The sequence below is a fragment of the Piscinibacter lacus genome, from assembly GCF_016735685.1.
GTDB classification, from domain to species: Bacteria; Pseudomonadota; Gammaproteobacteria; order Burkholderiales; family Burkholderiaceae_C; genus Aquariibacter; species Aquariibacter lacus.
Map to the genome: position 1 here is coordinate 278,416 of NZ_JAERRA010000001.1, position 55,278 is coordinate 333,693.

General features: G+C 72.0%; 52 protein-coding genes (1 of these 52 only partly in view). 35 read left to right on the plus strand and 17 right to left on the minus strand.

Annotated elements, in window-relative coordinates; translation table 11 throughout:
• Positions 1-74 precede the first annotated feature (74 nt).
• The 5 genes from JI742_RS01300 to glcF are packed head-to-tail and all read left to right on the plus strand — an operon-like array spanning position 75 to position 5,257.
• Positions 75-1,619: an FAD-linked oxidase C-terminal domain-containing protein gene (locus JI742_RS01300; protein WP_201823242.1), complete on the plus strand. Its 1,545-nt coding sequence runs from the start codon at positions 75-77 to the stop codon at positions 1,617-1,619.
• 35 nt (positions 1,620-1,654) lie between these two features.
• Positions 1,655-2,794 (plus strand): glycolate oxidase subunit GlcE, encoded by a 1,140-nt coding sequence (gene glcE / locus JI742_RS01305; RefSeq protein WP_201823244.1) that lies wholly within the window; start codon positions 1,655-1,657, stop codon positions 2,792-2,794.
• Positions 2,791-3,177 (plus strand): CidA/LrgA family protein, encoded by a 387-nt coding sequence (locus tag JI742_RS01310; RefSeq protein ID WP_201823247.1) that lies wholly within the window; start codon positions 2,791-2,793, stop codon positions 3,175-3,177. Before glcE ends, JI742_RS01310 begins: the two co-directional genes overlap by 4 nt.
• Positions 3,178-3,184: 7 nt before the next feature.
• Positions 3,185-3,949 (plus strand): LrgB family protein, encoded by a 765-nt coding sequence (locus JI742_RS01315; protein WP_201823249.1) that lies wholly within the window; start codon positions 3,185-3,187, stop codon positions 3,947-3,949.
• A gap of 36 nt (positions 3,950-3,985) precedes the next feature.
• Positions 3,986-5,257 (plus strand): glycolate oxidase subunit GlcF, encoded by a 1,272-nt coding sequence (gene glcF, locus JI742_RS01320; RefSeq protein WP_201823250.1) that lies wholly within the window; start codon positions 3,986-3,988, stop codon positions 5,255-5,257.
• Between the two features lie 10 nt (positions 5,258-5,267).
• Here glcF and JI742_RS01325 read toward each other — a convergent pair whose 3' ends face one another.
• The gene (locus JI742_RS01325) at positions 5,268-6,152 is read right to left on the minus strand and encodes a LysR family transcriptional regulator (RefSeq protein ID WP_201823251.1); all 885 of its coding nucleotides are present in this window, start codon (positions 6,150-6,152) and stop codon (positions 5,268-5,270) included.
• 159 nt (positions 6,153-6,311) lie between these two features.
• Here JI742_RS01325 and JI742_RS01330 point away from each other — a divergent pair, with 159 nt between their 5' ends.
• Positions 6,312-7,319 (plus strand): TerC family protein, encoded by a 1,008-nt coding sequence (locus JI742_RS01330; protein ID WP_201823252.1) that lies wholly within the window; start codon positions 6,312-6,314, stop codon positions 7,317-7,319.
• A 90-nt stretch (positions 7,320-7,409) separates the two neighbouring features.
• On the opposite strand, the gene JI742_RS01335 is transcribed toward JI742_RS01330, so the two are convergent.
• The 9 genes from JI742_RS01335 to JI742_RS01375 form a co-directional block, all read right to left on the minus strand.
• Positions 7,410-8,660 carry an amino acid aminotransferase gene (locus JI742_RS01335; RefSeq protein ID WP_201823253.1) on the minus strand — a complete coding sequence of 417 codons (1,251 nt, stop codon included), beginning with the start codon at positions 8,658-8,660 and terminating at the stop codon, positions 7,410-7,412.
• Positions 8,661-8,725: 65 nt separating this feature from the next.
• The gene (locus tag JI742_RS01340) at positions 8,726-9,244 is read right to left on the minus strand and encodes a glutathione peroxidase (protein WP_201823254.1); all 519 of its coding nucleotides are present in this window, start codon (positions 9,242-9,244) and stop codon (positions 8,726-8,728) included.
• Positions 9,245-9,314: 70 nt separating this feature from the next.
• A complete protein-coding gene (locus JI742_RS01345; RefSeq protein ID WP_201823257.1) occupies positions 9,315-10,217 on the minus strand; it encodes an HDOD domain-containing protein in 903 nt (300 codons plus the stop codon).
• A 266-nt stretch (positions 10,218-10,483) separates the two neighbouring features.
• Complete coding sequence (gene pqqA, locus JI742_RS01350; protein ID WP_201826266.1) at positions 10,484-10,558, minus strand: pyrroloquinoline quinone precursor peptide PqqA; 75 nt, start codon at positions 10,556-10,558, stop codon at positions 10,484-10,486.
• Between the two features lie 125 nt (positions 10,559-10,683).
• Positions 10,684-12,663 carry a diguanylate cyclase domain-containing protein gene (locus JI742_RS01355; protein WP_201823260.1) on the minus strand — a complete coding sequence of 660 codons (1,980 nt, stop codon included), beginning with the start codon at positions 12,661-12,663 and terminating at the stop codon, positions 10,684-10,686.
• 188 nt (positions 12,664-12,851) lie between these two features.
• Complete coding sequence (gene pqqA, locus JI742_RS01360; RefSeq protein WP_182663041.1) at positions 12,852-12,926, minus strand: pyrroloquinoline quinone precursor peptide PqqA; 75 nt, start codon at positions 12,924-12,926, stop codon at positions 12,852-12,854.
• Between the two features lie 174 nt (positions 12,927-13,100).
• Positions 13,101-14,834 (minus strand): ABC transporter ATP-binding protein, encoded by a 1,734-nt coding sequence (locus JI742_RS01365; RefSeq protein WP_201823262.1) that lies wholly within the window; start codon positions 14,832-14,834, stop codon positions 13,101-13,103.
• Positions 14,834-15,883 (minus strand): ABC transporter permease, encoded by a 1,050-nt coding sequence (locus JI742_RS01370; RefSeq protein WP_201823265.1) that lies wholly within the window; start codon positions 15,881-15,883, stop codon positions 14,834-14,836. The genes JI742_RS01365 and JI742_RS01370 overlap by 1 nt, the downstream gene beginning before the upstream one ends.
• Positions 15,880-16,818 carry an ABC transporter permease gene (locus JI742_RS01375; RefSeq protein ID WP_201823267.1) on the minus strand — a complete coding sequence of 313 codons (939 nt, stop codon included), beginning with the start codon at positions 16,816-16,818 and terminating at the stop codon, positions 15,880-15,882. Before JI742_RS01375 ends, JI742_RS01370 begins: the two co-directional genes overlap by 4 nt.
• 186 nt (positions 16,819-17,004) lie before the next feature.
• On the opposite strand from JI742_RS01375, the gene JI742_RS01380 reads away from it, so the two are divergent.
• The 9 genes from JI742_RS01380 (at position 17,005) to JI742_RS01420 (ending at position 26,970) form a co-directional block, all read left to right on the plus strand.
• Positions 17,005-18,915, plus strand: coding sequence for an ABC transporter substrate-binding protein (locus JI742_RS01380; protein ID WP_236676733.1), 1,911 nt, complete (start codon positions 17,005-17,007; stop codon positions 18,913-18,915).
• Complete coding sequence (locus JI742_RS01385; RefSeq protein WP_236676734.1) at positions 18,912-20,795, plus strand: ABC transporter substrate-binding protein; 1,884 nt, start codon at positions 18,912-18,914, stop codon at positions 20,793-20,795. The genes JI742_RS01380 and JI742_RS01385 overlap by 4 nt, the downstream gene beginning before the upstream one ends.
• A 68-nt stretch (positions 20,796-20,863) precedes the next feature.
• Positions 20,864-21,787, plus strand: a complete 924-nt coding sequence (locus tag JI742_RS01390) for a branched-chain amino acid transaminase (RefSeq protein ID WP_201823269.1) — start codon at positions 20,864-20,866, stop codon at positions 21,785-21,787.
• 43 nt (positions 21,788-21,830) lie between these two features.
• Positions 21,831-22,052 (plus strand): zinc-finger domain-containing protein, encoded by a 222-nt coding sequence (locus tag JI742_RS01395; RefSeq protein ID WP_201823271.1) that lies wholly within the window; start codon positions 21,831-21,833, stop codon positions 22,050-22,052.
• Positions 22,053-22,068: 16 nt separating this feature from the next.
• Complete coding sequence (locus tag JI742_RS01400; protein ID WP_201823273.1) at positions 22,069-22,653, plus strand: MOSC domain-containing protein; 585 nt, start codon at positions 22,069-22,071, stop codon at positions 22,651-22,653.
• Positions 22,650-23,459, plus strand: a complete 810-nt coding sequence (locus JI742_RS01405; protein WP_201823275.1) for a ChaN family lipoprotein — start codon at positions 22,650-22,652, stop codon at positions 23,457-23,459. The genes JI742_RS01400 and JI742_RS01405 overlap by 4 nt, the downstream gene beginning before the upstream one ends.
• 84 nt (positions 23,460-23,543) lie before the next feature.
• Positions 23,544-24,428 (plus strand): 23S rRNA (adenine(2030)-N(6))-methyltransferase RlmJ, encoded by an 885-nt coding sequence (locus tag JI742_RS01410; RefSeq protein ID WP_201823278.1) that lies wholly within the window; start codon positions 23,544-23,546, stop codon positions 24,426-24,428.
• 38 nt (positions 24,429-24,466) lie between these two features.
• A complete protein-coding gene (locus JI742_RS01415; protein ID WP_350309615.1) occupies positions 24,467-26,239 on the plus strand; it encodes an MFS transporter in 1,773 nt (590 codons plus the stop codon).
• A 32-nt stretch (positions 26,240-26,271) separates the two neighbouring features.
• The gene (locus JI742_RS01420; RefSeq protein ID WP_201826272.1) at positions 26,272-26,970 is read left to right on the plus strand and encodes a CAAX prenyl protease-related protein; all 699 of its coding nucleotides are present in this window, start codon (positions 26,272-26,274) and stop codon (positions 26,968-26,970) included.
• Positions 26,971-26,983: 13 nt separating this feature from the next.
• On the opposite strand, the gene JI742_RS01425 is transcribed toward JI742_RS01420, so the two are convergent.
• Together JI742_RS01425 and JI742_RS01430 are read right to left on the minus strand one after the other, a co-directional pair.
• Positions 26,984-27,523 (minus strand): adenine phosphoribosyltransferase, encoded by a 540-nt coding sequence (locus tag JI742_RS01425; protein WP_201823282.1) that lies wholly within the window; start codon positions 27,521-27,523, stop codon positions 26,984-26,986.
• Positions 27,524-27,579: 56 nt separating this feature from the next.
• Complete coding sequence (locus JI742_RS01430) at positions 27,580-29,589, minus strand: cation:proton antiporter domain-containing protein (RefSeq protein ID WP_201823286.1); 2,010 nt, start codon at positions 29,587-29,589, stop codon at positions 27,580-27,582.
• A gap of 107 nt (positions 29,590-29,696) precedes the next feature.
• Here JI742_RS01430 and JI742_RS01435 point away from each other — a divergent pair, with 107 nt between their 5' ends.
• From JI742_RS01435 to JI742_RS01450, 4 genes are read left to right on the plus strand one after another with little or no spacing between them, the layout of a single operon-like run.
• On the plus strand, positions 29,697-30,722 hold the full coding sequence (locus JI742_RS01435; RefSeq protein WP_434057624.1) for a KpsF/GutQ family sugar-phosphate isomerase: 1,026 nt from the start codon (positions 29,697-29,699) through the stop codon (positions 30,720-30,722).
• Positions 30,723-30,747: 25 nt separating this feature from the next.
• Complete coding sequence (locus JI742_RS01440) at positions 30,748-31,347, plus strand: KdsC family phosphatase (RefSeq protein ID WP_201823288.1); 600 nt, start codon at positions 30,748-30,750, stop codon at positions 31,345-31,347.
• Positions 31,344-32,168 carry an LPS export ABC transporter periplasmic protein LptC gene (gene lptC / locus JI742_RS01445; protein WP_201823290.1) on the plus strand — a complete coding sequence of 275 codons (825 nt, stop codon included), beginning with the start codon at positions 31,344-31,346 and terminating at the stop codon, positions 32,166-32,168. The genes JI742_RS01440 and lptC overlap by 4 nt, the downstream gene beginning before the upstream one ends.
• Positions 32,165-32,956, plus strand: a complete 792-nt coding sequence (locus tag JI742_RS01450) for an SDR family oxidoreductase (RefSeq protein WP_201823293.1) — start codon at positions 32,165-32,167, stop codon at positions 32,954-32,956. Before lptC ends, JI742_RS01450 begins: the two co-directional genes overlap by 4 nt.
• Before the next feature lie 122 nt (positions 32,957-33,078).
• Here the strand turns inward: JI742_RS01450 and rbp are convergent, their stop codons facing one another.
• Positions 33,079-33,639 carry an RNA-binding regulator gene (gene rbp, locus JI742_RS01455; protein WP_201823295.1) on the minus strand — a complete coding sequence of 187 codons (561 nt, stop codon included), beginning with the start codon at positions 33,637-33,639 and terminating at the stop codon, positions 33,079-33,081.
• A gap of 441 nt (positions 33,640-34,080) precedes the next feature.
• Here rbp and JI742_RS01460 point away from each other — a divergent pair, with 441 nt between their 5' ends.
• The 6 genes from JI742_RS01460 to JI742_RS01485 all read left to right on the plus strand — a co-directional run bounded on the left by JI742_RS01460 (position 34,081) and on the right by JI742_RS01485 (position 39,352).
• A complete protein-coding gene (locus tag JI742_RS01460; RefSeq protein WP_201823297.1) occupies positions 34,081-34,254 on the plus strand; it encodes a hypothetical protein in 174 nt (57 codons plus the stop codon).
• Between the two features lie 303 nt (positions 34,255-34,557).
• Positions 34,558-35,319, plus strand: coding sequence for a sulfite exporter TauE/SafE family protein (locus JI742_RS01465; protein WP_201823300.1), 762 nt, complete (start codon positions 34,558-34,560; stop codon positions 35,317-35,319).
• A 96-nt stretch (positions 35,320-35,415) separates the two neighbouring features.
• Complete coding sequence (locus JI742_RS01470) at positions 35,416-36,921, plus strand: alpha/beta hydrolase (RefSeq protein WP_201823303.1); 1,506 nt, start codon at positions 35,416-35,418, stop codon at positions 36,919-36,921.
• On the plus strand, positions 36,918-37,742 hold the full coding sequence (locus tag JI742_RS01475; protein ID WP_201823306.1) for an ABC transporter ATP-binding protein: 825 nt from the start codon (positions 36,918-36,920) through the stop codon (positions 37,740-37,742). The genes JI742_RS01470 and JI742_RS01475 overlap by 4 nt, the downstream gene beginning before the upstream one ends.
• Positions 37,743-37,766: 24 nt before the next feature.
• Entirely contained in the window at positions 37,767-38,972 is a 1,206-nt protein-coding gene (locus JI742_RS01480) for an ABC transporter permease (protein ID WP_201823307.1), read from the plus strand.
• A gap of 128 nt (positions 38,973-39,100) precedes the next feature.
• Entirely contained in the window at positions 39,101-39,352 is a 252-nt protein-coding gene (locus JI742_RS01485; RefSeq protein ID WP_201823308.1) for a DUF2061 domain-containing protein, read from the plus strand.
• A gap of 110 nt (positions 39,353-39,462) precedes the next feature.
• On the opposite strand, the gene JI742_RS01490 is transcribed toward JI742_RS01485, so the two are convergent.
• Positions 39,463-39,753 (minus strand): YkgJ family cysteine cluster protein, encoded by a 291-nt coding sequence (locus JI742_RS01490; RefSeq protein WP_201823309.1) that lies wholly within the window; start codon positions 39,751-39,753, stop codon positions 39,463-39,465.
• Positions 39,754-39,907: 154 nt separating this feature from the next.
• Here JI742_RS01490 and mnmG point away from each other — a divergent pair, with 154 nt between their 5' ends.
• The 8 genes from mnmG (at position 39,908) to JI742_RS01530 (ending at position 50,300) form a co-directional block, all read left to right on the plus strand.
• A complete protein-coding gene (gene mnmG, locus JI742_RS01495) occupies positions 39,908-41,947 on the plus strand; it encodes a tRNA uridine-5-carboxymethylaminomethyl(34) synthesis enzyme MnmG (RefSeq protein ID WP_201823311.1) in 2,040 nt (679 codons plus the stop codon).
• On the plus strand, positions 41,944-42,603 hold the full coding sequence (gene rsmG / locus JI742_RS01500) for a 16S rRNA (guanine(527)-N(7))-methyltransferase RsmG (protein WP_201823314.1): 660 nt from the start codon (positions 41,944-41,946) through the stop codon (positions 42,601-42,603). Before mnmG ends, rsmG begins: the two co-directional genes overlap by 4 nt.
• Before the next feature lie 117 nt (positions 42,604-42,720).
• Positions 42,721-43,494, plus strand: coding sequence for a ParA family protein (locus tag JI742_RS01505; protein ID WP_201823316.1), 774 nt, complete (start codon positions 42,721-42,723; stop codon positions 43,492-43,494).
• 14 nt (positions 43,495-43,508) lie between these two features.
• On the plus strand, positions 43,509-44,087 hold the full coding sequence (locus JI742_RS01510) for an RBBP9/YdeN family alpha/beta hydrolase (protein ID WP_201823318.1): 579 nt from the start codon (positions 43,509-43,511) through the stop codon (positions 44,085-44,087).
• Between the two features lie 22 nt (positions 44,088-44,109).
• Positions 44,110-45,030 (plus strand): ParB/RepB/Spo0J family partition protein, encoded by a 921-nt coding sequence (locus JI742_RS01515; protein ID WP_201823320.1) that lies wholly within the window; start codon positions 44,110-44,112, stop codon positions 45,028-45,030.
• Between the two features lie 318 nt (positions 45,031-45,348).
• Positions 45,349-47,271 carry a PrkA family serine protein kinase gene (locus JI742_RS01520; RefSeq protein WP_201823323.1) on the plus strand — a complete coding sequence of 641 codons (1,923 nt, stop codon included), beginning with the start codon at positions 45,349-45,351 and terminating at the stop codon, positions 47,269-47,271.
• Positions 47,272-47,383: 112 nt separating this feature from the next.
• Positions 47,384-48,676 (plus strand): YeaH/YhbH family protein, encoded by a 1,293-nt coding sequence (locus tag JI742_RS01525; protein ID WP_201823326.1) that lies wholly within the window; start codon positions 47,384-47,386, stop codon positions 48,674-48,676.
• Positions 48,677-48,704: 28 nt separating this feature from the next.
• Positions 48,705-50,300, plus strand: coding sequence for a SpoVR family protein (locus JI742_RS01530; RefSeq protein ID WP_201823329.1), 1,596 nt, complete (start codon positions 48,705-48,707; stop codon positions 50,298-50,300).
• A gap of 15 nt (positions 50,301-50,315) precedes the next feature.
• Here the strand turns inward: JI742_RS01530 and JI742_RS01535 are convergent, their stop codons facing one another.
• Positions 50,316-51,743, minus strand: a complete 1,428-nt coding sequence (locus JI742_RS01535; protein WP_201823332.1) for an FAD-binding oxidoreductase — start codon at positions 51,741-51,743, stop codon at positions 50,316-50,318.
• Positions 51,744-51,850: 107 nt separating this feature from the next.
• Between JI742_RS01535 and JI742_RS01540 the strand changes: the two genes are divergently transcribed.
• On the plus strand, positions 51,851-53,638 hold the full coding sequence (locus JI742_RS01540) for a pyrroloquinoline quinone-dependent dehydrogenase (protein ID WP_201823336.1): 1,788 nt from the start codon (positions 51,851-51,853) through the stop codon (positions 53,636-53,638).
• Between the two features lie 18 nt (positions 53,639-53,656).
• The gene (locus JI742_RS01545) at positions 53,657-54,262 is read left to right on the plus strand and encodes a cob(I)yrinic acid a,c-diamide adenosyltransferase (RefSeq protein WP_201823339.1); all 606 of its coding nucleotides are present in this window, start codon (positions 53,657-53,659) and stop codon (positions 54,260-54,262) included.
• Between the two features lie 61 nt (positions 54,263-54,323).
• On the opposite strand, the gene JI742_RS01550 is transcribed toward JI742_RS01545, so the two are convergent.
• Positions 54,324-54,725: a VOC family protein gene (locus JI742_RS01550; RefSeq protein ID WP_236676735.1), complete on the minus strand. Its 402-nt coding sequence runs from the start codon at positions 54,723-54,725 to the stop codon at positions 54,324-54,326.
• A 59-nt stretch (positions 54,726-54,784) separates the two neighbouring features.
• Positions 54,785-55,278, minus strand: partial view of a 3-deoxy-7-phosphoheptulonate synthase gene (locus JI742_RS01555; RefSeq protein WP_201823342.1) — the 3' portion only. It continues 628 nt past the right edge of the window; 494 of the gene's 1,122 nt are visible here — the last part of the coding sequence; the start codon falls outside the window, past its right edge; the stop codon is at positions 54,785-54,787.

Genomic DNA, 55,278 nt, shown 5'->3' on the forward strand with positions numbered 1-55,278 from the left:
CTTCGCACGTAAGCTCGGGACTCCGGCCGCCCGCCTTCCGGCGCGGCCGCATCCTTTTTCCGCGAGCGATCCGCATGAATGCGCCCCTCTCCGCCGCGCGGCTGCAGGCCGATCCGGCCGCCCGGCCCGACCCGGAACAACTGCCGCCCGGCCTGGACCGCGCCGGCCGCCAGGTCCAGTTGCTGGCCCGGCTCCAGCCCCTGCTGCCGGCCCACGCCCTGCTCTGGCAGGCCGAGGACACGACGCCCTACGAGTGCGACGGCCTGACCGCCTACCGCGAGCAGCCGCTGGCCGTCGCCCTGCCCGAGACCGAAGCCCAGGTGGCCGCCGTGCTCAAGGCCTGCCACGGCCTGGGCGTGCCGGTGGTCGCGCGCGGCGCCGGCACCGGCCTGTCGGGCGGGGCCATGCCGCACCGCCACGGCCTGGTGCTGTCGCTGGCCAAGTTCAACCGCATCCTCAAGGTGGACCCGCTGGCCCGCACGGCGCTCGTGCAGAGCGGCGTGCGCAACCTGGCGATCAGCGAGGCGGCCGCGCCCCACGGCCTGTACTACGCGCCGGACCCAAGCAGCCAGATCGCCTGCACCATCGGCGGCAATGTGGCCGAGAACTCCGGCGGCGTGCACTGCCTGAAGTACGGCCTGACCGTGCACAACGTCCTGAAGGTGCGCGGCTACACGGTCGAGGGCGAGCCCTTCAGCCTGGGCGGCGAGGCGCTCGACGCGCCCGGCCTGGACCTGCTGGCCGCCTACATCGGCAGCGAGGGCATGCTGGGCGTGACGGTGGAAGTGACCGTCAAGCTGGTGCCCAAGCCGCAACTGGCGCGCTGCATCATGGCCGGCTTCCCGGACGTGCAGTCGGCCGGCCAGGCGGTGGCCGCGGTGATCGGCGCGGGCATCATCCCGGCCGGCCTGGAAATGATGGACAAGCCCATGACCGCCGCGGTCGAGGACTTCGTCCACGCCGGCTACGACCTGGACGCCGCCGCCATCCTGCTGTGCGAGAGCGACGGCACGCCCGAGGAAGTCGAGGAAGAGATCGGCCGCATGAGCGAGGTGCTGCGCAGCGCCGGCGCCAACCGCATCGAGGTGAGCCAGGACGAGGCCCAGCGCCTGCGCTTCTGGAGCGGCCGCAAGAACGCCTTCCCGGCCAGCGGGCGCATCAGCCCGGACTACATGTGCATGGACTCGACCATCCCGCGCAAGCGCCTGGCTGACATCCTGACCGCCATCGCCGAGATGGAGGGCAAGCACGGCCTGCGCTGCCTGAACGTCTTCCACGCCGGCGACGGCAACCTGCATCCGCTCATCCTCTTCGACGCCAACGACCCCGACCAGCTCCACCGGGCCGAGGCCTTCGGCGCCGACATCCTGGAGCGCAGCGTCGAGATGGGTGGCACGGTCACCGGCGAGCACGGCGTGGGCATCGAGAAACTCAATTCCATGTGCGTGCAGTTCAGCCCCGAGGAACGCACGCAGATGCTCGCCTTCAAGGCCGCCTTCGACCCGCTGGGCCTGCTCAACCCCGGCAAGCTCATTCCCAGCCACGCCCGCTGCGCCGAGTACGGAAAGATGCACGTCAAGCGCGGCCTGCTGCCCTTCCCCGAGCTGCCGCGCTTCTGAGCCGCCGCATCGCCGCCTGCGCCCCCACCCTGCCCATGCTTCCCGAGTCCACCCCTGAACTGCAGGCGCTGATCGAGCGCATCCGCGCGGCCGGCGCCGCCGGCACGCCGCTGGCCATCACCGGCCACGGCAGCAAGGCCTTCCTGGGCGGTGCGCCGCACGGCGAGCCGCTCTCCACCCTGGCCCTGCGCGGCATCAGCAGCTACGAGCCGACCGAGCTGGTCGTCACCGCCCGCGCCGGCACGCCGCTGGCCGAGCTGGAAGCCGCGCTCGCCGAGCAGGGCCAGTGCCTGCCCTTCGAGCCGCCGCGCCTGCCCGGCGCCGACGGCCAGCCGGCCGGCACGGTCGGCGGCATGGTGGCCGCCGGCCTGGCCGGGCCGGCGCGCGGCGTGGTCGGCAGCGTGCGCGATTACGTGCTCGGCGCCACCGTGGTCAACGGCCGCGGCGAGCTGCTGAGCTTCGGCGGCCAGGTGATGAAGAACGTCGCCGGCTACGACCTGGCCCGGCTGCTCGCCGGCTCGATGGGCGAGCTGGGCCTGATCGCCGAGGTTTCGCTCAAGGTGCTGCCGCGGCCGCCGGCCACCGCCACCCTGCACTTCCGCTGCGACGAGGCCAGCGCCCTCGAACGCCTGAACCGCTGGGCCGGCCGGCCGCTGCCGCTGAATGCCAGCGCCTGGTGGGCCGGCAGCCTGCTGCTGCGCCTGTCGGGCGCGCAGGCGGCGGTGGCCTCGGCCAGCCGCACGCTGGCCGCCGAGGCCGGCGGCGAGCCCGTCGACCCGGGCCAGGCCGGGCCCTTCTGGGACGGCCTGCGCGACCAGCGCGACACCTTCTTCGACCATGCCGACGAAGCCCTGCGCCAGGGTCGCGGGGCGCTCTGGCGCCTGAGCCTGCCGGCGACGGCCGCGCCCGTCACCGGGCTGGAGGGCGAGCAGCTCATCGAATGGGGCGGGGCGCAGCGCTGGTGGATCACCGCCGCCGCGCCGGCCACCGTGCGGGCGGCGGCCAGCCGGCTGGGCGGCCATGCGCAGCTCTGGCGCAGCGCCGATCCGGCCCTGCGCGCCGAGGCCGGCCTCGGCCCGCTGGACCCGGTGCTCGCGCGGCTGAACCGCCAGGTCAAGGCCTCCTTCGACCCGGCCGGCGTGCTGAGCCCGGGCCGGCTGATCGCCGCGGCATGAGCGCGCTGCGCGGCCTGGCGCTGCTGCTGCTCCTGCAAGCGGCCGGCGAGGCCCTGGTGCAGCTCGCCGGCCTGAGCCTGCCCGGCCCGGTGCTGGGCCTGCTCCTGCTGCTGCTGGCGCTGCGGATCGAGGCGCTGCGGGCGCCGGTCGCGGCCATCGCGCAACTGCTGCTCGGCCACCTCTCGCTGCTCTTCGTGCCGGTCGGCGTCGGCGTGATCACGCACCTGGAGCTGCTCGACCGCCATGGCCTGAAGCTGCTGGCGGTGATCCTGGTCTCAACCCTGCTTGGCCTGGCCGCCACCGCCGCGCTGCTGCGCGCCCTGCTGCCGGCCGGCGAGCGCGATGCCGAGGAGGCCGCGCCGGCCGGCCCCGGCGCCGGCTGAGCCCGCCATGGCCGATTTCGTCCAGCTCTGGGTCTACCTGGCGTCGACCCCGCTCTTCGGCCTGACGGCGACGCTGCTGGCCTATGTGGCCGCGCAGGCCCTCTACGAACGCAGCGGCCAGGCGCCCTGGGCCAACCCGGTGCTGCTGTCGGTGCTGCTGATCGGCGGCGTGCTGCTGGCCACCGGCACGCCCTACCCCGGCTACTTCTCGGGCGCGCAGTTCGTCCACGTGCTGCTCGGCCCGGCGGTGGTGGCCCTGGGCTGGCCGCTGTGGCTGCGCCGCGCCGAGCTGCGCCGCCGCGGCCCCGCCCTGCTGCTGGCCGCCCTGGGCGGCGGCACGGTGGCGGCGGGCAGCGCGGTGGCGATGGGCGCCGCGCTCGGCCTGCCGGCGGAGATCCTGGCCTCGCTGGCGCCCAAGTCGGTGACCGCGCCGGTGGCCATGGGCCTGGCCGGCAGCCTGGGCGGCATCCCGGCGGTGGCGGCGCTGATCGCCGTGGTCACCGGCATGGTCGGCGCGCTGCTGGCCACGCCGCTCTTCCAGGCCATGGGCCTGCGCGCGACGCCGGGCCAGCACGGCCGCTGGGCCGTGCGCGGTTTCGCGATCGGCACCGCCGCGCACGGCCTGGGCACGGCGCGCGCGCTGCAAGTCCATCCCGAGGCCGGCGCCTATGCCGGCGTCGCCCTCGGCATGCAGGTGCTGCTGGCCGCCCTGCTGATGCCGCTGCTGCTGCCCTGGGGGCTGCCCGCGCTGCAGCGCCTGCTCGGCCCCTGAGCGCGGCGCCTCCCCCGAATCTTCGACACTCGCCCCATGCAAACGAATCTCGCCCCGGCCCACCAGGGCACGGCCGACGGCCAGGCCGCCGAGGCCATCCTGCGCAAGTGCGTGCACTGCGGCTTCTGCACCGCGACCTGCCCGACCTACCAGTTGCTGGGCGACGAGCTGGACGGCCCGCGCGGCCGCATCTACCTGATCAAGCAGGTGCTGGAAGGCCACACCCCGACCCGCAAGACCCAGCAGCACCTGGACCGCTGCCTGACCTGCCGCAACTGCGAGACCACCTGCCCGAGCGGCGTGAACTACGGCGAGCTGGTCGAGATCGGCCGCCGCGTGGTCGATGCCCAGGTCGAGCGGCCGGCCGCCGAACGCGCCGCGCGCTGGGCGCTGAAGGAAGGCCTGACCTCGCCGCTCTTCGGCCCCGCGATGAAGCTGGGCCAGATGCTGCGGCCCCTGGTGCCCGCCGCCCTCAAGGACAAGGTGCCGGCCGCCGCCGGCCCGCGCGCGCGGCAGTGGCCGCAGCGCAGCCATGCGCGCAAGGTGCTGATGCCGCTGGGCTGCGTGCAGCCGGCGATGGCGCCCAACATCGACAGCGCGACCGCCCGGGTGCTGGATGCCTGCGGCATCCAGGCCCTAGTCAGCAACGAGGGCGGCTGCTGCGGCGCCATCCGCGCCCACCTGGGCGATCAGGCCGGCGGCCTGGCCGATGTGCGCCGCAATGTGGACGCCTGGTGGCCGCTGGTCGAGCGCGGCGAGGTCGAGGCCATCGTCGTCAATGCCTCGGGCTGCGGCGCCATGGTCAAGGACTACGGCCACCTGCTGGCCGGCGACCCGGCCTATGCCGGGCGCGCGGCCCAGGTGGCGGCGCTGACCCGCGACCCGTCCGAGCTGCTGGCCGATCTGGTGCCGGCGCTGCAGCCGCTGCTGAACCCGGCGCGGCCGGCAGGCAGCCCGGCGCGCGGCCCGGCCCGGCCGCGCCTGGCCTATCACCCGCCCTGCACCCTGCAACATGCGCAGAAGCTGCGCGGCGGCGTGGAGGCCGGGCTGCGCGCCCTGGGCTTCGAGGTCGAGGTCGCGCGCACCGAAAGCCATCTCTGCTGCGGCTCGGCCGGCACCTATTCCGTGCTGCAGCCCGAACTGGCCAAGCAGCTTCGCGACCGCAAGCTCGACGCCCTGGCGCCGATCGCCCCGCAGGCCATCGTCTCGGCCAACATCGGCTGCATCCAGCACCTGCAGAGCGGCACGGCCACGCCGGTGCGGCACTGGATCGAGCTGGTCGACGAGGCCATCGCCGGCGCCCGCTGAGGGGCTCGCCTCAAGGCGCGGCGTCTAGCAGACGCCGCAGCAGCGGATGATGCTGGCCGCGGCGCGAGTGGATGGCGTGGATCTCCTCGACCAGGCCCTCGCAGCGGCCCAGGCGGCGCAGCGCACGGCCGAAGGGTGGGCTCAAGCCCTCGTCGCCGAGCTGCGCGACCGGGAACACGCCCAGGCCTTGCATGCCGAAGACGGCCATGAGCGCGCTGTCCTCGAATTCGCCGACCCGCCGGGGCCGCAGGCCCTGGGCCTCGAACCAGCGGTCCAGCCGCGCGCGCAGCGGCGAATGGCCGGTCGGCAGCAGCACCGGCAGCTGCTCCAGGCACTGCGGAAAGGCGGCGCGCTCGGCCGCCTTCACCAGGGCGGGCGGCCCGACCCAGTCGACCGGCGCCGCCCACAGGCGCTGGCTGCTTAGGCGCAGGCTGGGATTGGCCGGGGCCGGCTGGCCGGCCAGCACCACGTCCAGCTGATGCAGGGCGAGCTCGCCGAGCAGGGCCTCGAACTCGCCTTCGTGGCACAGCAGGCGCAGGGCCGGCGTGTCCAGCCCCGGCGCCAGCAGCTGGTGCGCAGCCAGCTTGGAGAGGCCGTCGGACAGGCCCACGGCAAAGCGCAGGGCCGGCGCCGTGGCCGCCGCGCGCACGGCCTGCGGCAGGTCCTGCCCGAGCTGGAAGATGGCCTCGGCCCGGGTGAAGGCCTCCTGGCCGGCCTCGCTCAGCACCAGGCCGCGGCCGGCCGGCTTGAACAGCGGATGGCCGAGGTCCTGCTCCAGCGCGCGGACCTGGGCGCTGACGGTCTGCACCGCCACGCCCAGGCGCGCGGCGGCCCGGCTGAGGCCGCCTTCCTTGGCGACGACCCAGAAGTAGTGCAGGTGGCGGTAGTTCAGCATCGGGCAGCTCCAGGCGCGGGGTTCGGAAAAAACTGAAGAACCTTTCCGTTGGCGCTGATTTTTCATCATGCCGGCCACGGCCATGATCCGCCCCGTCGCGCCGCGCCCCGCCGTCCATCCCGGGCGGTCCCGGACCGGCGAGCCTCCTGAACCCACCCCATGGACTTCCTGCTGCCCCTGCTCCAGGCCGACTTCCTCGGCAAACCCGCCTGGCTCTGGATGAGCTTCCTCGGCATCGTCACGGCGCTGCTGGCCTTCGACCTCGGCGTGCTCCACCGTGACGAGCGCGAGATCGGCGTGCGCGAGAGCCTGCTGCTCTCGGCCGGCTACATCAGTGCCGGCCTACTGTTCGGCGCCTGGATGTGGGCCGAGCTGGGCGCCACCGCCGGCATGGATTACCTGACCGGCTTCCTGATTGAGAAGTCGCTGTCGATGGACAACGTCTTCGTGATCGCGCTGATCTTCGGCTTCTTCGCCATCCCGCGCGAGCACCAGCACCGCGTGCTGTTCTGGGGCATCCTGGGCGTGATCGTGCTGCGCGCGATCATGATCGGCCTGGGTGCCACCCTGGTCAGCAGCTTCAGCTGGATCCTCTACGTCTTCGGCGCCTTCCTCGTCCTGACCGGCGTGAAGATGTGGCGCATGGCCGATGCCGAGCCCGACATCGCCAACAACCCGCTGCTGGCCTTCCTGCGCCGCCACCTGCGGGTGACGGATGGCCTGCGCGGCCGGAATTTCCTGGTGACCGAGCCCGACCCCAGGACCGGCCGCCCGGTGCGCTGGGCCACGCCGCTGCTGCTGGCGCTGATCCTGGTCGAGGCGGTGGACCTGGTGTTCGCGGTGGACTCGGTGCCGGCGATCTTCTCGATCACCACCGACCCCTTCATCGTCTACACCAGCAACATCTTCGCGATCCTCGGCCTGCGCGCGCTGTACTTCGCGCTGGCCGCGATGATTCACCGCTTCCACTACCTGAAGTACGCCCTGGCGGCGGTGCTGGTCTTCATCGGCGGCAAGATCTTCCTGGTCGGCTTCATCGGCAAGGTGCCGGCACCGGTCTCGCTGGGCGTGACCTTCGGCCTGATCGCGGCCGGCGTCATCTACTCGATGTGGAAGACGCGCGGCCAGCCGGCGCCGCAGGCCGGCGCGGTCAAGACCTCGGGCTGAGCGGGGCGCGGCCCCGGCCGCGCCCACTGACCAGGGGTCGCGCACCGCAGGGTGCGCGACCCCTTGCCTTTCAGTCCGTGCCGGAGCCGGTCAGCCCTCGGCCCAGACGGCCGCCAGCGCAGCGGCCACGGCCTCGACATTGCCGGCATTCAGCCCGGCCGCGCACATGCGGCCGGAGCGCACCAGGTAGACGCCATGCTGCTCGCGCAGGCGGTCGACCTGGGCGGCGCTCAGCCCGGTGTAGCTGAACATGCCGCGCTGGGTGACGAGGCAGCTCACGTCGCGCCGCACGCCGGCGGCGGCCAGGCGGGCGGTGACGCCGTCGAAGAGACGCTGGCGCATGGCGGCGATGCGCGCGCGCATGCCATCCAGTTCCGCGGCCCAGCTCGCGCGAAGGCCGGCGTCGTCCAGCACGCGGGCGACCACGGCCGCGCCATGCGTGGGCGGGCTGGAGTAGTTCTTGCGCACGGTGGCCTTGAGCTGGCCCAGCACGCGATCGGCCTCGGCCGCGTCGGCACAGACCACGCTCAGGCCGCCGCAGCGCTCGCCGTAGAGCGAGAAGCTTTTCGAGAAGCTGCTGGCCACGAAGAAGCGCAGGGGCTGGCCGTCCGCGCCGCCGTGCTGACCACGATAGGCCGCCAGCGCGCGGATCGCATACGCATCCTCGTCCAGGCCGGCGCCGAAGCCCTGGTAGGCGATGTCCACATAGGGGATCAGCCGGCGCGCGGCGATCACCGGGATCAGCGCCTCCCACTGCGCCGGGCTCAGGTCCACGCCGGTCGGGTTGTGGCAGCAGGCGTGCAGCAGCACGATGGACTGCGGCGGCAGGGCCTGGAAGGCGGCGAGCATGCCCTCGAAGTCCAGGCCGCCATCGGCCGCGCGGTAGTAGGGATAGGTCTTCACCGGGAAGCCGGCGCCTTCGAACATGGCGCGGTGGTTGTCCCAGGTCGGGTCGCTGACCCAGACGCTGGCCTCGGGGAAGTAGCGCTTGAGGAAATCCCCGCCCACCTTCAGGCCGCCCGAGCCGCCCAGGGTCTGCAGGGTGGCGACGCGGCGGGCGGCCAGGGCGTCGTGGTCCTCGCCCAGCAGCAGGCGCTGCACGGCGGCACGGTAGGCGGGGTGGCCTTCCATGGGCTGATAGGGCTTGGCGCCGTTCGCGGCCACGGCGGCGGCCTGGCGGGCCTCGGCCTCGCGCACTGCGGCCATCACCGGCAGGCGGCCTTCGTCGTCGAAGTAGATGCCGATGGAGAGGTTGATCTTGTGCGCGCGCGGGTCGCGGCCGAAGTCCTCGTTCAGGCTGAGGATGGGATCGCCCGGATAGGGCTCGACGTGATCGAACATGGAAGGCTCCAGGGCGCGCGGCCGGCGGCCGGCGCGGGATGGCTGCGGAAGGAGGAACGCGCGGCTCAGGCGGCCGGCGGCGGCTCGGCCAGGGCGGCCTCGAGATCGCGGCGGATCGCGGCCGGCGTGTCGGCCGGCGCATAGCGCTTGCGCACCCGGCCGTCGCGGCCGACCAGGAACTTGGTGAAGTTCCACTTGATGCCCTCGCTGCCCAGCAGGCCCGGGGCCTCGCGCTTGAGGCGCTGGAAGAGCGGATGCGCGCCCGGGCCGTTGACCTCGACCTTGGCCATCATCGGAAAGCTCACGCCGTAGTTCTTCTGGCAGAAGGCGCCGATCTGCTCGGCGCTGCCCGGGTCCTGCGCGCCGAACTGGTTGCAGGGAAAGCCCAGCACGGTGAGGCCCTGCGGGCCCAGCTCGCGCCACAGCGTCTCCAGGCCGGCGAACTGCGGCGTGAAGCCGCAGGCGCTGGCGGTGTTGACGATCAGCAGCACCCGGCCGCGATGCTCAGCGAGCGCCAGGGGGCGGCCATCGAGCGAGGTCAGGACCCAATCGTGGATCGGGACGGAGGAGGCGTCAGAAGCCATGACGGTCGGCACCAGCGGCTGCGAAGCCGCCGATGCTAGCGGCCCGGCACGCGCCAGGCCGCCGGCCGGTTCATGCCGGCGTACCCTGCACGTCCAGGCAGACCAGGGCGCGGCCGAGTTCGGCGATCAGCAGGCCGGCGTCCAGGCCGGCTTCGCGAGCGAGGCGCTCGCAGGCTGCCATCCAGCGGGCTTCGGCGGCGAAGTCCTCGGCATCCAGGCCGGCGGCGGGCGGGGCGTCCAGGGACGGCGCCAGGTCGGCGGCGGCCAGCAGGGCGAGCAGGCGGCGCAGAGGCGGCGGCTCATGCTCCCAGTCGGCCCGCAGCGCGGCGGCCTGGTCGGCATCCTCGGCATGGGCCAGGGCGTGGGCCAGCGGTCGCTGGCGCACGGCTTCGGCCACCGGCGCGGCCAGGCCCCAGACCTGGCAGAGCGCGCCGCCCAGGGCGGCATGGCTCACGCCGAAGCGGGCGATCTCGGCCGCGGTGCGCTGCAAGGGCTCGCTGCGCTCGGCCATCAGCTCGGCGCTGGCCACGGGATCATGCCGGTGCAGGGCCGCGGCCCCCACCTCACCGAACAGGCCGGTGGTGTGGGCCTGCCAGGGGTCGATGCCGAGTGCGGCTGCACAGGCGCCCATGGCCCGGCCCCGGCGGCTGGCGCGGTTCCAGAGGCTTTCCAGGAAGGGGCTGGGCGGAAAGGCGCCGCGCAGGCCGATGGCATAGGTGAGCGCGCAGACCTCGCGGAAGCCCAGGTGCTGCAGCGCCTCATTGACCGTGCCGACCCGCCGCAGCAGGCCGAAGTGGGCGCTGTTGACGCTGCGCACGACGGCCGCGGCCAGGGCCATGTCGGCCTCGATCAGGGTGGCCACCCGGGCGAGGGACATGCCCTCGTCGTCGAGCAGCAGGGCCAGCTCGACGAGGCTGCGCGGGCAGGCGGGCAACTCGATGTCGAGTCGGCGCAGGGCGGGGGCGATGGGCATCGTCGGGCCGGATCGGGCGGAGCGGGGTGGGGCTCCGCGGCAAGGCCCGCCGAGGGGGGCGGACGGTCCGGCCGGGGAGGGAGGTCGGCCCATGCTAGGCCGCGCCCTGCCGGACCAGCCGCGCAGCAACAGGGCATACACCCGGCTTTTCAGCCCCATCCCGCCACCGCGGCCGGACGGCCCGAAATCCGGCCCGGAAACGACAAAGCCCGCCGGATGGCGGGCTTTGTTCGGCTACGACCCGGGGGCCGCAGCGATCGACCGATTTAGCGGGCCGAGACGTACATCGTGATCTCGAAGCCGAAACGCAGGTCGGTGGCGCGGGGGGCGGTCCAAAGCATGGTGTATCTCCTGAGGTGGGTTGCTGCGCCGGGCCCCGGTGGATCCGGCGTCAGCGCATGAGTGAACTGTGCGCTTCATCGGCCCGCGCCACCAGCGGCGGGCCATGAATGCAGGCTCATGAAAATCATGAAGCGAAAGGCAGGGGTGCCGCGGCCCGCGCCTCGTCGAGCAGGCCGACCGACAGCCGCGACCGCCCGGCGCGCTTGGCGCGGTAGAGCGCGGCATCGGCCGCCTCCAGCAGGCGGGCCGCGGCTTCGGGCGTGTCGGCAGCCGGCCGGATGGCGGCCACGCCCAGGCTGAGGGTGACGATGCCCGCCGGGCTGGCCGCATGCGGCAGGGCCAGGGCCTCGACCTCGGCCAGCAGGCGCTCGGCCACCCGGGTGGCGCCGGCCGCATCGGTGGCTGGCAGCAGCAGCGCGAACTCCTCGCCACCGTAGCGGGCGGCCAGGTCGCCTTCGCGCTGCACGACGGCGCGCAGGCAGCGGGCCAGGGCCTGCAGGCAACTGTCGCCGGCCGGATGGCCGTAGTGGTCGTTGTAGCGCTTGAAGTGGTCCAGGTCGATCAGCACCAGGGCCAGCGGCTGGCTGCCCCGCGCGGCGCGCCGCAGCTCGCGGTCCAGGCGGCTGTCGAACTCGCGGCGGTTGGCCAGGCCGGTCAGGGCATCGTGGGCGGCCAGGCTCTTGAGGCGGTTGTTGCTCGATTCCAGCGCCTGCATCGCCCGCGCCAGCGCGGCCTCGGCTTCCTTGCGGGCGCTGATGTTGTTGCGGATCGCGATGAACTGCTGCGGCCGGCCGTCGGGCCCCAGGAAGGGCACGATGGTCGTCTCCATCCAGTAGCTGCGGCCGTCGAAGGCACGCATCATCAGCTCGCCGGTCCACACCCGGCCGCTGGCGATGGTGCGCCAGAGCTGGCGGTAGAAGGCCGGCGGATGGTGGCCCGAGCGCAGCGCGCGGTGGTCCAGGCCGATCAGCTCGGCCCGGCTTCCGCGCGCGGACTGGCAGAAGCGCTCGTTGACCTCGACGATGCGACCGCTGACCTCGGTGACGACCACCTCGGCATGCATGTCGAGCGCCAGCTTCAGGTCGTGCAGGCGCCGGTTGGCCGCGCGCAGCTCGCTGCCCAGACGGGATTGCGCGCTGATCGCGCCGACCAGGCGCTGGCCCAGCGCCAGCAGCAGCAGGATCAGCAGGGCGACGATGGCGCCGTGGACCAGCGCGCTGCGCAGCCAGGGCTGCAGCACCTCCTGCGGATCGACGCCGGTGATCACCGCCAGGTGATGCGCCGGCAGCGGGATGGCGGTGTAGAGCCGCAGCACGCCATCGACCGGCGAACGGGCCTCGAAGCTGCGGCCGGCGTGCGGCAGGTCGCCCAGGCCGAACAAGTCCGGGTCGACCCGCAGGCCCACGGCCTCGGGGCGGAAGGGCTGGCGCAGCAGCATGCGGCCGCCCTGCTCGACCAGGCCGACGGCAGCGCGCTCGCCCAGCCGCGCGCTGTCGAAGACCTCCTCCAGCACGGCCAGGTCCAGGGCAGCGACCACGATGCCGAGGAAGCGGCCATCGGCCGCCGACAGGCGGCGGCTGAGCGACATCACCCAGCGCCCGCTGGCCGCGCTGGGCCGCGGCGGGCTGAGGCGGGTGGCGGTGGTCTGGCTGTCGCGGTGGAAGCGGAAGGCCTCCTCGCCGCGCACCGAGGCCGGGGGCTGCCCGACCGGCGGGTTGAGGGTGTGCAGCACGTCGGCGCCGCTGGCATCGTAGAAGCGCAGTTCCAGCACATGCGGGGCGTCGACGCTCAGGCGCAGGGCCAGGTCCATCAGCACCGTCGCGCGGGCGCGCGGGCCGCCGGTCTGCTCGGCCTCGCGGGCCAGGGCGGCGGTGATGCTGTCGGCTTGCTGCAGCAGCAGGCCGACATGGCGCGCCGCCGCCTCGGTGCCCAGGCGGGTGAGCTGGCGGGCGCGGTCCAGCTCGTGCTGGCGGCTCTGGCTCAGCACCAGCACGGTGAGCGTGAGCAGGATCAGCGCCACGCCGACGATGTAGCCCCGCGCCGCCCGCACGGTGGCCGATCGGCGCGCGCGCGAAAGCGGCCCGGGTTCGGCGGCAGAGGACATGGGGCGTCGGGTGCGGGGCAAATCGACATTCCACGCGCCCCGGGGCGGCAGCGATCGGGGAAAGAGAGCCCCCGAGGCCCGGCTGTTCCCCCCATCGCCAAAGGCAGTCGCCATGAAGAAAGCCCGCCGAAGCGGGCTTTCTTCATGGGGCGGAGACCGTCTGCGGCCGGTCCCTGCCCTTCACCGGCTCAGCGGGCCGAGACGTACATCGTGATCTCGAAGCCGAAACGCAGGTCGGTGGCGCGGGGGGCGGTCCATTGCATGGTGAGTCTCCTGAAGGGATGGGGGAGGGGTTGGCGCCGGGTCCGGAACGGTCTCGGCGTGCAATGGACTGTGCCGGGGACCGGCCGGCCGCATCAGGCCCCGCGGCATGAATCGCGGCTCCAGAAAATCATGGCGATGGCCCGGGCTGCGGACCCCAGACCGCGCGGGGCCGCTCAGGCGGCCTGCGCCGCCAGGCCGCGCGGCACGGCGCCGAGCAGGCGGCGGGTGTAGTCCTCACGCGGGTCGGCCATGAGCTGCTCGACCGGCGCCTGCTCGACCACTGCGCCGTCCTTCATCACCAGCACCTCGTCGGCCATGAAGCGCACGACGGCCAGGTCGTGGCTGATGAAGAGGTAGGCCAGGCCCAGCTCGTCCTGCAAGTCCTTCAGCAGGTTCAGCACCTGGGCCTGCACGCTGACGTCGAGCGCGCTCACCGCCTCGTCGAGCACGAGCAGCTCGGGCTCCAGCGTCAGGCAGCGGGCGATGGCGATGCGCTGGCGCTGGCCGCCGGAGAACTCGTGCGGGTAGCGGCCCCAGGCGCTGTCGTCCAGGCCGACGCGAGCCAGCAGCGCGCGGGCGCGGGCCTCGCGGCCGGCCTCGTCGCCGTGCAGGCGGTGGATGCGCATGGGCTCCATCAGCGTCTCGCCGATGGTGAAGCGCGGGTTCAGCGAGGCATAGGGGTTCTGGAAGACGATCTGGATGCGCCGCCGCATCGGCAGCCAGTCGGCCTTGGACAGGCTCAGCAGATCCTGGCCGTGGAAACGCGCGCTGCCGCGGACCGGGCCGCCGCTCGCCTCGTGCAGGCGCAGCAGGGCCAGGCCGGTGGTCGTCTTGCCCGAGCCGCTTTCGCCGACGATGCCCAGGGTGTGGCCGCGCCGCAGGGTGAAGTTCACGCCCTTGACGGCTTCGAAGAGCTTGCGGCCGAAGACGCCCTGAGGCAGCCAGAAGCCCTTGTGCAAGTCCTGCACCTCCAGCACCACGGGCGCGGCCGGGTCCTTGATGCGGTGCGCGCGGGCGGCGGCGGCGGTTTCGCCACGGGCCTTGGCGGCCTCGGCGGCGATGTGCTCGTCGATGACCATCAGCCGGGCCGGCGGGTCGATCAGCGGCGGGCGGCAGGCCAGCAGGGCCTGGGTGTAGGGATCCTGCGGCGCGCGGAAGATCGGGCCGACGGGGCCCTGCTCGCGCACGGTGCCGTGGCGCATCACGACGACCTGGTCGGCGATCTCGCCCACCACGCCGAGGTCGTGGCTGATGAAGAGCATGCTCATCTGCCGCTCGGCCTTGAGCCGGGCGAGCAGTTCCAGGATCTGGCGCTGGATGGTCACGTCGAGCGCGGTGGTCGGCTCGTCGGCGATCAGCAGCTTGGGCTCGCAGGCAATCGCCATGGCGATCATCACCCGCTGCTGCTGGCCGCCGGAGAGCTCATGCGGGTGCGCATCGACGCGGCGCTGCGGCTCGGGCAGGCCGACCTCGGCCAGCAGCTCGACCGCACGCGCCCGCGCCGCCCGGGCCGACAGGCCCAGGTGCAGGCGCAGCACCTCGACGATCTGCGCGCCCACCGTCATCACCGGGTTCAGCGAGGACATCGGGTCCTGGAAGACGCAGGCGATGTCCCGGCCGCGAAGGGCGCGCAGGGCGGCTGGCGGGGCCTGGAGCAGGTCGCGACCCTCGAAGAGCACCTGGCCGCTGCGCTCGGCGTTGTCGGGCAGCAGGTTCAGCAGCGACATGGCGGTGACGCTCTTGCCCGAGCCGGATTCGCCGACCAGGGCCACCGTGCAGTGCGCCGGCACGTCGAAGGACACGCCCTGGCCGCCGCGGCCGACGGCCTCGGTCCAGCGCGCGGCTTCGCCGCGGCCGAGGCGGAAGCGGACCCGCAGGTCCTGGATCTGCAGCAGGGGCATGCTCATCACTCGGCTCCGCGTAGCTTGGGGTCCAGCGCGTCGCGCAGCGCGTCGGTCATCAGCGAGAAGGCGGTGACGAAGACCGCCATGAAGGCCGTGGCCGCCGCAAGCTGCCACCAGAAGCCGAGCAGCAGCTCGCTCTGCGATTCCGACAGCATGGTGCCCCAGCTCACCTGGTCCACGCCCACGCCCAGGCCCAGGTAGCTCAGGATGACTTCGGCCTTGATGAAGCCCACCACATGCACGCTGAGCTGCACCAGCACGATGTGGCCGATGTTGGGCAGGATGTGGCGGAACATGCGCGCGCCGGCCGAGGCGCCGATGGCTTCGGCCGAACGCACGTATTCGCGCACCGCATGCTTCATGAACTCGGCCCGGACCAGGCGGTAGATGCCGGTCCAGCCGGCCAGGCCGAGGATGAGCACCACCGAGCTGACGCCCCGCCCGACGATGGCCGCGAAGGCGAAGATCAACAAGATGCCGGGGATGGCGGTGAAGACGTTGTAGACCCACTCCAGCCCGTCGTCGACCCGGCCGCGGAAGAAGCCGCCGACGGCGCCCAGCACGGTGCCGATCACGGTGGCCACCAGCGCGGCGGAGAGGCCGACGAAGATCGAGATCTCCGCGCCCTTGATGGCCTTGTCCAGCACGTCGCGGCCCAGGCGGTCGGCGCCGAAGGGCAGGGTCTCGGCCTTGACGGTGTCGGCGGTCTGGTAGGCCTTGGCGGCCTCGGCCCATTCGGCATAGCGCGGGGCCAGGGGGTCGATGTCGCTCAGGTCCACATTCGGACCGGTGGGCAGGGGGATGCCGCTGGCCTCGGCCCGCTCGGCCGGGCCCAGGAAGGTCGGCGGCGCATTGGGCACGGCGCGCTCGTCCTGCCAGCCGCTGGCGACCAGGCCGAGCAGCGAGGCGCTGATCAGCACCAGGAAGGCCAGCACCACCGCCAGGCAGACGAGGCCGACCCGGTCCTGCCGGAAGCGCCGCCAGCCGGCCGCCCAGACGCCCTCGGAGCGGGAAGCGACCGGGGCAGGGGAAGAGGACAAGGCGGCGCTCATTTCAGAACCACTCTGGGATCGACCCACTTGTAGAGCAGGTCGGTGAAGAGGTTGACCAGCATGGTGATGAAGGCGATGTAGATCGCGAAGGCCTGGATCACCGGGTAGTCGCTGCGGTTGACGGCCAGCAGCACCTCGCGGCCCAGGCCGGGGATGGAGAAGAAGGCCTCGATCAGGAAGCTGCCGACGAAGATGCCCGGCAGGCCCACCGCCACATTGGTGAGGATGGGGATCATGGCGTTGCGCATCACATGCCGGCCCATGATCTGCGGCTCGGCCAGGCCCTTGGCGCGGGCGGTGCGCACATAGTCCTGGCCGATCTCGTCGAGGAAGAAGCTGCGGTAGAGCCGCGTCTGTGGCGCCAGGCTGACGGCCACTGCCAGCAGCACGGGCAGGGGCGCGTACTGCAGCAGGTTGGTCGCCAGGCTGTCGCTCCAGCCCTGCACCGGGAACCAGCCGAGCTTGAAAGCGAACAGGTACTGGCCGACGATCACATAGACCAGGAAGCTGATCGACAGGGCCACGGTGGTGACGATGAGCACCATGCGGTCGGTCAGCGAGCCGCGCACATAGGCGATGCCGAGCGCGAAGGGGATGGCCAGCAGCGTCTCCAGCACCAGGATGGGCACCATCACCGTCAAGGTGGCGGGCAGGCGGTTGCTGAACAGCTCGGCGACGGCCTCGCCGGTCGCCCAGCTCTTGCCCCAGTCGAAGGTGGCGATCTGCTTCAGGTAGAGGCCGAACTGCACCCACCAGGGTTCGTTCAGGCCGAGCTGCTGGCGGATGGCGTCGACCTGCTCGGCCGTGGCATTGAGGCCGCCGAGGATTTCGGCCGGGTCGCCGCCAAAGCCCTTGAAGAGCAGGAAGACCAGCAGCACGACGCCGAACAGGGTCGGCACCATCTGCCAGAGTCGCCGGATCAGGTAGGCGGCCATCGCATGCGCAGGGGTCGGGGGGAAGGGGCGCCGGCGTCGCGCAAGGCGCGGGCCGGCTGGGCAAACGCCGCGCGAGTCTAGGGCGCCGGCCCATGCCCCCGCAGCGCACTTGCCCGGGGGGCCTCCTAGACTGCGCACGGCCCGACCCGGTCGCCCTCCCTGCTTGCACCGCCCGCCCCGCTGACCATGATCCTGCTGCCCGCCCTGCGCCTGCTGCCGGCCGCGGCCCCTGCCCGGGGGGCGCGGGCCTTGCGGGCCGGCATCGGCGCGATGGCGCGGGTGGCCGCGCTGACGCTGGCGACGGCGGCGGTCACGGCCCTGTTTGGCGCCTCGGCCCAGGCGGGCCAGGCCGCCCAATCTGCCCACCCCGCCAGCCCGCCGCGCGTGCTGCGCTACTCCTTCCCGGTGGCCGAGACCGGCTTCGACCCGGCCCAGGTGGCGGACCTCTACAGCAAGACGGTGGTCGCCAACATCTTCGAAGCGCCGCTGGCCTACGACCCCCTGGCCCGGCCGGCCCGCCTGGTGCCGCAGACGGCCGCGGCCATGCCCGAGGTCTCGGCCGAGCACACGCGCTTCGTCGTCACCCTCCAGCCCGGCATCTTCTTCGCGGACGACCCGGCTTTCGGCGGCCGGCCACGCGAGCTGATCGCCGCCGACTATGTCTACGCGATCAAGCGGCACTACGACCCGCGTTGGAAGAGCCCCAGCCTCTTCCTGTTCGAGAACGCCGGCCTGCTGGGCCTGGACGCGCTGCGCGCCGAAGCGCTGAAGCCCGGCGGCCGCTTCGATTACGACCGGCCGGTCGAGGGCCTGCGCGTGCTCGACCGCCACCGCTTCGAGATCCGCCTGGCGCGGCCGGCGCCGCGCTTCCTCTACACCCTGGCCGACCCCTCGGTCAGCGGCGCGGTGGCGCGCGAGGTGGTCGAGCGCCATGGCGAGGCGGTCATGGCCCATCCGGTCGGCACCGGGCCCTTCCGGCTGAGCGACTGGCGGCGCAGCTCGCGCATCGTGCTGACGCGCAACCCCGGCTTCCGCGAGCAGCGCTGGGACGCGCAGCCAGCCGCCGACGATGCCGCGGGCCAGGCCCTGGCCGCCCGCCTGCGCGGCCGCCGGCTGCCGATGCTGGACCGTGTGGAGATCAGCATCATCGAGGAGGCCCAGCCGCGCTGGCTGGCCTTCCTGAACGGCGAGCTCGACCTGCTCGACCGGCTGCCGGCCGAGTTCGTGCCGCTGGCCCTGGCCGGCGAGCGCCTGGCCCCGCACCTGGCGCGGCAGGGCATCGGCCTGCAACGCGCGCCGGCGGTGGACACCACCTTCGTCTACTTCAACATGGACGATCCCGTGGTCGGCGGCCTGGCCCCTGCGCAGGTGGCGCTGCGCCGCGCGATCGGCCTGGCCTATGACGTGGCGGCCGAGATCGCCCTGGTGCGCCAGGGCCAGGCCCAGCCGGCCCAGGGCCTGCTGCCGCCTGGCGTCAGCGGCCATGAGCCGGCCCTGCGCAGCGAGATGAGCCGCTACGACCCGGCGCGCGCGCAGGCCCTGCTCGACCTCTACGGCTGGCGCGACCGCGACGGCGACGGCTGGCGCGAGCGGCCCGACGGCCAGCCGCTGGTACTGGCCTTCGCCAGCCAGTCGGACAAGACCTCGCGCCTGATCCGCGAGCTGTGGAAGAAGCGGCTCGATGCGGTCGGCCTGCGGGTGGACTTCCGCATCGCGCAATGGCCGGAGAACCTCAAGGCCTCGCGCGCCGGCAAGCTGATGATGTGGGGCGTGGCCTGGGGCGCGGCCACGCCGGACGGCGCCTATTTCCTGGACCTGCTCTACGGCCCGAATGCCGGCGAGGCCAATATGGCGCGCTTTCGCCTGCCGGCCTTCGATGCGCTGCAAGCCCGCATCGCCGTGCTGCCCGACGGCCCCGAGCGCGCGGCCCTGATGCACGAGGCCCAGCGCCTGGCCGTGGCCTACCTGCCCTACAAGGCCAGCAGCCACCGCATCAACACGGCGCTGACACGGCCGGGGCTGATCGGCTACCGTCCGCACCCGTTCGCCAGCGATTTCTGGCGCCATGTCGACCGCGAGCCGGACATCCCGCGATGAGCCCTGTCCTTCCCCCCGAGCCGAGCCCCTCCCCCGAAGCCGCCGACCCGGGCCGGCGCGCCCTGCTCGGCCAGGCCGGCCAGGCCCTGGCGGCCCTGGCCCTGCCGGCCGGCGGCCTGGGCCTGTCGATGACGGGCTCCGCCTGGGCCCAGGCTCAGGCCGCCCACGAGAAGCTGCTGCGCCTGGCCTTCAATGCCGGCGAAACCGGCTTCGACCCGGTGCAGGTCTCGGACCTGTACTCGCACACCGTCTGCGCGCATGTGTTCGAAAGCCTCTACGGCTACGACCACCTGGCCCGGCCCTTCAAGGTCAAGCCGCGTACGGCCGAGGGCATGCCGGTGGCCGAGGACGACTTCAAGACCTGGACGGTGCGCATCCGCCCCGGCATCTTCTTTGCCGAGGATGCTGCCTTCGGCGGCAAGCGCCGCGAACTGACCGCGGCCGACTACGCCTACAGCTTCAAGCGCTATTTCGATCCGCGCTGGAAGAGCCCCGGCTATGCCAGCCTGAAGGAAGAAGGCGTGCTCGGCCTGGACGCGCTGCGCGACCGTGCCCTGAAGGACAAGACGCCCTTCGACTACGACGCGCCGGTCGAGGGCCTGCGCGTGCTCGACCGCCATGTGCTGCAGTTCCGGCTGGCCGAGTCGCGGCCGCGCTTCCTCTACACCCTGGGCTTCTTCCCCGGCATGGCACGCGAGGTGGTCGAGCGCTATGGCGAGGAGCTGGGCGCCCATCCGGTCGGCACCGGGCCCTTCGTGCTAGGGCGCTGGCGGCGCAGCTCGCTGATCGAGCTCAAGCGCAATCCGGGCTTCCGCGAGATGGTCTACGAGGCCGAGCCGAATGCCGACGATGCCGAGGGCCAGGCCATCCTGGCGGCGCTCAAGGGCAAGCGCCTGCCCATCGTCGACCGGGTCGAGATCAGCATCATCGAGGAGACCCAGCCGCGCTGGCTGGCCTTCCTGAACGGGCAGCTCGACCTGTCGGCCGTGCCCGGCGAATTCATCGCCCAGGCCGTGCCCAACGGCGTGCTGGCCCCCAACCTGGCCAAGCGCGGCATGCGCATGCAGCGCAACATCGGCTCGGACGTGACGATGACCATGTTCAACATGGAGCATCCGCTGGTCGGCGGCACGACGCCGGAGAAGGTCGCGCTGCGCCGCGCGATCGGCCTGGGCATCGACCTCAAGCGCGAGATTCAGATCGTGCGCCGCGGCCAGGCCGTGCCGGCCCAGGCCGGGCTGGCGCCCAACACCTACGGCTACGAGCAGCACCTCAAGACCGAGAACAGCGATTTCGACCCGGCCCGCGCCCATGCCCTGCTCGACCTCTACGGCTACCGCCGCGGCAGCGACGGCTGGCGCCGCCAGCCCAACGGCCAGGCCCTGACGCTGGAGGTGGCCACCCAGAGCGACGCGATCTCGCGCCAGTTTGACGAGCTGTGGAAGAAGAACATGGACGCGCTGGGCCTGAAGACGGCCTTCCGCATCGGCCAGTGGCCTGAGCAGCTCAAGGCCGCGCGCGCCGGCAACCTGATGATCTGGGGCCTGGGCTCCAGCGCCAGCTCGCCCGACGGGCAGGACGCGCTGGAACGCGGCTTCGGCCCCGGCGCCGGCGGCAGCAACCTGGCGCGCTTCAAGCTGGACGCCTTCGACGAGGTCTTCCGCAAGATGGGCGCCCTGCCCGACGGCCCCGAGCGCCTGGCCCTGTTCCGCGAGGCCAACCGCCTGCTGCTGGCCTACATGCCCTACAAGTTCAATGTGCACCGCATCGCGACCGACCTCAGCCAGCCCTGGCTGACTGGCTACAAGCGGCCGACCTTCTGGCTGGACCAGTGGCAGCACCTGGACGTGGACATGGCGCTGCGGGCGAAAGCCGGCTGACAGGCCGTCAGCGGCTGCCGGCCGCCTCCCTACAATCCGGCGTTTTTCCAGGTTTCGGAAGGTTTCCCATGTCGATGCACGACCGTGACGGCAAGATTTGGATGGACGGCCAGATGGTCGAGTGGCGCGACGCCAAGGTCCACGTCCTCACCCACACCTTGCACTACGGCTGTGGCGCCTTCGAGGGCGTGCGCGCCTACGACACGGTGAACGGCCCGGCCATCTTCCGCCTGCGCGAGCACACCGAGCGCCTGTTCAACAGCGCCAAGATCCTGCGCATGAAGGTGCCCTTCTCGGTCGAGCAGGTCGAGCAGGCCCAGCTCGAAGTGGTCAAGGCCAACGGCCTGAAGAGCGGCTACATCCGCCCCCTGGTGTGGCTGGGCTCGGAGAAGCTGGGCGTCAACCCGCGCGGCGCGCAGGTGCACCTGATGGTGGCGGCCTGGCACTGGGGCGCCTACCTGGGCGAGGAAGGCCTCAAGCGCGGCATCCGCGTCAAGACCAGCAGCTACACCCGCCACCACGTCAACATCACCATGACGCAGGCCAAGGCGGTGAGCAACTACACCAACTCCATCCTGGCCAACCTCGAAGCGACCGAGGACGGCTACGACGAGGCCCTGCTGCTCGACAGCGCCGGCTTCGTCAGCGAGGGCGCGGGCGAGAACCTCTTCGTGGTGAAGAAGGGCGTGATCTACACGCCCGACCTGTCGGCCGGCGCGCTCAACGGCATCACCCGCAACACCATCTTCCACATTGCCAAGGACCTGGGCCTGGAGATCGTGCAGAAGCGCATCACGCGGGACGAGGTCTACATCGCCGACGAGGCCTTCTTCACCGGCACCGCCGCCGAAGTGACGCCGATCCGCGAGCTGGACCGCCTGGACATCGGCATCGGCAGCCGCGGCCCCATCACCGAGAAGATCCAGAGCGCCTTCTTCGACATCGTGAACGGCCGCAACCCGAAGTACGCCGAGTGGCTGACTGCGGTCTGAAGCCGGCCCCAACCCTTCCCTCCCCATCGTTCGAGAGGCCCCGATGAGCACTGCCACCTCCAGCACGCCCAAGGCGGTCGTCGAAGTCGGCGCGGCCGAGCTGCACGGCCCGGGCGTCGTCTTCTGCCCCAATCCGAAGATGCCGCTGTGGAGCAACCATCCGCGCGTCTACCTGGACGTGGCCTCCACCGGCGAGGCGCGCTGCGCCTACTGCGGCACGGTCTACCGGCTGAAAGCCGGCGAGACGCTGCACGGCCACCACTGAGCGCGACGGCCGCACGATGGCAAGCACCGGGCAGTTGCGGAGCGTCAACGTCGCCAGCACCCGGCTGCTGCTGGCCGGCGGCCGCAGCGTGCTCAGCGGCATCCGCAAGCGGCCGGTCGAGGGCCGGGTGGCGGTGCAGCCCCTGGGCCTGGGCGGCGACGAGCAGGCCGACCTCTCCGTGCATGGCGGCCTGTCCAAGGCCGTCTACGCCTACCCGGCCGAGCACTACCTCCTGTGGCAGACCATGCGCGCCCAGGCCGGCGCCGCCGCCTGGGGCGAGGCCTTGCCGCATGGCGCGATGGGCGAGAACCTGACGATCACCGGCCTGCTGGAGGCCGAGGCCTGCGTCGGCGACCTGCTGCGCTTTCCCGACTGCGCGCTGGCGGTGAGCGAGCCGCGCCAGCCCTGCTTCAAGTTTGAGGCGGTGATGGGCTTCAAGCAGGCCGCCAAGATGATGGTGCAGTCCGGCACCTGCGGCTTCTACTTGGCCGTGCGCGAGCCGGGCACGATCGCGGCCGGCGAGACTTTCGAGATCGTCCCCGGCCCGCGCCAGGTCACGATCCGGGAGCTTTTCCTCGCGGTGCGGATCAAGCACCGATGAACGCCCCGAGCCCCCTGTCCTTCCTTCGCGCGACCGGCCTGGCCCTGCTGTTGGCCGCCGGTCCGGTCTCGGCCACCGTGCTGCCGTCTGCGCCCGACTGGCCGCGGGCCGACTGGCTGCTGCTGGGCGAGGAGCACGATGCCCTGGCCCACCAGCAGCTCTCGGCCGCCGTGGTCGAGCGCCTGGCCGCACAGGGCCGGCTGGCCGCGGTGGCGCTGGAAATGGCCGAGGCGGGCCGCAGCAGCGCCGGCCTGCCGCGCGACGCCGACGAGGCCCGTGTCCGCGAGGCCCTGGCCTGGAACGACGCCGGCTGGCCCTGGGCCGCCTACGGCCGCATCGTCATGGCCGCGGTGCGGGCCGGCGTGCCGGTGCATGGCGCCAACCTGCCGCGCAGCCGCATGCGCGAGGCCATGGGCGATGCCGCGCTCGACGGCCGCGTGTCCGACAGCCTGCGCGCCCGGCTGCAGGACGATGTGCGCGCCAACCACTGCGACCTGCTGCCCGCCGCCCAGTTGCCGGGCATGACGCGCATCCAGATCGCCCGCGACCTGGCGATGGCCGACACCCTCGTCCGGCTGCGCGAGCCCGGCCGGGTCGTGCTGCTGGTGGCCGGCAGCTACCACGTCGACCAGCGTCTGGGCGTGCCCTTGCACCTGCCGCGCGAAGGCCGCGCCGAATCCGTCCGCATGGCGGCCGGCCAGCCGGCCGACGGCGCGCAGCCCGAGGGCTACGACCGGCTCTGGCCGACCCCCGCCCTCGACCGGCCGGCCGACCCCTGCGCCGAGCTGCGCAAGCCGCGCGGCTGAAGCCTGCCGATTCCCGCCGGGCTGCCCGGGCCTGCCCGCGGGCGGCCGGCGGCGCGGCCCGCTCCCCTTGTCCGGATTCCCACCATGCTGGCCTACCGACACGCCTTCCACGCCGGCAACCATGCCGATGTGCTGAAGCACCTGGTGCTCGTCCAGGTGCTTCAGTACATGAACCAGAAGCCGCGGCCCTACACCCTGATCGACAGCCATGCCGGGGCCGGCGCCTATTCGCTGGGCAGCGCCGAGGCGCGCAAGAAGGGCGAGGCCGAGCTCGGCATCCACCGCGTGCTGGCGCACAAGGCGCGGCACAAGCCGCCCGAGGCGGTCGAGCGCTACCTGGAGCTGCTGCAGGCCTTCAACCCCGGCGGCGGCCTGGGCCGCTACCCCGGCTCGCCCGAGATCGCGCGCATGCTGCTGCGCGAGGACGATCCGCTGATGCTCTATGAGCTGCATCCGACCGATGTCGAATCGCTGGCCCGCCACCAGATCGACCGCCGCCTGACCCGGGTGCACCGGGCCGACGGCTTCGCCGCGCCGCGTGCCCACCTGCCGCCGCCCTCGCGGCGCGCGGTGCTGGTGATGGACCCGTCCTACGAGACGCGCGGCGACTACCCCAAGGTGCTGGCCGCCGTGCGCGAGACGCTGCAGCGCTTCCCGGAGACGGTGATCCTGGTCTGGTATCCGCAGGTGCAGCGGGTCGAGGCGGCCGAGCTGCCGCGGCGGCTGAAATCCGCCATCGAGGCCCTGGGCAAGGCCGGCGCCGGCGGCAAGCCCCTGGGCTGGCTGCATGCCCGGCTGACCGTGCAGGCGCCCGATGCGCAGGGTTTCGGCCTGGCCGGCAGCGGCGTCTTCCTGGTCAATCCGCCCTGGACCCTGCACGACGAGCTCAAGTCCAGCCTGCCCTGGCTGGCCGCCGCCCTGGCGCAGACCGACACGCCCAGCTACGTGCTGGACCACCGGGCGGTGTAAGGCCGGGCGCCGCCCCCCCGCCCGCAAGGAGTCGCCCCGTGGCCTTCACCGACCCCTTCGCCCTGCTGGGCCAGCGCCGCTTCGGGCCCTTCTTCTGGACGCAGTTCGCCGGAGCGGCGAACGACAACCTGTTCAAGTTCGCGCTCACCGTGCTGGTGACCTACCAGGTGCAGGTCGCCTGGCTGCCGCCGGCGATGGCCGGGCTGGTGATCGGCGCGCTCTTCATCCTGCCCTTCGTGCTGTTCTCGGCAAGCAGCGGCCAGTTGGCCGACAAGTACGAGAAGGCCGCGCTGATGCGCCGGACCAAGGACCTGGAGCTGCTCATCATGGCCCTGGCCGCCTGGGGCCTGCTGGCCGAGCAGTTGCCGCTGCTGCTGGCCTGCATCTTCCTGATGGGCTTGCAGTCCACGCTGTTCGGGCCGGTCAAGTTCGCCTACCTGCCGCAGCACCTGAGCCCGGCGGAGCTGACCGGCGGCAACGGCATGGTCGAGATGGGCACCTTCGTCGCCATCCTGCTCGGCAACCTGGCCGGCGGCCTGCTGATCGACGGCCCGCAGGGGCCGCTGGCGGTGGCCGGGGCCTGCCTGGTCGTGGCGGCCCTGGGCCGCTGGAGCGCGCAGCGGGTGCCGTCCTCGCCGGCCGCCGACCCGGGACTGCGGATCCGCTGGAACCCGCTGAGCGAGACCTGGCGCAATCTGCAGCAGGCGCGCGGCGATGCAGTGGTCTTCCGCTCCCTGCTCGGCATCTCCTGGATGTGGTTCTACGGCGCGGTGCTGCTCAGCCAGTTCCCGGCCCTGGCCAAGGAGGTGCTGCGCGGCGATGCCGGCGTGGCCTCGCTGCTGCTGGCGGTGTTCTCGGTGGGCATCGGCCTGGGCGCCCTGCTCTGCGAGCAACTGAGCCGCAAGCAGGTGGAGATCGGCCTGGTGCCGCTGGGCGCGATCGGCATGAGCGTCTTCGGCATCGACCTTTACCTGGCCACGCGCGGCTTCGCCCCCGGCCCCGGCCCGCTGCGGGATGTGGCGGGCTTCCTGGCGACGCCCGGCGGCTGGCGCGTGCTGGCCGACCTGGCCCTGCTCGCAGCGGCCACCGGCCTCTACAGCGTGCCCATGTATGCCCTGATCCAGTTGCGCTCGCCGCCCAGCCACCGGGCGCGGATCATCGCGGCCAACAACATCCTCAATGCCCTGTTCATGGTGGCCAGCAGCCTGTTGGCCGGCGCCCTGCTGGCGGCGGGGGCCAGCTTGCAGGAGCTGATCCTGGCGACGGCGCTGCTCAATGCGCTGGTGGCGGGCGCGGTCTTCGTCTGCGTGCCCGACTACCTGCTGCGCCTGGCGGTGCTGGTCGCGGCCCGGCCGGTCCACCGCCTGCGGGTGGAGGGCGCGGAGGCACTGCCAGCCACCGGCCCGGCCCTGCTGCGTGTCCCGGCGCTGGGCCCGCTCGGCCCCCTGCTCTTGCAGGCCCTGGGGCCGCGGCCGGTGCGCTGCCTGGTCGATGAAGCGGCGCTGGCGCGTCCGCTGCTGGGCCGACTGCTGCGCCTGGCCGGCGCCCTGGACGGCCGCCGCATCGACGACCGCCTGCGCGACGAGGCGGCCCTGCACGCAGCCCTGGCCCAGGGCGAGCTGGTCGCCGTCTTCGAGGCGGACGCAGCCGCCGCGGCCGTATGCGAAAGCGCTGCGGCAGACCTTCCCGTCTTCCGCCTGCGGCGCCTGGGCGCCGGGCCGGCCGCCGGCCCGGCGCGCCTGGGCGAGCGCATCGGCTTGCAGGTAGAAAGCTGCGCGTCACCGGGCCCGCACGCGGGGCTGGCAGACTGAGGCCTTCCCGCGTCCCCCGCCCTCCTCCGCCCATGGCCCTGCCCCTTTCGCCCGAAGCGCGCGTCCGCATCCTGCCCTTCGCGGCTTTCATGCTCGTGCTGGCCCTGCGCGGCCAGTTGCCCGAGGAGGGCCTGGTCGCCGGCCTGCCGGTGGCCACCGTCAGCGGCCTGCTCTACGGCCTTCAGGCCGGCCTGGCCGCGCTGCTGCTGGCCTGGGGCTGGCGTCATTACAGCGAGCTGCGCGGCCCGGCTGCCCGCATGGCCGCAGGCGACTGGGGCCTGGCGGTGGCGGTGGGCCTGGCGGTCTTCGGCCTGTGGATCGGCCTGAACGAGCCGTGGATGCGGCTTGGCGAGCCCAGCGCCGGCTTCCGCGCCCACGATGCCGAGGGCCGGCTGCAATGGGAGCTGATCGCCCTGCGCTGGGCCGGCGCGGCCCTGGTGGTGCCGCTGATGGAGGAGCTGTTCTGGCGCGGCTACCTGATGCGCTGGATCGAGCGCGCCGACTTCCTGCATGTCGAGGTGCGCACGGTCGGCGCGCGGGCGGTGCTGCTGTCGACCGGCGTCTTCACCCTGGCCCACACCGAATGGCTGGCGGCCGTGCTGGCCGGCCTGGCCTATGCGCTGCTCTACCGCCAGACCGGCAAGCTGTGGACGGCCGTGGTCGCCCATGCGGTGACCAATGGCGTGCTCGGCCTCTGGGTGATCCAGCAGGGCGCCTGGCAGTACTGGTGAGCCGCGGCGGGCCTCAGTGCCCGTCGAAGCTGACGAGGGTGTGCAGGGCCAGGCCTTCAGCGCGCAGCCGCGTGCTGCCGCCCAGCTCGGGCAGGTCGACGATGGCCGCGCCCTCGATCACGGTGGCGCCCAGGCGCTCCAGCAGTTTCTTGCCGGCCAGCATGGTGCCGCCGGTGGCGATCAGGTCGTCGACCAGCACGACCCGGTCGCCGGGCTTGACGGCATCGGTGTGCAGCTCGACGGTGGCCTCGCCGTATTCGAGCGCATAGGACTCCTCGACCGTGTCGAAAGGCAGCTTGCCCTTCTTGCGGATGGGCACGAAGCCGATGTTGAGCTCATAGGCCAGCACCGCGCCGAGGATGAAGCCACGCGCGTCGATGCCGGCGATCGCGTCCGGCCGCGCATCGAAGTAGCGGTGCACGAACTGGTCGATCAGCACGCGGAAGACGCGCGGGTTCTGCAGCAGCGGCGTGATGTCGCGGAACTGCACGCCCGGCACGGGCCAGTCGGGCACGGTGCGGAGGGTCTGGCGGATCAGGTCGCGGTCGTCCATGGCGGGCTGGGGTGGAGAAAGTAGCCGCGCGGCGCGCGGCAGGACAGGGAGCAGGCTCAGGCCTTGGAGAGCTTCTCCTCGGCCAGGGCCAGGGCCTCGGGCCGGCCGGAGAGCACCAGGGTGTCGCCGCCGCCGAATTGCAGATCCTCTTGCGGCCGCAGCACCGCGCCTCCCTGGCGGCGGATGGAAACGATGGACACGCCCAGCACGGCCAGGCCGGCGGCTTCCAGCGGCTGGCCGGCCAGGCGGCTGGCCAGCGGCAGGCTGACGGTGGCGAGGCGGACCTGGCCCTGGTCCTCGCTGCTGTCGTCGTCGGCGCCGTGGAACCAGCCGCGCAGCAGGCCGTAGCGCGCCTCGCGCTGGGCCTGTACCAGGCGCAGCACGCGGCGCACCGGCACGCCGACCAGGGCCAGCACCTGCGAGGCCATCATCAGCGAGCCTTCGATGGCCTCGGGCACGACCTCGGTCGCGCCGGCGGCGCGCAGCTTCTCCAGATCGGTGTCGTCGATGGTGCGAACGACCACCGGCACGCGCGGCGCATGCTCGCGCACGAGCTGCAGGATGCGCAGGGCCGAGGCGCTGTCGTGGTAGCTGACGACCACGGCCGTGGCCCGCGCGAGGCCGGCGGCCATCAGGCTCTGGAGCCGGGCCGCATCGCCGAAGACCACGCTCTGGCCGGCGGCGGCGGCCTGGCGGACGCGGTCGGGGTCCAGGTCCAGCGCCATGTAGGGGATGGATTCGCTGTCGAGCATGCGCGCCAGGTTTTGGCCGCTGCGGCCGTAGCCGCAGATGATCACGTGGGCCTCGGTGCGGATCGAGCGCTTGGCGATGGTGGTGAGCTGCACCGACTGCATCAGCCAGTCGCTGGCGGCCAGCTTCATCACGATGCGGTCGCTGCGCTGCACGATCAGCGGCGTGGCCAGCATGGACAGCACCATGGCCGCGAGCACCGGGCTTTCCAGCCGCGCCGGCATCAGGCCGGCCTCGGCCGCCAGGGCCAGCAGCACGAAGCCGAACTCGCCGGCCTGGGCCAGGTAGAGGCCGGTGCGCAGCGCGGTGCCGGACGGGGCGCCGAAGGCCCGCGCCAGCAGGGTCACCAGGCCGAACTTGAAGAGCACCGGCAGCGTGGTCAGCAGCGCGACGATGGCCCAGTGCTCGGTCACCACCCGCCAGTCCAGCTTCATGCCGATGGTGATGAAGAAGAGGCCGAGCAGCACGTCGTGGAAGGGCCGGATGTCGGTCTCCACCTGGTGCTTGTATTCGGTTTCGGCGATCAGCATGCCGGCGACGAAGGCGCCCAGGGCCAGCGAGAGCCCGGCATGCTCGGTCAGCCAGGCCAGGCCCAGGGTGACGAGCAGCAGGTTCAGCACGAACAGCTCTTCGCTGCGGCGGCGGGCGACCATCGTCAGCCACCAGCGCATCACACGCGGCCCGCCGACCAGCAGCAGGCCCAGCAGCACGGCGGCCTTCAGGCCGGCCAGGCCGAGCGCGCGGGCCAGGTCCTCGGCGCCGTCGGGTTGCAGCTCGCCCAGGGCCGGGATCAGCACCAGCAGCGGCACCACGGCCAGGTCCTGGAAGAGCAGCACGCCCATCACCCGCTTGCCGTGCTCGCTCTCCAGCTCCAGGCGTTCGGCCATCAGTTTGACGAGGATGGCGGTGGAGCTCATGGCCAGCGCCGCCCCCAGGGCCAGGGCATGCGGCCAGCCCAGGCTCCAGCTTCGGCCCAGCAGGGCCAGGCCCCAGGCCAGACTGGCATTGAGCATCAAGGTGGCCAGCATGGTCAGGCCGACCTGCGACAGGCCCAGGCCGAAGACCAGGGTGCGCATCGCGCGCAGCTTGGGCCGGTTGAATTCCAGCCCGATCACGAACATCAGGAAGACGACACCGAATTCGGCCAGGTAACGGATGCCGGCCGAATCCTTGGCCAGGGCCAGCGCATTCGGCCCGATCAGCACGCCCACCGCCAGGTAGCCCAGCATCGGCGGCAGCTTCAACAGGCGGCAGGCGACCACGCCCAGCACGGCGGCCACCAGGTACAGCAGGGTCAGGTCGAGGGTGGAGGCCATGCAGCTCAGCAGGTCCGCGCAGCCGGCGCGACAGGGAAGGAAGAAAGCGAAGCGCACTGCGGCCGACCGCAGCGGCTTGCAAGAAGGGCGCCACCTAGAATGAGCCGATGCTACCGAACGATGAGGCACGCGCCGGAGATTGCCCCGCCGCCGGCGAGCGCGCCGTCCAGGCCGGCATGCGCGCGCTGGGCATCGAGGCCCAGGCCCTGCTGAAGCTGCAAGCCGGGCTCGGCCAGGCCCCGCAGGCCGGCGCCTTCGCCGCCGCAGTGGCCACCGTGCTGGCCTGCCGCGGCCGGGTGGTGGTGATGGGCATGGGCAAGAGCGGCCATGTCGGCCGCAAGATCGCCGCGACCCTGGCTTCCACCGGCACGCCGGCCCTGTTCGTGCACCCGGCCGAGGCCAGCCATGGCGACCTGGGCATGGTCACGGCCGCCGATGTGGTGATCGCGATCAGCAACTCCGGCGAAAGCGACGAACTGAACGTGATCCTGCCCGTGCTCAAGCGCCAGGGCGTGCCCCTGATCGCGATGAGCGGCCGGCCCGATTCGACCCTGGCCCGCCATGCCAGCACCGCCCTGTCGACCGCGGTCGAGCAGGAGGCCTGCCCGCTGAACCTGGCGCCCACGGCCAGCACCACCGTGCAGATCGCCCTGGGCGATGCCCTGGCCGTCGCCCTGCTGGAGGCGCGAGGCTTCCGCGAGGAGGACTTCGCCCGCTCCCATCCCGGCGGCGCCCTGGGCCGCAAGCTGCTGCTGCATGTGCGCGACCTGATGCGCGCCGGCGAGGCCGTGCCGCGCGTGGCGCCGGACACGCCCTTCACCACCATGCTGCGCGAGATGAGCGCCAAGGGCCTGGGCTTCACCGCCGTGGTCGATGCCGACGGAAGGCCGCGGGGCGTCTTCACCGACGGCGACCTGCGTCGCCTGATCGAGAAGGGCGGCGACTGGCGCGGCCACCGGGCCGAGCAGCTCATGCATGACGCGCCGCGCAGCATCCGCGACGATGCGCTTGCGGTCGAGGCGGCCGGGCTGATGGAGGCGCACCGCATCACCAGCCTGCTGGTCGTCGATGGCGGCGGCCTGCTGGTCGGCGCGATCAACACCAACGACCTGATGCGCGCCAAGGTCATCTGAGGCCGGCGCCTACCCTGAGCTGTCCATGTCCACCCTGCCCCGCCCGCTTCGCCCCACCCTGCGCTTTGCGCCCGAGCTGCTGCTGGCGGCCCAGGGCCCGGCCGGCACGCTGCGTGCGGCCCTCTTCGATGTGGACGGCGTGCTGACCGACGGCAGCGTCTGGATCGCGGCCGAGGGCGAGACGATCAAGCCCTTCTCGGTGCTCGACGGCCATGGCCTGAAGCTGCTGGCGCGCGGCGGCATCGAGCCGCTGATCGTGACCGGGCGCGACTCCGCCGCCGTGCGGCGCCGGGTCGCCGACCTGGGTCTGCAACACGCCGTCTACGGCGCCGGTGACAAGCTGGCGGCGGCCGAGGCCCTGCTCGGCCGCCTGGGCCTGGACTGGTCCGAAGTCGCCGCCATCGGCGACGACTGGCCCGACCTGCCCCTGCTGCTGCGCGCCGGCTTCGCCGCCTGCCCGCCCGGCGCCCATGCCGAGGTGCGCGCGGCCGTACACCACATCACCGCGGCGGCGGGCGGCCAGGGGGCGGCGCGCGAGCTCTGCGACCTGCTGCTGATGGCCGCCGGCCGCTATGCCGGGCTGCTGCAGGGCCATTTGGGCACGCTGGACGGAAGCGCCCGATGAACCCGCCGCGCGGCGGCGAGGCCGCGCCGCCCGATCTGCCGCTCGGCGACGAAGCCGACGAGGCCCCCTTCGCCGAGCTGCGTCCCCTGGCCCCGCTGCGCCGGCGTGAAGCCCGGCCCGGCCCGGCCGGCCCCTGGCCGCTGCGGCTCTATGCCCGCGCCTGGGAGGCCCTGCTCGGCTCGCTGCCGGTGGTGCTGATGGCCCTGCTCGCCGGCCTGAGCTGGTGGCTGGTCCGCAGCACGCCCGACCCCGAGGCGGCCGAGCCCGCGCGCGCCCTGCGGCATGAGCCCGACTACACCATGCAGCGCTTCGCGATGAGCGCCTATGCCCCCGACGGCCGGCTGCAGACCCGCCTGTCCGGCGAGGAATTGCGGCATTTCCCCGACACCCGGACGGTCGAGATCGACGCGATCCGCCTGCTCGGCTTCGAGGGCGAGGGCCAGTTGCTGCGCGGCCGGGCCGAGCAGGGCTGGGGCCTGCAAGACGGCAGCGAACTGCGCATGAAGGGCAAGGTGCTGATTCAACGTGAGCGCACACTCTCGCCGGATGGCGCGGCCGGAGACGCGGACCCGGGCCGCCTGGAGTTCCTCGGCGAGGAGCTGGAGGTCTTTCCCGACCGAAAGACCCTGCGCAGCCGCCTGCCCGTGACCTTCCGCGACCGGCGCAGCGAGGTGCAGGCCGGCACCCTGGACTACGACCATGCCCAGCAGGTGGCGGTGCTGGGCGGGGGCGTGCGCGGTCGCTTCCTGGCGCCGGGCGATCCCGGCCGGCTGGCGCCGGCCGCCCAGGCCGAGGCACCGGCGTCGGCCGCCCTGCCATGAGCCCGGCGCACGACGCCCGCCCGCTGGTCTGCATCACCGGGGCCTCCAGCGGCATCGGCCAGGCCCTGGCGCGGCGCTTCCATGCCGCCGGCTGGCGGCTGGCCCTGATGGCCCGCCGGGTCGAGGCCATCGAGGCCTGGTGCCAGGCCGAGGGCTGGGCGACCGGCGACTGGGCCGCCTTCGCGGCCGATGTGCGGCAGGAAGCCAGCGTGCTTGCGGCCGGCCAGGCCTGCCTGGCGCAGCTCGGCCTGCCGGATGTGGTGATCGCCAATGCCGGCATCAGCGTCGGGGTCGACACGGCCATCGCGGCCGACCTGGCCGTCTTCCGTGCCACGCTGGAGACCAATCTGCTCGGCGTGGCCGCAAGCTTCCAGCCCTTCCTCGGGCCGATGCGGGCGCGCGGAAGTGGCCGCCTCGTCGGTGTGGCCAGCGTGGCCGCCATCCGCGGCCTGCCCGGCCATGGCGCCTACTGCGCCAGCAAGGCTGGCGTGGTCGCCTATCTGGAAAGCCTGCGCGGCGAATGCCGCGGCCAGGGCGTGCAGGTGGTGACCCTGGTGCCGGGCTATGTGGCCACGCCGCTGACGGCGCGTAACCCTTACGGCATGCCCTTCCTGATATCGGCCGAGGCCTTTGCGGAGCAGGCCTTCCGGGCCATCGCCCGGGGCGACAGCTACCGGGTCATCCCCCGGCCCATGGGCGTGGTGGCCAAGCTGCTGCGTCTGCTGCCGAATCCGCTGTTCGACCGCCTGCTCGCCGGCCGCGGTCGCAAGCCGCGCCAGGCCGACTGAGGCCGAAGGGGCAGACGCCGCATCTGCCGGGCGCCGATCGCCCATGCAAAACGGCGGCCGAAGCCGCCGTTGTCTTGCGTGTCGGGGCCGGGCGCTAGTCGCGCAGGCCCCGGGGCATGCGATCAGTAACCGCCGCCGCCACCACCGTAGCCGCCACGGCCACCGCCGCCGCCACCGTAGCCGCCGCGGCCACCGCCGCCGCCTTCACCGCGGCCACCGCCGCCGTAGCCACCGCCACCGCCGCCGTAGCCGCCACGGCCACCACCGCCGCCGCCTTCGCCACGGCCGCCGCCGCCATAACCACCGCCGCCACCGCCACCGCCGTAACCGCCGCCACCACCACCACCGTAGCCGCCGCCACCGCCGCCGCCTTCACGCGGGCCGCGGTTGAAACCGCCGCCGCCGTAGGGGCCGCGGAAACCGCTGGGACGCTCTTCGCGGGGACGGGCTTCGTTGACCACCAGCGGGCGACCCGACAGCGGCTGACCGTTCATGCCCTGGACGGCCGATTGAGCTTCGGCATCGCTGCCCATCTCGACAAAACCGAAACCCTTGGAGCGACCGGTGTCGCGATCCATCATGACCTTGGCGGAGGTCACCGAACCAAATTGCGAGAACGCTTCGAGGAGTTCCTCGTCGCGCACCGAGTAGGCCAGATTGCCTACGTAAAGCTTGTTGCCCATGGAGAGCGCCTTTCAACCAACTTCAAACAATCATCTCGGTACCAGTCGGTACCCCTCGAGCCTGTGATGGAGCTATGACCTGTCGAGACCGCCACGCCGTTGTGAGAGGGGAGAAGAGAGGGCGCCCAATCCAAGCCGTCGCATTATTGGAGCAACTGCACCGTTTGGGCGAGCGATCTGCGCTTGCAAGGCGCACAAAGTGTTGTTTCGGGGGCGAGAGCGGGGGCTTCGCCAAGGCCCGCATCCGGGGCAACCCTGGGTCATGGCGTTCCCGGCGCGCGCCGGGAACTTGTCCCGGATTTCTGCGATCCTCGGGCTGCTGCGCTTGTGGACATGTCCTGAGACTTCTAGTCTCCGAAGGTGCGGTGGAACGGCTTGCCGGACCGCTTGCGCTCTCGAGTGTCCCCAGGACGCCGCGATTCAACCCAACGAGGAGACCCCATGCTGAAGACGACGCTCGCCCTGCTCATGTCCCTGACCTTTGCCGCCGGCGTGATGGCCCAGGGCAAGGAAACCGGTCGTGACTGGACCAAGATCGACACCAACAAGGACGGCTACATCTCGCCCGAAGAGATGGCCGCTTGGCTGAAGGCCAACCCCGGCCCGGGCAAGTAATCCGGCCAGCGACTGCGGTCGGGCCGCGGTCGCCGTCAGATCAGGGTTAGACCCGGTCGGCGGCGACCCTCCTCGCTCCTACAGTGCGCGCACTCGCGGCGGCGCAAACCGCCCAGCGGGGGATCGAGGAGACACAAACAGTCGCAACCCTGCGACCCGGTGATGACGGCCCAGACCGCGCACCCCCAGCCGCCCATCCACAGGGCGGCTGACGAGAAAGCACCGGCACCCTCGGTGCTTTTTTGTTTTCCGGTCCGGCGACACTCGGCGGCTCTACGCGCCCCCCGCCCCCCGCCTGTCCGCATGTTCGATGCCCCGATCCTGATTGCCGCGGCCCTGGCGGCCGGCTTCGTCGATGCCATCGTCGGCGGCGGCGGCCTGATCCTGGTGCCGGCCCTGTTCAGCGTGTTTCCGCAGGCCGCGCCGGCCACGCTCTTCGGCACCAACAAGGGCGCGGCGATCTGGGGCACGGCCTGGTCCACCGCCCAGTACGCGCGGCGCGTGCAACTGCCCTGGTCGACCCTGCTGCCTGCGGCGGCCGCCACCCTGCTGGGCAGCCTGTCCGGTGCATGGTGCGTGACGCAGATCGACGGCAGTTGGCTGCGCAAGGCCCTGCCCCTGCTGCTGCTGGGCCTGCTGGTCTACACCCTGATGCGCAAGGACCTGGGCCGCGAGCACCGGCCGCGCTGGCAGGGGCGCCGCGAGGCGGCGGTGGCCAGCCTGATCGGCCTGGCCATCGGCTTCTACGACGGCTTCTTCGGCCCGGGTACCGGCAGCTTCTTCGTCTTCCTGCTGGTGCGCCTGCTGGGCTACGACTTCCTGAATGCCTCGGCCTCGGCCAAGCTGCTGAACTGCGCGGCGAATGCCTCGGCCCTGACGCTGTTCGCGGCAACCGGCCATGTGTGGTGGGGCTGGGCGCTGGCCATGGCGGTGGCCAATGTCGCCGGCAGCCTGCTGGGCACGCGACTGGCGCTGCGGCATGGCGCGGGCTTTGTGCGCGGCATGTTCCTGGTGGTAGTCGGCGGCCTGATCCTCAAGACCGGCTGGGACGCCTGGCTGCGTTGAGCGGACGGGCCGCCGGGCGGATCGGGAGGCTTTCCCTGCCCCGGCGGTGGCCGACCCGCTGACACGGGCAAGGCGGCAACACCCAGAATTCGCGCGATGCCGCCGCGCCCCTGTCCTGCCGTCTCCGCCGCCGCCACCTGGCTGCGGGCCGGATCGCTCGCCGGGCTCCTCGCCCTGCTCTCGTCCGGTCCGGCGCAGGCGGCCGAACCGCTTGCGCTCAAGCCCTGCCGGATCCCGGGCCTGGCCACCGAGGTGCTGTGCGGCGAGCTGCGCCGCCCGCTGGACACCCGGCGCCCGGACGGCCCCTCGATCAGCCTCCACCTGGCCGTGCTGCCGGCCACGGCGCGGCGCAAGCTGCCCGACCCGGTGCTGTTCTTCGCGGGCGGACCGGGCCAGAGCGCGATCGGCCTCGCCCCCCAGGTCCAGCCCCTGCTGGCCCGGCTGAACACGCGGCGCGACCTGATCTTCATCGATGCGCGCGGCACCGGCCGTTCCTCGCCGCTGCGCTGCCCGGAGACGCCGCCCGGCGCCGCAGCCCCGCCGCTGAGCGAGCGCTTCGACCCCCTGGCCCAGTTGCCGCGGCTGCGCGCCTGCATCGCCGGCTGGGCCAGCCTGCCGCACGGCGACCCGCGCTTCTATGCCACCGCCTCGGCCACCGACGATGTGGAGGCGGTGCGGATCGCCCTGGGCCTGGACCAGCTCAACCTGGTCGGCGTGTCCTACGGCACCCGGGCCGTGCTGGACTACCTGCAGCGCCACCCCGGGCAGGTGCGGCGGGCGGTGCTGGACGGCGTCACGCCGCCCGACCAGGGCCTGCCCTACAGCCAGGCGGCCGACGGCGAGGCCGCGCTGGACGCCAGCCTGCGTGCCTGCGAACAGGACGCCGCCTGCAGCCGCCGCCTGCCCGCGCTGCGCGCGCAGACCGCAGCCCTGCTGCGCCAGCCGCCGACCGGCGTGAGCGTGCGCGACCCGCTCGACGGCCGCAGCCAGACCTGGTCGCCGCCGCCCGAGGCGCTGCGCAGCCTGCTGCGCGCCACGCTCTACAGCCCGCTCGCCGCCGCCGGCCTGCCGCATGCCCTGAGCGAGGCAGCGGCCGGCCGCTTCGAGGCCCTGCTCGGCCTGGCCTCGATGCACGGCGCCGCGCTCGGGGGCCGCAACGGCGGCCTGGCCGAGGGGCCGCATTTCGCGGTGATCTGCTCCGAGGACTTCCCGCGCGGCCCGGCGGCCGAGGCGGCCGAGCCCTACCGCAGCGTCTGTCCCGACTGGCCCCGGGCCGAGCTGTCGCCCGAGGCCGGGTCGCTACGCCCCAGCCCCGTGCCGGTGCTGATGCTCAGCGGCGGCGCCGACCCGGTGACGCCGCCGCGCCATGCGGCGCGGGCCGCCGAGGCCCTGGGGCCCAAGGTGCGGCACCTCGTCGCGCCGCACCATGGCCACGGCGTGCTGGGCACCGGCTGCGCGCGGCCGCTGCTGCACCGCTTCATCGATGCGCAGGATGAAGCCGACGCCCTCGGTCCGGCCCTGAGCCGGGCGGCCGACTGCCTGGCCGCGATGCCACGCCCGCCCGTCTTCCTGCCGCCGCAGCCCGGCGCCGCTGCGCCATGATCGTCGTCGAGGGCCTGGCCAAACGCTATGCGGCAGGGCCGCGCCGGCCGTGGTGGCGGCGTTTCGGCGGCCCGGGCGGGGTCGACGCGCCGGTGGTCGGCGTGCGCGAGGTCAGCTTCCGCGCCGAAGACGGCCGCATCACCGGCCTGCTGGGCCCCAACGGGGCCGGCAAGACCACGACGATGCGGATGATGGCCGGCCTGATCGCGCCCGATGCCGGCCGGGTGCTGATCGACGGCCGCGAGGTGCAGGCCGAGGCCGGCGTCGCGCGGGCCCGGCTCGGCGTGCTCGGCGACCCGCGCGGCCTCTACCCCCGGCTGAGCGCGCGCGAGAACATCGCCTACTACGCCGCGCTGCAGGGCCTGGGCCCGGTGGCCGCGGCGCAGCGCATCGAGGAGCTGGGCGAGACCCTGGGCCTGGGCCCGCTGCTCGACCGCCGCACCGAGGGCTTCAGCCAGGGCGAGCGGATGAAGACCGCGCTGGCCCGCGCGCTGATCCACGATCCGCCCAACCTGCTGCTGGACGAGCCGACCAATGGCCTGGACGTGATCGCCACCCGCCAGTTGCGCGCGACCCTGCGCCACCTGGCCAGCCCGGCGGGCGGCGGCAAGTGCATCGTGCTGTCCAGCCATGTGATGAGCGAAGTGGCCCAGCTTTGCGACGAGATCGTCATCGTCGCCCGCGGCCGCACCGTGGCGCGCGGCAGCGTGGCCACGCTGTGCGCGGTGGCGGGCGAGGCGGATTTCGAGGAGGCCTTCGTCCGCCTGGCCTTCGGCGAGGTGCAGCAGGACGGCATGCCGACCCTGACCCGTCCCCTGTGATGTGAGCGCACACCCTCCCGCGACATGCCTACCCGCCTTAATCCAGCCCCTGCCCCCTCGGCCCGCCTGCGCGGCGCCTGGGCGGTCTTCCGCAAGGAGTGGTTCGATGCGCTGCGCGACCGCCGCACCCTGATGACCGTGCTGCTCAGCGCGGTGCTGATGGGGCCGCTGGCGCTGTTCGCCCTGTCGAGCATGGTGGCTTCGCTGGAGAGCGCGGGCGAGCGGCGCGAGGTGCAGGTGCTCGGCCTGGCCCATGCGCCGGGCCTGGCCAACCATCTGGCGCGGCAGGGCCTGGAGGCGGTGGAAGCGCCCGCCGATGCCGAGCAGCGCCTGCGCGACCAGACCCTGAACGAGCCGGTGCTCGTCATTCCCGAGGGCGCCGAGGCCCTCAGCCAGCAGGGCGGCCGGCCGGTCTACATCCTGCTGTTCGACAGCAGCCAGCGCGCCAGCGGCGCCGCCCTGGGCCGCCTGAGCCGCCTGGTCGAGGGCTACACCCGCGAGCGCGCCACCCTGGCCCTGGCGCTGCGCGGCGTCAGCCCCAGCCTGCTGGCGCCGGCCGAGATCGAGGAGCACGACGTCTCCAGCGCCCGCAGCCGCAGCGGGCCGGTGACCGGCATCCTGCCCTTCTTCGTGATCATGGCCGTGCTCTACGGCGCGCTCGGCGCGGCGCTGGACACCACCGCCGGCGAACGCGAGCGCGGCTCGCTCGAGGCCCTGCTGGCCACGCCGGCCTCGCCGCTGGCCCTGGTGCTGGGCAAGTGGGGCGCGGTCGCGGCGGTGGCCATGCTGATCGCGCTGCTGTCGGTGCTGAGCTTCCTGCCGGCCCAGGCCCTGATCCGCAGCGACAGCCTGCGCGCCCTCTTCCAGTTCGGCGAGCGCGAAGCCGCCCTGCTGCTGGTGCTGCTGCTGCCGCTGGCGGCCAGCCTGTCGGCCCTGATGATGGCGGTGGCCATCGGCTGCAAGACGGTCAAGGAAGCCCAGGCCAGCAATGCGGTGCTGATCCTGGCGGTGTCGCTGCTGCCGCTGGTCTCGCTGTTCAACGAGGGGGGCGAGTCGGCCTGGCAGCTCGCCGTGCCGGCCCTGGCCCAGCATGTGCTGATGAACCGGGTGCTGCGCGGCGAGGCCCTGGGGCCGCTGGAGCTGCTGCTGCCGCTGGCCGTCTCGGCCGGGCTGACCCTGGCCGCCCTGGCCTGGCTGGCCGCCCGGCTGCGGCGGGCGGCGGTGCAGTGAGCGGCGGCAACCGCTGAGGACGGCATGGCCGCTTATCGCGGCGATCAAGCCGCCCGATTGGCCGGCAGCGGCCGGGCTGCCTACCATGCTCAACAAGAATCATTCTTGATGAGACCGGAGTCCTCCCCATGGCCAAATCCGCAAGCTTCGGCGTCATGCACCTCGGCATCGCCTTCGGCGTGAGCTACGCGCTCACGGGCAGCGTCACGATCGCCGGCGCGATCACCCTGGTCGAGCCGCTCGTCAACACCGTGGCCCATTACTTCTTCGACAAGGCCTGGGACAGCCCGCGGGCACGGGCCTGGCGCGCGCGGCGTGCGGCGCGCCGGGCCGACCGGTCTTCGGCGCCGGGCGAAGCGCCAGCCGCCGCCAGCGCCTGAGGCCGGGCGGCTTTCGGCTCGGGCGCCTGCCGGACCCGGTCCGGCCGCAGGCTCGGCCAGGCCGGGCGCGATCGCGCCGATGCACTGCGGCGGCGTTGGGGCGAGAGGCTTCAGGCCGCGGGCGGATGGCCCGGCGCGGTGGCGCCCTCCAGCCAGCCCAGCCAGCGCAGGGCCTGTTCACGGCTGCTGCCGCACATCTCCACCGAAGGCTGCAAGGAGCCGCAGACTGCCGGCCGCTCCGGGCGGCCAAACAGGCGGCAGGCGCCGGCTGGGTCGAGCTGGGTGCAGGGCATACCGGCGGGCTTGCCCTGCGGCATGCCCGGCGCCCCGGCGCTGGCCGGAATCGGGCCGGCGATCGAGGGGGCGATGCAGCAGGCGGCGCAGTGCGGGCGGCAATCCATGGGCTCAGTGTGGCATGCGGGCCGCGCGCGGCCGGCCGTCCGGCGCAGCGCCGGCGCCATCGGGTGACGCACCCCGCGGGACTGCCTAAAATTGCGGCATCAAGCGCCCCGGCCCCGCCGCGGCGCTTTTCTTGTTGTCCATGGAGTCGCCGCGATGCGCACCCCTTCCCTCTTCGACGTGATCGTGATCGGCGGCGGCCATGCCGGCACCGAAGCCGCGCTGGCCGCCGCGCGCATGGGTGCGGCCACCCTGCTGCTCAGCCACAACATCGAGACCCTGGGGCAGATGAGCTGCAACCCCTCGATCGGCGGCATCGGCAAGGGCCATCTGGTCAAGGAGGTCGATGCGCTCGGCGGCGCCATGGCCGCGGCCACCGACGAGGCCGGCATCCACTTCCGCATCCTGAACGGCTCCAAGGGCCCGGCGGTGCGCGCCACCCGGGCCCAGGCCGACCGCATCCGCTACAAGGCCGCGATCCGCCACCGGCTGGAGAACCAGCCCAATCTGTGGCTCTTCCAGCAGGCGGTCGATGACCTGCTGGTGGAAAGCGATGGTCGGCAGGAGCGCGTGGTCGGCGCGGTCACCGCCATCGGCCTGGCCTTTCGCGCCAGGACGGTGGTGCTGACCGCCGGCACCTTCCTCGACGGCCGCATCCATGTGGGCCTGGAAAACCACCAGGGCGGCCGGGCCGGCGATGCCCCGGCCCTCAGCCTGGCGGCCCGCCTGCGCGAGCTGCAACTGCCGCGCGGCCGGCTGAAGACCGGCACGCCGCCGCGGCTGGACGGCCGGAGCATCGACTACCGCCGCCTCACCGAGCAGCCCGGCGACGGCCTGCCCGGCGCCGACGGCACGCCGGCCACCACGCCGATGCCGGTGTTCAGCTTCCTGGGCCGGGCCGAGCAGCATCCGCGGCAGGTCTCCTGCTGGATCACGCACACCACGGCCGAGACGCACGCCATCATCCGCAGCGGCTTCGACCGCAGCCCCATGTTCACCGGCGTGATCGAGGGCGTGGGCCCGCGCTACTGCCCCTCGATCGAGGACAAGGTCAACCGCTTTGCCGACAAGGACAGCCACCAGATCTTCCTGGAGCCGGAGGGCCTGGACACCCACGAGGTCTACCCCAATGGCATCTCGACCTCCCTGCCCTACGACATCCAGTTGGCCGCGGTGCATTCCATCCCCGGGCTGGAGGATGCGCACATCCTGCGGCCGGGCTATGCCATCGAGTACGACTACTTCGATCCGCGCAGCCTGAAGCCCAGCTTCGAGACGCAGCAGATCGCCGGGCTCTTCTTCGCCGGCCAGATCAATGGCACGACCGGCTACGAGGAGGCCGCCGCCCAGGGCCTGTACGCCGGGGCCAATGCCGCGCTGCAGGCCCAAGGCCAAGCGCCGCTGACGCTGGGGCGCGAACAGGCCTACCTCGGCGTGCTGGTCGACGACCTGATCACCCAGGGCGTGACCGAGCCCTACCGCATGTTCACCAGCCGGGCGGAGTTCCGCCTGCAACTGCGCGAAGACAACGCCGACGCCCGGCTGACCGAGCTGGGCTGGCGGCTGGGCCTGGTCGACGAGGTCCGCTGGACGGCCTATGCGCGCAAGCGCGACGCGGTTTCACGTGAAACCGAGCGCCTGAAGCGAAGCTGGGTGCACCCCGGCGTGCTGCCCGCTGCCGAGGCCGAGCGCCTGCTGGGCAAGGCCCTGGAGCATGAGCACAGCCTGCTGGACCTGCTGCGCCGGCCGGGCGTCGACTTCGACAAGGTGGCCGAGATCGAGCGCAGTGCACAAACGCAAGCCGCCTCGGCCGCGGTGGCAAACGAGCAAGTCGCACCGCAGGTTTCACGTGAAACCTTGCGCGCCCAGCTGGGCTCCAGCCTGGCCGATGCGGTGATCGAGCAGGTCGAGATCGCGGTGAAGTACGCCGGCTACATCGACAAGCAGAACGCGGAGGTCGAGCGCGCCGCGCACTACGAGCACCTGCCACTGCCTGCCGATCTGGACTACGCCAGCGTCACCGCCCTCAGCCACGAGGTGCGGCAAAAGCTGAGCCGCCACCGCCCGACCACCCTGGGCCAGGCCGCGCGCCTCGCCGGCGTCACGCCGGCCGCCATCTCCCTGCTGCTCGTGCACCTGAAGAAGGGGCGCTTCGCCGGCTTCGGCCGCATCGACTCCCCGCTGACCCCGGCATGACTTCGCCCGATCCGCATCCGCTGGCTGCCGCCCTCGACGCCGGCTTGCAAGCCCTGAACCTCGACAACCTGGGCCCGCCGCAACGCCGGCAGCTGCTACAGCACCTGGACCTGATCGCCCGCTGGACCCAGGTCTACAACCTGACCGCCGTGCGCGAGCCGGCCGCCATGCTGGGCCAGCACCTGCTCGACAGCCTGGCCGCCGTGCCGCCGCTGCGACGGCACGCTACCGGCCGGGCACTGCACGTGCTGGATGTCGGCAGCGGTGCCGGCCTGCCCGGCCTCAGCTTTGCGATCGCCTGCCCGGCGCTGCGGGTGAGCTGCATCGACACCGTCGGCAAGAAGGCCAGCTTCATCCGCCAGGTCGCCGCCGAGCTGGACTTGCCGCATGCCGAAGCCCTGCACGGCCGGGTGGAACGCCTGCCCGCAAGGCCCTGGGATCTGGTCACGGCCCGGGCCTTCGCCGCACTGCCCGACCTTGTCGCATGGACCCGCCACCTGCTGGCCGAGGACGGCTGCTGGATGGCGCTGAAAGGCAAGCGGCCGGACGAGGAGATCGCCGCGCTGCCTGATGACATCGAGGTGTTTCACGTGGAACCGCTGCGGGTGCCCGGCCTGGACGCCGAACGCTGCCTGGTCTGGATGCGGCGGCGTTGATTCCGCGGTGCCGGGCCGCTTCTCGCCTTGACCCTGCCACGAGCGCACGCAGACAATCCGCCGCTCTCGCGAGCTGCTGCGTTGCAGCAGCCCCTTTCCCCCGACCGCGCCCCGCCCATGCCCCGCATCTTCTGCATCGCCAACCAGAAAGGCGGCGTCGGCAAAACGACGACGACCGTGAATCTGGCGGCCGGCCTGGCCCAGATCGGCCAGCGCGCGCTGGTGATCGACCTGGACCCGCAGGGCAATGCCACCATGGGCTCGGGCGTGGACAAGCGCGCACTGACGCTGAGCATCTATGACGTGCTACTCGAATCGGCCAGCATCGCCGAGGCCCGCCAGCGCAGCCCCCAGGGCGGCTACGACGTGCTGGGGGCAAACCGCGAACTGGCCGGCGCCGAAGTGGAACTGGTCAGCCAGCCCCACCGCGAGCAGCGCCTGAAGCGCGCCCTCGATGCCGTCGCAGCCGACTACGACTTCGTGCTGATCGACTGCCCGCCCAGCCTCAGCCTGCTGACACTCAACGGCCTGTGCTGCGCGCATGGCGTGATCGTGCCCATGCAGTGCGAGTACTTCGCGCTCGAAGGCCTGTCGGACCTGGTCAACACCATCAAGCAGGTGCATGCCAACCTGAACCGCGAGCTGCAGATCATCGGCCTGCTGCGGGTGATGTTCGACCCGCGCATCACGCTGCAGCAGCAGGTCAGCGAACAGCTTCAGGCGCATTTCGGCGAGAAGGTGTTCAACACCGTGATCCCGCGCAATGTGCGCCTGGCCGAGGCACCGAGCTATGGCTTGCCGGGCGTCGTCTTCGACCCGGCCTCGCGCGGCGCGCAGGCCTTCGTGAGCTTCGCGCGCGAGATGGTCGCCCGCATCGAGACCATGCGTTGAACGCAAGCACCGCGATGCCCGCGCCCACCCCGCCCTTCCATGTGCTCAGCTTGCCGGGCTGGGGCGGCTCCGGCCCGGCCCACTGGCAGAGCCGCTGGGAGGCGCTGCACAGCGACCAGCGCATCGAGCAGGCCGACTGGCATCAGCCCCTTCGCGGCGACTGGATGATGCGGCTGGAAGAGAGCCTGCTGGCCCTGCCGCCGGGCGGACCCCCGGTGCTGTTGGTCGCCCACAGCTTGGGCTGCCACCTGGTGTCGGCCTGGGCAGGCCACAGCCGCCACAGCGCCCGGGTGGCCGGCGCCTTCCTGGTCGCGCCGCCCGATCTGGACCGCGATCCCCTGCCGCCGCAACTGCACAGTTGGCGCCCGGTACAGCGCTTGCGCCTGCCCTTCCCCAGCCTGCTCGTGGCCAGCAGCGACGACCATGTCTACTGCGCACTGCCCCAGGCCCAGGCCCTGGCCGCAGACTGGGGCGCCGAGCTGCTGGAAGCGGGTGCGCTCGGTCACATCAATGCCGACTCCGGTCTGGGCGACTGGCCCCAGGGCCGCGCCTGGCTGGACGCCTGGGCCGCCCGCCTGCTGGCTGGCGCCTGAACCTTCTTCCCCACGCTGCACCATGGTCACCAAGAAACCCAAGGGCCTCGGCCTCGGCCTCGAAGCCCTGCTCGGCCCCAAGGTCAGCGAGTCGCCCGCGGCCTCCGACGCCTCGGCCCCTTCGACGCTGAAGCTCGACCAACTGCGGCCCGGCAAGTACCAGCCGCGCACGCGCATGGACGAAGGCGCGCTCTACGAGCTTGCCGAGAGCATCAAGGCCCAGGGCATCATGCAGCCCATCCTGGTGCGTCCGATCGCGGGCGAGAGCCAGAACGGCTGGCCGGCCTTCGAGATCATCGCCGGCGAGCGCCGCTCCCGGGCCGCCAAGCTGGCCGGCCTCGACGAGGTGCCGGTGCTGGTCAAGGTGGTGCCGGACGAAGCCGCCGCGGCCATGGCGCTGATCGAGAACATCCAGCGCGAGGACCTGAATCCGCTGGAAGAAGCCCAGGGTTTACGCCGCCTCACGCAGGAGTTTGGGCTCACTCACGAAGCCGCTGCACAGGCCGTGGGACGCTCGCGCAGCGCGGCCTCCAACCTGCTGCGCCTGCTCAACCTGGCCGAGCCGGTGCAGGGCCTGCTGATGGCCGGCGACTTGGACATGGGCCACGCTCGCGCCCTGCTGGCCCTGGACAAAGCCCAGCAGATCACCCATGCGCACGAGATCGTCAGCCGCAAGCTGAGCGTGCGCGAAGCCGAGAAGCTCGTGGCCCGCAGCAGCAGCCCGGCGCGGCAGAAGACCTTGCTGCGGGCCGCGGCCGCGCCGTCCCGGTCGCGCGATGTTGCGCGGCTGGAGGAGGAGCTCGCCGATGCGCTGACCGCCACCGTGCAGATCCGGCTCAAGGGCCGCGGCGCCGCAAGCCGCGGCGAGATCGCCCTGCCCTTTGGCTCGCTCGATGAGCTTGACCATCTGATCGACCGCCTGCGCGCCCTGCGCAAGGCCTGAGCGTCTTGGCGGCGCGCGGCCCGGACGCCGCGCGCAGAGGCTCGACACCGGCTGGACGGCCCCGGGAGGGGCACCGTTCTTGCAGAAGTTCAGGTCGGCGCCTGCTTCAGCCCCACGCACAAATTCCATCCCGGGCGGGAACAGCAAGGTCTCAGGGCTTCTCATAAGCCCTTCCCTGCCCCGCAGAGCTGCGACGCTAAAGTCAAGCGCAAGCCATGCGAGCTCGTGATGTGTGATACGTGACCCCAAGGGTCGCGCCGCCTCGGGGTCCGACCCCGGCACGGCGTGACCATCGACCCGCTTCTCCGGAGGATGACGATGGACGTGATCAGCAACTTTGCCGCGCGCTACGAGCGCAGTCGCGAGGAGGAGCTGTCGCTTGAGGACTACCTGGCCGAATGCAAGCGCAAGCCCGTGGCCTATGCCACCGCGGCCGAGCGCATGCTGATGGCCATCGGCGAGCCCGAGGTGATCGACACCCGCAACGACCCGCGGCTCTCGCGCCTGTTTGCCAACAAGGTCATCAAGCGCTACCCCGCCTTCGCCGAGTTCTACGGCATGGAGGACGCGATCGAGCAGGTCGTCAGCTACTTCCGCCATGCCGCCCAAGGGCTGGAGGAGAAGAAGCAGATCCTCTACCTGCTCGGCCCGGTCGGCGGCGGCAAGTCCTCCATCGCCGAGCGGCTCAAGCAGTTGATGGAGCAGGTGCCCTTCTATGCGATCAAGGGCTCGCCGGTGAACGAGAGCCCGCTCGGCCTCTTCGACCCGGCCGAGGACGGACCCATCCTGGAGAAGGAATACGGCATCCCGCGCCGCTACCTGAACCGCGTGCTCAGCCCCTGGGCGGTCAAGCGGCTTGACGAGTACGGCGGCGACATCCGCAAGTTCAGGGTCGTCAAGCGCTACCCCAGCGTGCTCAAGCAGGTCGGCATCGCCAAGACCGAGCCGGGCGACGAGAACAACCAGGACATCAGCTCCCTCGTCGGCAAGGTCGACATCCGCAAGCTCGAAAGCTATGCCCAGGACGACCCCGATGCCTACAGCTACAGCGGCGGCCTGTGCCTGAGCAACCAGGGCCTGCTGGAGTTCGTCGAGATGTTCAAGGCGCCGATCAAGGTGCTGCATCCCCTGCTGACCGCCACGCAGGAAGGCAACTACAAGGGCACCGAGGGCTTCGGCGCCATCCCCTTCGACGGCGTCGTGCTTGCGCACAGCAACGAGAGCGAGTGGAAGGCCTTCCGCAACAACAAGAACAACGAGGCCTTCCTCGACCGCATCTACATCGTCAAGGTGCCCTACTGCCTGCGCGTGAGCGACGAGGTGAAGATCTACGAGAAGCTGCTGCGCGGCTCCTCGCTGGCTGCGGCCACCTGCGCGCCCGGCACGCTGCGGATGATGAGCCAGTTCTCCATCCTCACGCGGCTCAAGGAGCCCGAGAACTCCTCGCTCTTCAGCAAGATGCTGGTCTACGACGGCGAGAACCTGAAGGACACCGACCCGCGCGCCAAGAGCTATCAGGAGTACCGCGACTACGCCGGGGTCGACGAGGGCATGAGCGGCATCTCCACCCGCTTCGCCTACAAGATCCTCAGCAAGGTCTTCAACTTCGACAGCACCGAGGTCGCCGCCAACCCGGTGCACCTGATGTACGTGCTCGAACAGCAGATCGAGCGCGAGCAGTTCCCGGCCGAGCTGGAGCAGAAGTACCTGGCCTTCATCAAGGAACACCTGTCGGTGCGCTATGCCGAGTTCATCGGCAAGGAGATCCAGACGGCCTACCTGGAGAGCTATTCCGAGTACGGCCAGAACATCTTCGACCGCTACGTGACCTATGCCGACTACTGGATCCAGGACCAGGAGTACCGCGACACCGACACCGGCGAGGTCTTCGACCGCGCCAGCCTGAACGGCGAGCTGGAGAAGATCGAGAAGCCCGCCGGCATCGCCAACCCCAAGGACTTCCGCAACGAGATCGTCAACTTCGTGCTGCGCGCGCGCGCCAACAACGCCGGCAAGAACCCGAACTGGACCAGCTACGAGAAGCTGCGCACGGTGATCGAGAAGAAGATGTTCTCGAACACCGAGGAGCTGCTGCCGGTCATCAGCTTCAATGCCAAGGCCAGCGCCGACGAGTCGAAGAAGCACGAGGACTTCGTCAACCGCATGGTGCAGAAGGGCTACACCCCCAAGCAGGTCCGCCTGCTCTGCGAGTGGTACCTGCGCGTGCGCAAGAGCAGCTGAAGAACTTCATGCTTCTCAGGCGACATCCAGCAGGCGCGAGGGGTCCGGCTCGGCCGGCCCCTTCGGGTCGCCCCCCTGGGGGGGAGCGCCGCAGGCGCCACGGGGGGGAATCATGACTTCGATCATCGACCGGCGGCTGGCGGGCAAGAACAAGTCCATCGGCAACCGCGAGCGCTTCCTGCGTCGCCACAAGCAGCAGATTCGCGAGGCGGTGCGCAAGGCCGTGAGCGGCCGCGGCATCCGCGACATCGAGCGCGGCGAGGACATCACCCTGCCCAAGCGTGATGTGTCCGAACCCGTCTTCCGCCACGGCAACGGCGGCAGCCGCGAGATGGTGCATCCCGGCAACCGCGAGTACATGACGGGCGACCAGATCGCCCGCCCGAAGGGCGGCGGCGGGGGGGGCGGTGGGGGCGGCGGGCAGGCCAGCGATTCCGGCGAAGGCGACGACGACTTCGTCTTCCACCTGAACAAGGAAGAGTTCATGCAGGTCTTCTTTGAAGACCTGGCCCTGCCCAACCTGGTCAAGACCGCGCTGGCCGAGGTGCCGGAATGGAAGAGCCAGCGCGCCGGCTTCTCCAGCGACGGCACGCCGAACAACCTGCATGTGGTGCGCTCGATGCGCGGCGCGCTGGGCCGCCGCATCGCACTGGGCGGCGCGTCGCGCCGCGAGCTGCGCGAGCTGGAGGCTCAGCACCTGAGCCTGCTTCGCGACGGCCCGGGCAGCGCAGGCGCGGACCTGCATGCCCATGCCCTGCGCGAGCTGGAGTCGCGCATCGAGGCGCTGCGCGCCCGCATCGGCCGCATCCCCTACCTCGACCCCATCGACCTGCGCTACCGCAGCCGCGTGCGCGTGCCGGTGCCGACCACGCGGGCGGTGATGTTCTGCCTGATGGACGTCAGCGGCTCGATGGACGAGCAGCGCAAGGACCTGGCCAAGCGCTTCTTCATCCTGCTCTACCTCTTCCTGACCCGGCACTACGAGAAGATCGAGCTGGTCTTCATCCGCCACCACACCCAGGCGCAGGAAGTGGATGAGCACGGCTTCTTCCACGCCACCGAGACGGGGGGCACCGTGGTCAGCAGCGCGCTGGTGCTGGCCGACGAGATCGCCCGCGCCCGCTACCCCAGCAGCGAGTGGAACCTCTACATCGCCCAGGCCAGCGATGGCGACAACTGGCACCACGACAGCAGCCGCTGCCGCCAGCTCGTCGAGGAGAAGCTGCTGCCCCTGGTGCGCTACTACGCCTACCTGCAAGTGGCCGAGGCCGAGCAGAACCTGTGGGACGAATACACGCAGATCGCCGCTGCGCACAAGCACTTCGCGATGCGCAAGGTGCTGAGTCCGGGCGAGATCTACCCCGTCTTCCGCGATCTCTTCCGCAAGGAAGGCACGCCCGCCTGAGGCGGGTGCGCACGGCAGGAGCCCGACGATGAGCCAGCCTTCGAGTCCCCAGCCCGAACCCGGCCTGCTGCGCAGCCCGCCGCGTCGCCGGGCCGCCGCCGACCTGGCCCCGCTGCAGCGGGCCGGCGAACCCCTGCCCGGCCACAGCGACTGGACCTTCGACACCATCGAGCAGTACCACGCCGCCATCCGCGCGGCGGCGGCACGCTTCGGCCTGGACACCTATCCGAACCAGCTCGAGATCATCACCGCCGAACAGATGATGGATGCCTACGCCAGTGTCGGCATGCCGGTGAACTACCGGCACTGGAGCTACGGCAAGGAATTCATCGCCACCGAGAAAAGCTACAAGCGCGGCCACATGGGCCTGGCCTACGAGATCGTCATCAACAGCAACCCCTGCATCAGCTACCTGATGGAGGAGAACACGCTGGCGATGCAGGCCCTGGTGATCGCGCATGCGGCCTACGGCCACAACAGCTTCTTCAAGGGCAACTACCTGTTCCGCATGTGGACGGATGCCTCGTCGATCATCGACTACCTCGTCTACGCGAAGAACTACATCGCCGACTGCGAGCAGCGCCACGGCGTCGAGGCGGTGGAGGACACGCTCGATTCCTGCCATGCGCTGATGAACCACGGCGTCGACCGCTACCGCCGGCCGAGCAAGCTCAGCCTGGCCGAGGAGCGGGCGCGCCGCGAGGACCGCGAGGCCTATGCCCAGCGTCAGGTCAACGACCTTTGGCGCACGCTGCCGCGCAAGGCCCAGGCGCCCGACGAGGTCGCCGAGAGCAGCCGCTTCCCTGCCGAGCCGCAGGAGAACCTGCTCTATTTCATCGAGAAGAACGCGCCGCTGCTGGAGCCCTGGCAGCGCGAGGTGGTGCGCATCGTGCGCAAGGTGGCGCAGTACTTCTACCCCCAGCGCCAGACCCAGGTCATGAACGAGGGCTGGGCCACCTTCTGGCATCACCGCTTGCTCAACACCCTGTACGACCAGGGCCTGCTCGGCGACGGGATGATGATCGAATGGATGAAGTCGCACACCAATGTGATCTTCCAGCCGCCGGTCGAGCACCCCGGCTACAGCGGGCTCAACCCGTATGCGCTGGGCTTCGCGATGTACACCGACCTCCAGCGCATCTGCGAGCAGCCCACCGAAGAGGACCGCCACTGGTTCCCCGAGATCGCCGGCCGCGACTGGCTGCTGACGCTCGACGAGGCCATGCGCAACTTCAAGGACGAGAGCTTCATCGGCCAGTACCTCAGCCCGAAGGTGATGCGCGACTTCCGCCTCTTCGCGATCCGCGACGAGGAGAAGGCGCCGACGCTGGAGATCAGCGCCATCCACGACGAGGCCGGCTACCGTCGCCTGCGCGAGGCGCTGTCGCGGCAGTACGACCTGGGCAGCCGCGAGCCCAACATCCAGGTCTGGAACGTGAACCTGCGCGGCGACCGCTCGCTGCTGCTGCGCCACACCCAGCACAACAACCGGCCGATGGGCGACAGCGCGCCCGAGGTGCTCAAGCATGTCGCCCGGCTCTGGGGCTTCGACGTGCACCTGGAAAGCGTGAACGGCCAGGGCCAGACGACGCAGCGCTGGTCGGCCGCCGGGCCGCGGCACTGAGCCGGGCGCGGCCGCTCAGCCCGCGGCCGCGAAGATCTTGCCGGGGTTGAAGAGGCCGCGCGGATCCAGCGCCTGCTTGATCGCCCGCATCAGGGCGACCGACTCCGGCCCGACCTCATCCAGCAGGAAGCCCTGCTTGTGCAGGCCGATGCCGTGTTCGCCGGTGCAGCTTCCCTCGGCCGCCAGCGCGCGGGCCACCAGGCGTGCATTCAGCGCCTCGGCGGTGTCGCGCTCGGTCGCGGACGCCGGGTCGATCAGGTAGCCGAGGTGGAAGTTGCCGTCGCCGACATGGCCGACGATGAAGTAGGGCAGGCCGCTGGCCTCCACATCCGCGATCGCCGCGTCGATGCAGGCGGCCAGGCGCGAGACCGGCACGCAACTGTCGGTGGTGATGGCGCGACAGCCGGGCCGGCTCTGGAGGGCAGCGTGATAGGCCCGGTGGCGGGCCGTCCACAGCCGGCGGCGGGCCTCGGGCGTGCTGGCCCAGTCGAAGTCGCTGCCGCCGTGCTCGGCGGCCAGGGCCTGGACGGTCCCGGCCTGCTCGCGCACGCCGGCCGGGCTGCCATGGAACTCCATCAGCAGCATCGGCGCCTCGCGCAGGCTCAGGCCGTCATGGCGGTTGACCGCGCGGATGGCATGCGGATCGAGCAGCTCGCAGCGCGCGATCGGCAGGCCCATCTGGATCAGGGACATCGCCGTCCGCACCGCCGCATCGACGCTGGGAAAGTGCGCGATCGCCGCGCTCACCGCCTCGGGCAGGGGGTGCAGCTTCAGCGTGATCTCGGTGATCACGCCCAGCGTACCCTCGCTGCCGACGAAGAGCCGGGTCAGGTCGTAGCCGGCCGAGGACTTGCGCGCCCGCGTGCCGGTGCGCACCGCGCGGCTGCCCTGGGCCGCATCGGCCACCACCACGCGCAGGCCCAGCACGTTCTCGCGCATGGTGCCGTAGCGGACGGCATTGGTGCCGCTGGCGCGGGTGGCGCACATGCCGCCGATCGTCGCATTCGCGCCCGGGTCGATAGGAAAGAACAAACCTTCATGGCGCAGCGCCTCGTTGAGCTGCTCGCGCGTCACGCCGGGCTGCACGGTGGCGGTCAAGTCCTCGGCATCGATGCGCAGGATGGCGTTCAGGCCGTTCAGGTCCAGGCTCAGCCCACCCTGCACGGCCAGGAGATGGCCCTCCAGAGAGGAGCCGGCGCCAAAGGGAATCAGCGGCAGGCCGTGCTGCTGGGCCAAGGCGACGGCGGCCAGCACATCGGCTTCGTCGGCGCAGAACAGAACGGCCTGGGGCGGCTGCGGGTCGAAGGGCGATTCATCGCGACCGTGCTGCTGGCAGACCGCAGCCGCGGTCGACAGGCGCTCGCCGAAGCGATCGCGCAGGGCCAGCAGCGCGGCGCGGCGGTCCGGGCTGGGAGGGCAAGGGGCATGCGAGGCGGCGGACATGGTGGATCTCCGGCAAGGCCAGCATGATGCATCCCCGCAGGGCTGCGCCTATGCTCCGCGCGCCGCGACCCGATGGCCGCTTGCTGCATCGACCCAGGACACACCCCATGCCCGCCACCCCCAACCGGCCCCGTCGATCCTCGCGGGCGGCCACCGTGCTGCTCGCCTGCCTGCTGAGCGCCTGCGCGTCCCTTTCGCCGCAGCCCTTGGCCGAAACCAGCGGCTGGTCCCTGCACGGCCAAAACCTAGCCGGCCAGCGCCATGCGCCGCAGACGCAGATCACGCCGGACAACGTCGGCCAGCTTGAACTGAAGTGGGCCTGGTCCTCGGGCATCACGGCCACCTACCAGACCACGCCGGTGGTGGTCGACGGTGTCATGTATGTCTCGCTGCCCGGCAGCCATGTGGCGGCGATCGATGCCCGACGCGGCACCGAGCTGTGGCGACACCGGCATGTGCCGCGCGGGGGCAAGCTGTGCTGCGGGCCGGCCAACCGCGGCGTGGCGGTCGAGGGCGACACGGTCTATGTCGGCACGGTCGACGGCCGCCTGATCGCGCTGGACCGCGCCAGCGGCGCGCTGCGCTGGGACGTGACCGTCGCCGACTACGCCGGCGCCAAGGAAGCCACCGGCCAGCTCGACCGTGAGGACGCGCTGTCCAAGGTCGGCGCCACCGGCGAGACCGGCGTCGGCATCGGCGCGGCGCCCATCGTCCACCAGGGCCGGGTCTTCATCGGCATCAACGGCGTGGGCTACGGCCTGCACCCGGACCAGGGCCTGGCCGTCGTCGGCGTGGCCGGCCGCTACGGCCGCCCGGGCCTGATGGCCGCCTTCGACGCACGCAGCGGCCAGCGGCTCTGGCAGTTCGACATCACCGGCCCGGGCTGGGAAGGCGACTACCGCCCCACCACGCCCGACGGCCTGCCGCTGAACCGCGACTTGGCCGCCGAGCGCGCCGCCGCGCCGGCCGCGCGCGAAAGCTGGCGCTACGGCGGCGGCTCGATCTACGCCAGCCCGGTGATCGACGAAGCCCAGGGCATGCTGATCTTCGGCACCGGCAACCCCTCGCCGCAGATGGCCGACAGCTCGCGGCCGGGCGACAACCGGCACACCTCCTCGCTGGTCGCGCTGGAGCTGGCCACCGGCCGGCTGCGCTGGGCGCACCAGCAGATCCCGCACGACCGCTGGGGCTACGACGTCGCCAGCCCGCCGGTGCTGGTCGAAGCCCGCGGCCCGCAGGGCGAGCGCATCCCCGCCCTGGCCCAGGCCAGCAAGCTGGGCTGGGTCTATGTGCACGACCGGCGCGACGGCCGGCCGCTGCTGCGCTCCGAGGCCTTCGTCCCGCAGCGAAACCTGTTCACCCCGCCGCAGCCGGGCGAAGGCGTGGTGGTCGCGCCCGGCATCGCCGGCGGCGCGAACTGGTCGCCCTCGTCCTGGGACCCGGTGCGCGAGCTGTTCTTCGTCGGCGCCCTGCACCTGCCCACCCGCTACACCGCGCACACGGTGCAGCGACCCGACGGCAGCGTGCTGCGCTATGCCAGCGCGCAGGACACGCCCGAGCGCGGCGGCACCCTCAGCGCCATCGACCTGGGTGCGGGCGGCCGCCTGCGCTGGCAGCTCAAGACGGCCGAGCCGCTGATCGGTGGCGTGCTCTCCACCGCGAGCGGCCTGCTCTTCTCGGGCATCGGCGGCGGCGAGTTCGCGGCCTTCGACAGCCGCGACGGCCGCAAGCTGTGGTCGCACCGCGCCACGGCCGGCGTCAACGCCCCGCCGGTCAGCTTCATGCTCGACGGCCGCCAGCACATCGCCGTGGCGGCCGGCGGCAATGCGCTCTTCGGCCTGGCCCAGGGCGATGTGCTGCTGGTCTTTGCCCTGCCCGAAACGGCCAGCCGCTGAGCGGGCGACACTCAGGCCATGGGACATCGACTCACACAGATCGCCACCCGCACCGGCGACGACGGCTCCACCGGCCTGGGCGACGGCAGCCGCGTGGCCAAGGACCACCTGCGCGTGCACGCCCTCGGCGATGTCGACGAGCTGAATTCGGCCCTCGGCCTGCTGCTGAGCGAGAAGCTGCCCGCGCGGCTGCGGCAGCAGCTCGTCGAGGTGCAGCATCAGCTCTTCAACCTCGGCGGCGAGCTCGCCATCCCCGGCTCCAGCCTGCTGCAGGCCGAGGCGGTGATCGCGCTGGACGCGGCCCTGGCCGAGCACAACGCCGGCCTGCCGCCGCTGAAGGAATTCATCCTGCCCGGTGGCTGCCGCGCCGCGGCGCTGGCGCATGTGGCCCGCACCGTGGCGCGTCGGGCCGAGCGGGCGGTCGTCGCCCTGGCCCACATGGAGGTGCTGAACGATGCGCCGCGGCAGTACCTGAACCGCCTGTCGGACCTGCTCTTCGTGCTGGCCCGGGTGCTGAACCGCCAGGGCGAGGGCGCGACCGGCCAGGATGTCTACTGGCAGAGCCGCCGCCTGGCCGCCGAGAGTGGCGGGGGCACGGACGGCGACGGCGACGGCGGCGACTGAGCGTCGCCCCGATGGCCGGCGGTGTGCAACCGCCGCCCCCCCGCATGCCGACCCGGTCGGCTCAGCGGTAGTGGCCGTGGCGCTCCAGGATCTCGATCTTGTAGCCGTCCGGATCCTGGATGAAGCAGAAGCGCGCGAGCAGCTGCTCGCCGTCCTTGAACTCCTTCACTGGCGTGGGCGCATGGCCGAGTGTGCTGATGCGCGCATGCTCGGCCGCCACGTCGTCCACCACCACCGCCACATGGCCATAGCCCGTGCCGTGGGTGTAGGGCTCGCTGCGGCCCTTGTTGAGCGTGAGCTCAATCTCGAAGTCCGCGGCCTCGTTGCGCAGGTAGACCAGGCTGAAGTCCGGGAAGTCCAGCGTGTGCGCGGGCTTCAGGCCCAGCACCTCGGCATAGAAGCGCTGCGACCGTTCCAGGTCGAGCACGCGGATCATGGTGTGGATGAACTTGGGGGCGGTCATCGGGGGCTCCGGGGCAGCAAGGCAAAGGGCCGCGCGGGCGGCCCTTTCGAGGATCGCGCTCAGCGCGCGCGGCGGGCCTTCACGGCCTCGGCCAGAAGGGCCAGCACCTCGGTGGAATCGTCCCAGCCCAGGCAGGCGTCGGTGATGCTGCAACCGTAGGCGAGCTGGGCCGGATCGTCCTTGCCCGGGGTGAACTTCTGGTTGCCCGGATTGAGGTGGCTCTCGACCATGACGCCGAAGATCTGGCGGCTGCCGCCAGCCATCTGCGCGGCGATGTCGCGCGCCACCTCGATCTGCTTCTGGTGCTGCTTGCTGCTGTTGGCATGCGAGCAGTCGACCATCAGCGAGGCCGGCAGCTTGGCCGCAGCCAGCTCGGCGCAGGCGGCGGCCACATGCTCGGCGCCGTAGTTGGGCGTCTTGCCGCCGCGCAGGATGACGTGGCAATCCGGATTGCCCTTGGTCTCGACGATGGCGACCTGGCCGTTCTTGTGCACCGACAGGAAGTGGTGCGGGCGCGAGGCCGACTGGATCGCATCGGTGGCGATGCGGATGT

Bases quoted from the DNA above. Each gene is read 5' to 3' on its own strand.
- JI742_RS01300 (WP_201823242.1), top strand. From the start codon at position 75: ATGAATGCGCCCCTCTCCGCCGCGCGGCTGCAGGCCGATCCGGCCGCC.
- glcE (WP_201823244.1), top strand. From the start codon at position 1,655: ATGCTTCCCGAGTCCACCCCTGAACTGCAGGCGCTGATCGAGCGCATC.
- JI742_RS01310 (WP_201823247.1), top strand. From the start codon at position 2,791: ATGAGCGCGCTGCGCGGCCTGGCGCTGCTGCTGCTCCTGCAAGCGGCC.
- JI742_RS01315 (WP_201823249.1), top strand. From the start codon at position 3,185: ATGGCCGATTTCGTCCAGCTCTGGGTCTACCTGGCGTCGACCCCGCTC.
- glcF (WP_201823250.1), top strand. From the start codon at position 3,986: ATGCAAACGAATCTCGCCCCGGCCCACCAGGGCACGGCCGACGGCCAG.
- JI742_RS01325 (WP_201823251.1), bottom strand. From the start codon at position 6,152: ATGCTGAACTACCGCCACCTGCACTACTTCTGGGTCGTCGCCAAGGAA.
- JI742_RS01330 (WP_201823252.1), top strand. From the start codon at position 6,312: ATGGACTTCCTGCTGCCCCTGCTCCAGGCCGACTTCCTCGGCAAACCC.
- JI742_RS01335 (WP_201823253.1), bottom strand. From the start codon at position 8,660: ATGTTCGATCACGTCGAGCCCTATCCGGGCGATCCCATCCTCAGCCTG.
- JI742_RS01340 (WP_201823254.1), bottom strand. From the start codon at position 9,244: ATGGCTTCTGACGCCTCCTCCGTCCCGATCCACGATTGGGTCCTGACC.
- JI742_RS01345 (WP_201823257.1), bottom strand. From the start codon at position 10,217: ATGCCCATCGCCCCCGCCCTGCGCCGACTCGACATCGAGTTGCCCGCC.
- JI742_RS01355 (WP_201823260.1), bottom strand. From the start codon at position 12,663: ATGTCCTCTGCCGCCGAACCCGGGCCGCTTTCGCGCGCGCGCCGATCG.
- JI742_RS01365 (WP_201823262.1), bottom strand. From the start codon at position 14,834: ATGAGCATGCCCCTGCTGCAGATCCAGGACCTGCGGGTCCGCTTCCGC.
- JI742_RS01370 (WP_201823265.1), bottom strand. From the start codon at position 15,883: ATGAGCGCCGCCTTGTCCTCTTCCCCTGCCCCGGTCGCTTCCCGCTCC.
- JI742_RS01375 (WP_201823267.1), bottom strand. From the start codon at position 16,818: ATGGCCGCCTACCTGATCCGGCGACTCTGGCAGATGGTGCCGACCCTG.
- JI742_RS01380 (WP_236676733.1), top strand. From the start codon at position 17,005: ATGATCCTGCTGCCCGCCCTGCGCCTGCTGCCGGCCGCGGCCCCTGCC.
- JI742_RS01385 (WP_236676734.1), top strand. From the start codon at position 18,912: ATGAGCCCTGTCCTTCCCCCCGAGCCGAGCCCCTCCCCCGAAGCCGCC.
- JI742_RS01390 (WP_201823269.1), top strand. From the start codon at position 20,864: ATGTCGATGCACGACCGTGACGGCAAGATTTGGATGGACGGCCAGATG.
- JI742_RS01395 (WP_201823271.1), top strand. From the start codon at position 21,831: ATGAGCACTGCCACCTCCAGCACGCCCAAGGCGGTCGTCGAAGTCGGC.
- JI742_RS01400 (WP_201823273.1), top strand. From the start codon at position 22,069: ATGGCAAGCACCGGGCAGTTGCGGAGCGTCAACGTCGCCAGCACCCGG.
- JI742_RS01405 (WP_201823275.1), top strand. From the start codon at position 22,650: ATGAACGCCCCGAGCCCCCTGTCCTTCCTTCGCGCGACCGGCCTGGCC.
- JI742_RS01410 (WP_201823278.1), top strand. From the start codon at position 23,544: ATGCTGGCCTACCGACACGCCTTCCACGCCGGCAACCATGCCGATGTG.
- JI742_RS01420 (WP_201826272.1), top strand. From the start codon at position 26,272: ATGGCCCTGCCCCTTTCGCCCGAAGCGCGCGTCCGCATCCTGCCCTTC.
- JI742_RS01425 (WP_201823282.1), bottom strand. From the start codon at position 27,523: ATGGACGACCGCGACCTGATCCGCCAGACCCTCCGCACCGTGCCCGAC.
- JI742_RS01430 (WP_201823286.1), bottom strand. From the start codon at position 29,589: ATGGCCTCCACCCTCGACCTGACCCTGCTGTACCTGGTGGCCGCCGTG.
- JI742_RS01435 (WP_434057624.1), top strand. From the start codon at position 29,697: ATGCTACCGAACGATGAGGCACGCGCCGGAGATTGCCCCGCCGCCGGC.
- JI742_RS01440 (WP_201823288.1), top strand. From the start codon at position 30,748: ATGTCCACCCTGCCCCGCCCGCTTCGCCCCACCCTGCGCTTTGCGCCC.
- lptC (WP_201823290.1), top strand. From the start codon at position 31,344: ATGAACCCGCCGCGCGGCGGCGAGGCCGCGCCGCCCGATCTGCCGCTC.
- JI742_RS01450 (WP_201823293.1), top strand. From the start codon at position 32,165: ATGAGCCCGGCGCACGACGCCCGCCCGCTGGTCTGCATCACCGGGGCC.
- rbp (WP_201823295.1), bottom strand. From the start codon at position 33,639: ATGGGCAACAAGCTTTACGTAGGCAATCTGGCCTACTCGGTGCGCGAC.
- JI742_RS01460 (WP_201823297.1), top strand. From the start codon at position 34,081: ATGCTGAAGACGACGCTCGCCCTGCTCATGTCCCTGACCTTTGCCGCC.
- JI742_RS01465 (WP_201823300.1), top strand. From the start codon at position 34,558: ATGTTCGATGCCCCGATCCTGATTGCCGCGGCCCTGGCGGCCGGCTTC.
- JI742_RS01470 (WP_201823303.1), top strand. From the start codon at position 35,416: ATGCCGCCGCGCCCCTGTCCTGCCGTCTCCGCCGCCGCCACCTGGCTG.
- JI742_RS01475 (WP_201823306.1), top strand. From the start codon at position 36,918: ATGATCGTCGTCGAGGGCCTGGCCAAACGCTATGCGGCAGGGCCGCGC.
- JI742_RS01480 (WP_201823307.1), top strand. From the start codon at position 37,767: ATGCCTACCCGCCTTAATCCAGCCCCTGCCCCCTCGGCCCGCCTGCGC.
- JI742_RS01485 (WP_201823308.1), top strand. From the start codon at position 39,101: ATGGCCAAATCCGCAAGCTTCGGCGTCATGCACCTCGGCATCGCCTTC.
- JI742_RS01490 (WP_201823309.1), bottom strand. From the start codon at position 39,753: ATGGATTGCCGCCCGCACTGCGCCGCCTGCTGCATCGCCCCCTCGATC.
- mnmG (WP_201823311.1), top strand. From the start codon at position 39,908: ATGCGCACCCCTTCCCTCTTCGACGTGATCGTGATCGGCGGCGGCCAT.
- rsmG (WP_201823314.1), top strand. From the start codon at position 41,944: ATGACTTCGCCCGATCCGCATCCGCTGGCTGCCGCCCTCGACGCCGGC.
- JI742_RS01505 (WP_201823316.1), top strand. From the start codon at position 42,721: ATGCCCCGCATCTTCTGCATCGCCAACCAGAAAGGCGGCGTCGGCAAA.
- JI742_RS01510 (WP_201823318.1), top strand. From the start codon at position 43,509: ATGCCCGCGCCCACCCCGCCCTTCCATGTGCTCAGCTTGCCGGGCTGG.
- JI742_RS01515 (WP_201823320.1), top strand. From the start codon at position 44,110: ATGGTCACCAAGAAACCCAAGGGCCTCGGCCTCGGCCTCGAAGCCCTG.
- JI742_RS01520 (WP_201823323.1), top strand. From the start codon at position 45,349: ATGGACGTGATCAGCAACTTTGCCGCGCGCTACGAGCGCAGTCGCGAG.
- JI742_RS01525 (WP_201823326.1), top strand. From the start codon at position 47,384: ATGACTTCGATCATCGACCGGCGGCTGGCGGGCAAGAACAAGTCCATC.
- JI742_RS01530 (WP_201823329.1), top strand. From the start codon at position 48,705: ATGAGCCAGCCTTCGAGTCCCCAGCCCGAACCCGGCCTGCTGCGCAGC.
- JI742_RS01535 (WP_201823332.1), bottom strand. From the start codon at position 51,743: ATGTCCGCCGCCTCGCATGCCCCTTGCCCTCCCAGCCCGGACCGCCGC.
- JI742_RS01540 (WP_201823336.1), top strand. From the start codon at position 51,851: ATGCCCGCCACCCCCAACCGGCCCCGTCGATCCTCGCGGGCGGCCACC.
- JI742_RS01545 (WP_201823339.1), top strand. From the start codon at position 53,657: ATGGGACATCGACTCACACAGATCGCCACCCGCACCGGCGACGACGGC.
- JI742_RS01550 (WP_236676735.1), bottom strand. From the start codon at position 54,725: ATGACCGCCCCCAAGTTCATCCACACCATGATCCGCGTGCTCGACCTG.